This window comes from Pseudarthrobacter sp. MDT3-1, assembly GCF_054510755.1.
This window is the reverse complement of sequence record NZ_JBTNDX010000007.1, coordinates 1-55,946: the sequence shown is the minus strand read 5'-3', so window position 1 is coordinate 55,946 and position 55,946 is coordinate 1. Positions and strand designations below refer to the sequence as shown.

The following is a 55,946-nucleotide window of genomic DNA, read 5'->3' as shown; positions in this document are numbered from 1 at the left end:
TGTTCCTGCACGGCAGCGGAGGGGCCTGGCCGGTAACGCATGCCGCCCACATGGAAATTCTCCAGCACACCGTCGAGGTACTCCGGGGAGTAATCGTTGTTGTGGTTGATGAACAGCTGCCCGATCTTCTCCTCAAGCGTCATCGATTCCAGGGTGGTGTTCACCCAGGTGATCGCTGCGTCATCGAGGTTGAACGGCGCGGCCTGGAGGTCGACGTCGAACTGGCGCACTGGGGTGCCAGCGGCACCAGCGGCACTTTCGTCGGCGGAATTTCCGACGGCGGCAGTCACCGCAGCTGCGATGCCGGCCAACGCGTCGGCCACGACCTGGTCCACTGGAGCGGCGATGTCCACCACAATGCCTGCCTCATCGGCTTCCAACGCTTCGAGGGTGGCCAGCTGGGATTCCAGCAGCGCGGGCGGCATAAAGTGCCCGGAGCGGCCTTCAGTCCGTGCCCTCAGAACCTCTTTGCTGCCATGCAGGTGCAGGAACACCGTACCCGGCGCCTGCGCGCGGATGGCGTCGCGGTAACTGCGGCGAAGAGCCGAGCAGGCCAGAACCAGGCCGCCCTTGGCAGCTGCCAGTTCAAAGCCCACCGTGGCGAGCCACGGCCAGCGGTCCTCGTCGGTCAGCGGAGTGCCCGCTGCCATCTTGGCGACGTTCTCCACCGGGTGGAGGGAATCGCCGTCGAGGAACTGAACGCCCAGCTCGCGGGCCACCAGGTCACCAATGGTGGTCTTGCCGCAGCCGGAGACGCCCATAACAATGACGCGCGGGCCGGAAGCTCCTCCTGCTGTGGAAGGCGATGTAGTGGCGGTCACCAGTCGTGCACCGTTCCGTCTACCAGGCGGTTGTACGGCAGGTACGCCTGCTGGTACGGGTACGCCGCCGCGGCTTCCTCGTTGAATTCGACGCCGATACCGGGCTTGTCGCCCGGGTGCAGGTAGCCGTCCTTGAAGGTCATGGACTGCTCGAAGACCTCGTTGGTCTTGTCCGAGTGCTGCATGTATTCCTGGATGCCGTAGTTGTGGATGGCCAAGCCAACGTGCAACTGCGCGGCGAAGCCCACCGGGGAAATGTCCGTGGGGCCGTGGAAGCCGGACTTGATCTGGTACTGGGCGGCGAAGTCCATGACCTTCTTCAGCGGGGAGATGCCGCCGAAGTGGGTGGAGGCTGCGCGGACGTAGTCGATCAGCTGTTCCTTGATGAGGGTCTGGTAGTCCCACACGGTGTTGAAGATTTCACCGATGGCCAGCGGGGTGGTGGTGTGCTGGCGGACCAGGCGCAGGCCCTCCTGGTTTTCGGCCGGGGTGCAGTCCTCGAGCCAGAAGAGGTCGTACGGTTCCAGGGCCTTGCCGAGCTTGGCGGCCTGGATGGGGGTCATGCGGTGGTGGCCGTCGTGCAGCAGCGGGATTTCCGGGCCGAACTCATTGCGCACGGCTTCAAAGACGGTGGGCAGGTGGCGCAGGTAGGCGCGGGTGTCCCAGTCCTCTTCCTGGGGGAACGCGCCGCGGCCGGCGGGCTCGTAGTCGTAGCGTTCGCCCGAGGCCTGGGCCTGCGCGGCCACACCGTAGACGGCCTTGATGCCGGGGACAGCGGTCTGGATGCGGATGGACTTGTAACCCAGTTCCAGGTGCTCACGGACTGAATCGAACAGCGACTCGAGGTCAGCGCCGGAAGCGTGGCCGTAAGCGCGCAGGCCGTTGCGTGAAGCGCCGCCCAGGAGCTGGTAGACCGGCATGTTCGCCATCTTGCCCTTGATGTCCCACAGGGCCATGTCCACGGCGGCGATTGCGGCCATGGTGACCGGCCCGCGGCGCCAGTAGGAGCTGCGGTACAGGAACTGCCAGGTGTCCTCGATCTTGTGCGGATCCTTGCCGATCAGCAGCTGGGCCACGTGCTCTTTGAGGTAGGCGGCAACAGCCAGTTCGCGGCCGTTCAGCGTGGCGTCACCGATGCCGGTGACCCCGTCGTCCGTAGTGATGCGCAGGGTCACGAAGTTACGTGACGGGCTTGTCACAAAGACTTCAGCGGCAATGATTTTCACGGCAGATCCTTTCGGGGACTTCTGGTCAGTTTGTGGTGCTGGGAGTTAGTGGCCGGCAGTTTTGCCGGCGCCAACCGGGGTGCCAGCATCAGCGGTGGTGCTGGCGTCAGTAGTGGTGCTGGCGTCAGCGGCTTCGCCGGCGCCCACAGTTTTGGTCCGGCGTTCCTGGATCTCCTTGAGGATCTCCGCGTGCTTGGCGTCGGTCAGCGTGTACTTGGACATAACTAATACGGCAAGGATAGTCAGCACGGCAGGGATTGCGCCCGCGGCGATCTGAATGCCGAACAGGGCGTCCGCGGTCTGGGCCGCTCCGGACTTGTAGCCGCCCAGCGCCAGGGCGTACGCGGCCAGGGCGCCGCCCACAGCCTGTCCGGATTTCCGCGTGAAGGAGAACAGGGCGTACGTGATTCCTTCGGTGCGGACACCGGTCCGCCATTCGCCGTACTCCACAGTGTCGGCTTCCAGCGCCCACACCACGATGTTGACGGCAAGGACGCCCACCAGGCTGACCACGAGGCCGGTAAAGCCCATCCAGACCTGGCCGGCCGGGGCGAAGAAGATGATCGCACCGCCGAGGACAGTGACCAGCGAAGAGTAGATGTAGACGCTCTTCTTGCCGACGTTACGGACAAGTTTGGGCATAAAGGCGGCCAGGAAGAAGGTGAGCGCCAGCTGGATGATGGACAGTACGGGGTATAGGTCCAGGCGGCCCAGGACGTCGCGCAGGTAGTACAGCTGCACGGAGGTCAGGGCGAGGTAGCCGGAGAGGAAGAAGAAGGAGCTCAGGCACAGCATCAAGAGGGGCTTGTTGCCTTTGAGCGTGTCCACGCTCTGCTTGAACGTCACCTTGGGGACGGCGCGGTGCACGCGTTCCTTGGCGGTCAATGCGGTGAAGAAGTACAGCGCCGCCCCGATGACCACAAACACCAGGGTGATGGTGGTGAACGTCGACTGGAGATCGGCACCGGGCTTGATCAGCGGCGCAACGAAGATACCCAGCGAAGAGCCCACCAGCAGGGCGCCCACCATGCGGGCCGAACCCAGCTTGGCGCGCTCTCCCGGATCCTGCGTCATGGCGCCGGCCAGCGAGCCGTACGGAATGTTCACGAGGCTGTAGGCAAGGCCTAGGGCGGCGTAGGTGACGTAGGCGTACAGCAGTGTGCCGGATTCACCCAGCTGCGGAATGGAGAACGTTGCCACGCTCAGCAGGAGCAGCGGGATGGAGCCGAACATGATGAAGGGCCGGAACTTACCGAAGCGCTTGCTGTAGGTCCGGTCAACGATCCGGCCGGCGAAGACATCAGCGAAAGCGTCAAAGAGCCTGACCACGAGCAGCAGGGTTCCGGCAGCCGCGGCGGAGATGCCGGCAACGTCCGTGTAGTACACCAACAGGAACATGGTGGCGGTGGTGAATGCGAGGTTGTTGGCTGCATCGCCGGCGCCATAGCCGATGATGCTGAGCTTGTTTAGCTTTTTCATGAATTGGGCTCCTTTACCCTTGCCGCCGTGTTGGCCAGCGAAAATTATTGAAATGCTATGAAGCGGTGAATCTTTGGCGATGCTGGAGCCGGCAGAATCCGCCTCCGACGGGCGTATCGCAGTGTTTTTCTCTCTGCCTGGTATCCTAGTCACTTGGCAATAAAATGGCAAGCGGTTGCCATAAATTTCTGTTGAAACTTCATGTAACTGCAGGTCATCGAAACAGCACTGCCCGGTCCAGGCGCCTGGACCGGGCAGTGCTGTTCTTTATGAAGCAGAAGGGCTGCTGGAGCGTGATTCTTAGGCGTCCGCCGGGAATGTGCCGAGCAGGCCGGAAACGAGTTCCACGACGGCGTCGTCCGCTGCGACGGCAGGATCCACCAGCGCCAGGACCGCCCGCACGCGCTCTGCGCCTTCCAGCTGGTTGGCCGCGGCCACTTCAGTTGCCAGCGGATCCTGGAACGTCTCGGCCGCGGCGCTGAAATCAATCCAGGCCGCGATCATCAGCGCTGCAGCGGCACCGGACCTGCCCTGGGCCCGTTCGGCCAAGAGGACAGGCACGGCCCGCATGCGCAGCTTGGTGCTGCCGTCCATGGCGATCTGGGCCAGGTGGTGGGCAATGCGCGCATTGCTGAAGCGGGCCAGCAGGGCAGCGCGGTACGCCGGGATCTGCAGGTCCGCGCCACCGGCCGCGGCGCCGGACAGGTTCGCCTCGGCTTCGTCCCAGAAGCTTTCGACGGCGGTCAGGCACTGCGGGTCCGCGAGGGCCTGCGCCACCGTGGTGTGTCCGCGGAGCTGGCCGGCGTAGGCCAGCAGGGAATGAGCGCCGTTCAGAAGCCACAGCTTGCGGTTCTCGTAAGGCTCGATGTGGTCAACGAAGACCGCGCCGGCATCTTCCCAGCGTGGACGGCCGGCCGGGAAATCGCCGCTGAGCACCCAGTTGGTGAAAGGCTCTGCCACTACAGGCGAGTTGTCGCGGTAGCCGCAGGCGGCCTCGACGGCGGCGATGTCCGCTTCCGTGGTGCGCGGCGTGATGCGGTCCACGGACGTGCTGACAAAACTGACGTTTTCCTCGACCCAGGCAGCGAGCTCCGCGTCCCAGGCCCGTGCCAGGCCCGCCACGGCGTTGCGGGCTACCGTGCCGTTGTTGGCGAGGTTGTCGCAGCAGACAACGGCGAGCGGCCCGGCTCCCGCAGCCCGGCGCGCGGCGAGGGCGAAGACCAGCCGGCCCAGCGGCGTCGACGGGTTTCCGCTGCCGGAAGCCAGCAGCGCAAGGTCGCCGGCGACGTCGGGCGCCGTAGTGTCCAGCTGTCCGTCGGCACCGAGGCGGTACGCCGCTTCGGTGACCGTCAGGGTGACCATGGCGGTGGCCGGTGCCGAAACGAGCTCTGCGAGCCGCTGCACGTTCGCGCCGTCGACCGCTTCAACGATGCTGCCGAGGACGGCGAACGAGTCTCCGCTGTCAGCGCGCTCCACGAGCGTAAAGAGGCCGTCCTGCTCGGCAAGGGCCAGGGCAGCATCCGGGCGGCGGCCGGTGAAAGCCGCAATACCCCAGTCGGCGGCGTCGCTGGCCTGGCTGGTGTACCAGGCCTGGTGCGAGCGGTGGAAGGCACCGAGTCCCAGGTGGACGATCCGCACCGGCGGTTTGGCGGAAGCCTGCAAGGTCCGGTCCAGCTGCGGCAGGGATTCGACCGTCTTGGCTGTTGCGTCGGTCTGTTCGATGCTCACAGTTTGAAAACCCTTCGAGGGGAAGAATCGACCGTGTCCACGATGATTTCGTGGGCGCGGTCTTCACTGACACGATGCTCGGCCACCAGACGGGCCAGGAAGGAGGCTTCGATCCGGCGGGACGCATCGTGGCGGGCGGGGATGGAGCAGAACGCCCTGGTGTCGTCGATGAACCCGGAAGAACGGGAGAAACCGGCCGTTTCGGTAACGGCGGAGCGGAACCGGAGCATGGCATCCGGAGCGTCCAGGAACCACCAGGGTGCGCCCAGGTAGACGGACGGGTAAAAGCCGGCGAGCGGTGCGAGCTCGCGGGAGAACACGGTCTCGTCCAGGGTGAACAGCACCAGGTGGAAGTCCTTGGCCGTGCCGAAGTCCTGCAGCAGCGGTCGGATGGCCTCGGTGTAGTTGGTGGCGAACGGGATGTCGTGGCCGGTGTCCGCGCCGAAGGCATCAAACGTTGCGGTGTGGTGGTTCCGGAACGAACCCGGGTGGATGGTCATAACCAGGCCGTCCTCCACCGACATCCGGCCCATCTGGTACATCATGTGGGCTTCGAAGGTGTTGCGGTCCTCGGCCGTGGCCTTGCCGGCGCGGGCGAGCTCGAAGATCCTCTCGGCTTCGGCGCGGTCCAGCTTGAGCGTTGCCGGAGTGGCCACACCGTGGTCTGCGGAGACTGCGCCGTGCTCCACGAAGTAGCGGCGGCGGTTTTCCAGGGCCGTGATGTAGCCCGCGTAGCCGTTGGCGCCGTCACCGGCGGTTTCGATCAGGCGGTCAACGTTGGCACTCCAGGTGGGGTGCGCAATGTTCAGGTAGGCATCCGGGCGGAAGGTCGGCAGGACGCGGCCATTGAACGAGGCGTCCTCGGCGATGGCTTTGTGGCTGGCCAGGTTGTCCAGGGGATCGTCCGTGGTGGCCAGGACCTCGATGTTGAAGTCCTTGAACAGCTGGCGGGGACGGAAGCCCGGCTCCACGAGTTTGGCGGCGATGGCGTCATAGCTGGCGTCAGCGGACATCTCGCCCAGGTCTGCGTCCAGATTGAAGACACTGTTGAACTGATTGCGCAGCCAGTATCCGGAGGCCGTGCCCTCGAAGAGGGGCCAGGCATCCACGAACGTGCGCCAGATTTCGCGTGACCCGGGCGTGGTGGAACCGCCGGCGCGCAGCTTGTCCAGGGGGGCGCCGTTGGCGTGGATCAGGCGGGTGACGTAGTGGTCCGGGCTGACGAGCAGCGCTGCCGGGTCCGGGAACGGCGTGTTGTGCTCGATGACGGCGGCGTCAACGTGGCCATGCGGGGAGATAATGGGGAGGTCCTGTACGCGCGCAAGGAGGTCCCGCGCAATGCTGCGCGTTCCTGGGTCGGCGGGCAGGAGCCTGTCTGGGTTGGCAGCAATCGACTGTGACATAGATCAATAATCTGCCTGGCGCCTCGTTTTGTCAACCGGTTGCCATGAATTGCCAAATGCTGGAATCGGCCTGTCCAGGACTCACTTCGCGGGCAGGATCCTACCGCTGGACCCGCGCAGCACCAGCTCAGTCTCCACGCTCAAAGTGCCGGCCTGCTCCCCGCTCCCGTGGAGGAAGTCCAACAGGCGCGTCGCGGCAGCCTCGCCGCATTCCCCCAGCGGCGAACGCACCGTGGTGAGCGGCGGCGTCGTGAAATCCGCGCCGAAGATGTCGTCAAAGCCGATGATGCTGATGTCGTCGGGCACCACCATGCCGGCGGCCTGGAGCTCCTGCATGAGCCCGATGGCCAGCAAGTCGTTGTACGTCATGACCGCGGTGGCACCGCTGGCGCGGACATCGCGCGCAGTCTGCCGGCCGCCGTCGACCGTTGGTTTGCTGGACTCAAGCCGCACGGCTTCGAGCCGGGACCATTCGCAAGCTGCCTGCACACCCTCCCAACGGCGTTCGGACATCCAGGACTGCGGCGGCCCCGCTACAAAGGCGATCCGCTGGTGTCCGTTGGCGGCCATGCTCCGGATTGCCTCGCTGATCCCCTTGTTGACGTCCGGCACCACGCACGGCACGCCCTCTACTTCGCGGTTGATGACCACCACGGGCTTGTCCTGGGCCAGGGCGCGGATGTTGTCATCGTCCATGCGCGGGCTCGCGAGAATGAGGCCGTCGACGGTGGCCATGAGCCGCCGGGCGGCAGTCAGTTCAGTAGCCGGGGACTCCGCCGACTCGGCGAGCACCAGGGTGTAATCCCTGCTGGTTGCGGTGGTCTCGGCGCCGCGGATGATGTCAAAGAATGTGGGGTTGGTGATGTCCGCGACGATGAGGCCGAACGTGTTGGTCTTGCCCGTGGGAAGTGCGCGCGCAAACGGATTGACCTGGTAGTTCAGCTGGGCGGCCGCATCCTCGATGAGCTTCTGTGTTTTGGAGCTGACCCTGCCCGGCTTGCTGAGTGCCCGGGAAACGGTGGACGCGTTGACGCCGGCCAACTTGGCGATGTCGTAGATGGTCGCATTGGACTTGCCGTCGCGGCCATGCTTTTTGACCGAACCCGTTGATGGGGCGGTGTCCGGCGTTTGGGGTTCAGTCACCGCCCCATCCTAACGATGAAACCACTTAAGCAGGTCGCAGCTGTGGCCGTTTTGATGGTCCAAAACGGCCACAGCTGCTACTCAGCACCGGTACTCCCTCAGGAGGTTACGCGCGCTGGGGGAACTTGCCCTCTTCGGCGATGCGCTTGTTGAGCTCGGCGAGGAACTCGTTCTCGTCGAAGTCCAGTCCAACTTCCTTACCGGTCCATGCGGAGAGGTGGATGGCGTTGGCCAGGCGGACACCGTTTATACCGTCCGAGCCCGGAGCGAGCAGCGGCGTGCCGTCCAGGATGTTGGCGGCGAAGTTCTCCAGGACACCTGAGTGCTGTGCACCCCAGGCGGACTCGAACTCGATGACCTCGGTGGTGTAGTACTCCTCCGGGTTCAACTCGCCCATAAAGAGCTTGCGGACATCGTCCATGCCCATGCCGTCGCTGAGTTCGCGCTCGGGCTTGTGCAAGCGCGTCACGGTGGCGGTCTTGCTGCCCTCGACCACGATCTTGCCCTGGTCGCCCAGGATCTCGAAGCGGTCGGTCCCGGTCAGGTCGTGCGTGGCGGTGACAAAAACGCCGGTAACGCCGTCTCCGTAGTCAACCACCGCAGTCACTTCATCTTCGACGGCGATGTCGCGGCGGAAGCCGAAGGAAACCTTGGAGTAGACGGACTTCGGGACGCCGCAGATCCACTGCCACAGGTCCAGCTGGTGCGGTGCCTGGTTGACCAGGACGCCGCCGCCTTCGCCGCCCCACGTCGCGCGCCATTCGCTGGAGTTGTAGTAGCCCTGCGGACGCCACCAGTTGGTGATGATCCAGTTGCTGCGGCGGATCTTGCCGATCTCGCCGTTTTCCACAATCTCTTTGAGCTTCTTGTACAGCGGGTTGTTGCGCTGGTTGAACATGATGCCGAAGGAGAGTTCCGGCTTGCTGGCAGCGAACTCGTTCAGTTCCTTGACCTGCTTGGTGTAGACGCCGGCCGGCTTCTCCACCAGCGCATGGATGTTGCGCTTGAGGGTCTCGATGCCCATTTCCGGGTGCAGGAAGTGCGGCACGCAGGTCACGACGGCGTCAACGTCGCCGCTTTCCAGCATCGCGATGTAGTCGTCATAGAAGGGAGCGTCCGGGTACGTGGCCGAGGCAAGTTCCCTCTTGGCCGGATCGGTGTCGCAGATAGCGCCGATCACCATGTTGGGGACCATGCCGTCTGTGATGAACTTGGCGTAAGCGCCGCCCTGCTGGCCCAGGCCGATGATGCCGAGGCGTACTTTCTTGCTCACAGTTATTTGTCCTTTTTGTTGGTTGAGCTTGTCGAAACCAGATTGTGGAAGTGGGTCCGCTTAGAAGAGCTCGGACTGCCCCAAGGCAACCAGGTTGTCGTAGGAGGTCTGCAGCGCTTCCCAGACCGTGCGGCCATAGAGTTCGTCCTGCTCCACCAGCAGGTACTGCGCGCCGGCAGCCTCCGCGGCCGGGATGATGGAAGCGAAGTCCAGGTTGCCCTCGCCCACTTCGGCGAACTGGACAACGTTCTTGAACTCCGTCATGAATCCAACGAAGTCCCCTGAATTCAGCAGCCCCATGGCCGACTCCGGCATTTGGCCGATCCGGTAGTCCTTCAGGTGCACCATAGCGGTGCGGCCGGCGTACTTTTCGAGCGTGCGGACTGGGTCCAGGCCGCCGCGCTGTACCCAGTGCACGTCGATTTCCATGCCCATGGCCGGGGAGTTCTCCGCAATGATGTCCAGCATGAATTTGCCGTCGAACTTCGCGAACTCGATGTGGTGGTTGTGGTAGTACAGGCCCAGGCCCTGCTCCTGCAGCCGTTCGGCGTATTCGTTGGCCTGCTTGGCGAAGTCAATTACCGCGCCGATGGACGTCATTGCCTCGAACGGCAGCATACCGATCCGCAACAGCTTCGAGTCCAGGCTCTTTGCGTCATCCACGATCTTGTCAAAGTGCTCCGCCAGGGAATCGCCGGGCCGGCCCTTGGGTGTCTCCATGGCCACGGACAGGGCCGCGATGTCCATGCCCAGCTCGCTGCGGGAGCGGTCCAGTTCAGCGACGTTTTCCGGCGTCATCGGGATCTGGGAGATCTCGACGGCGTTGTAGCCGATGTCGCTGACCTTACGGAGGGTTTCGAACGCCCCGATTTCGGTGAAGCTGTCCTTCAGCATCATTGCCTGTACGCCAATTTTGGCCACGTTATTCCTCCATAGTTGTTGCTGTTGAGTTAGTTCGGGCATGAGCCCTAGGCAAGGGCAGCGGCTTGCTCGTTCTGCTGGCGCTGTTCTTCGAGCAGCCGGTGACGTTCGGCACGGCGCTTCTCCTGGCGGTCCGGATCCGGCACGGGTGAAGCGAGCAGCAACCGCTGCGTGTAGGGGTGGTCGGGGTTGCGCGTGACGATCTCTGCCGGCCCCTGCTCCACGATTTCTCCACGGTACATCACGGCTACACGGTGGCTGATGTGGCGGACCACGTCAAGGTCGTGGGAGACAAACAGGTAGGACACGCCGGTGTCCTTCTGGATCTGCAGGAACAGATCCAGGACACGGGCCTGCGTGGAGAGGTCCAGGGCACTGACCGGCTCATCACAGACGATGAGTTTCGGCGACAGTGCCAGGGCGCGGGCGATGGCCACGCGCTGGCGCTGGCCGCCGCTGAACTCCCGCGGGAGACGGTGGATGGCGTCCGACGGCAGGCCTACCTGGTCCAGGAGCTCTCTGACGCGCTTCTTGGCTGCTGCCTGCTCCATGCCCTGCACGCCCAAGGGCTCGGCAAGGATGTCGCCGATCTCCAGGGCAGGGTTGAGCGACGTGTACGGATCCTGGAAGACCACTTGCATGTCTCGGCTCAGGACACGGCGCTGCTTGCGGGTGGCCTGGCTGATGTCCTTGCCCTCGAAGGTGACCTTGCCACCGCTTACGGGCGCGAGCCCCAGCACTGCCCGGCCCAGGGTGGTCTTGCCGGAGCCCGACTCCCCCACCAGGCCCAGGGTCTCCCCATGGCCGATGCTGATGTTGATGTCCGTCAGGGCACGGAATTTCTTTGCCCGGAACCCCTTGCCGGCGTACTCCACCACCAGGTTCTCGACCCGAAGGAGTCCTTCACGTGCCGGCGCTGATAACGCGGCGCCCAAGGCTGCAGTTTCTGTCACAGTACGTTCTCCTTAGCACTCGATGGCACCAGCATGGACATCGGTTCTTTGCCTTCGAGCATCGAAGCCAGCAGGGTCTGGGTGTAGCGTTCCTCCGGTTCGCGCAGTATGTCCCGCACGGGGCCTTCCTCCACGAGCCGTCCGTTCTGCATGACCACAACGCGGTCGCAGAGGTCAGCCACAACACCAAAGTTGTGGGTCACCAGGATGACGCCGACGCCGAGCCGGCGCTGGAGGTCGCGGATGAGGTCCAGCACATCGGCCTGCACAGTGACGTCCAGTGCCGTGGTGGGCTCATCGGCAATGATGAGGTCCGGTTCGCAGCTGATGGCGCCGGCGATGAGCACACGCTGGGCCATGCCACCGGAGACCTCGTGCGGGTAAGCCTTGAAGGTCCGGTCCGGGTTGACAATGCCGACGTCGGAGAGCAGCTTCATGGCGCGCTTCGTGGCTTCAGACTTGGAGATTCCCAAGACCCGCACCATGGGGGTAACCAGCTGGTAGCCGATGGTGAAGGCCGGGTCCAGGTTGCTCATGGGTTCCTGCGGGATGTAGGAAATCCGCTTGCCGCGCAGCTTGGAGAGCCGTTCCTGGCTGACGTTGTCTTCGCCGGGAGCCACCGTGTAGTTGCCATCGAACTGGATGGCACCGCCCACGATGCGTGCAGTATCCGGCAGCAGGCCCAGGATGGAAAAGGCCGTCTGGGACTTGCCCGAACCGGACTCGCCCACGATGCCAAGGATTTCGCCGCGGTCAACGTGGAAGGAGACGTCATCAACAACCTTCTTGACCGATCCGTCCGCCTGCGGGTACCCGACGCCCAGGTTGGTCACTTTGACCAGGTGGTGTTCGGTTCCGGCCTCGACGGCGGCGAGAGTCTTGCTTGCTGCCTTGGCGGCGCTGGCCGACGCAGCGTCTTCCGCCTCATGTGCTTTCTTCCTGCGGTGCTTGATCTTCTCTTGGTCTTCCAAAGCATCGCGGATAGCGTTCCCAAGAAGGACCAAGGCACCAATGGTCAGTGCCATGGCAAACGCGGGCCAGAAGAGCAGGCTGGGCGTGAGATAAACGTTCTTGAATCCCTCGCTGAGCATCACGCCCCAGGATGCCTTTGACGGATCACCCAGGCCCAGGAACTCAAGGCCTGACTGGATGGCGATGGCAACTCCGGCAATCGCCGCCGTCTGGATGATGATAGGGGCCCGCACCACAGAGAAGATATGGCGGGTGATGATACTCAGGTCAGAGAGCCCGGAGACCCGGGCCGCGTCGACATAGAGCTCGTTGCGGACCGATTGCACAGCAGATCGTGTCAGGCGGAAATAGGAGGGACTCAGCAGTATGCCCAGGAAGAGCATGGCAATCCAGACCGACGGCCCGAAGGCTGCACGCACAGTCAGCAGCACAATCAGGCCGGGGAGGCTCATGAGGATGCTGACAACCCAGTTGGACATAGCTTCGAACTTGCCCGCGTAGTAGCCCGCAATCAGGCCCGCGGGCAGGCCAATCACGATCGCAACGGCGGCACACAGCAACGCGGAGAGCAGCGTCAGCTGCGCACCAAAGAGAAGCCGGCTCCAGACGTCGCGCCCGGAGCTGTCCGTGCCGAGGATGTTGACGGAGTCCGGGGCGGCGAGGGTCTTTGAAATGTTTGCAAAGTTCTCCTCGAACGGCGCCAGGACATCGGCGAACGCGGCTAGGAGACCCATGGTCAGCAGGATGATCATCGATAAAATGCCGAGGGGGTTTTTGAAGAGACGCTTGAGCACCGTGGACCGGACCACGGTACCGGTCTGGCCGGTCGTACCGGGAAGCGGCGTCAGGGCTGAGGTTTCGACGGACTCGCTCACGAGGCACGCACCTTCGGGTTGAGCCAACCGTTGAGCAGGTCAACGATGAGATTGACAAAGATGACAACGGCGACGGTGTACATAACAACGCCCATGACCACGGGCTGGTCGCTCTGGCCGGTGGCGGCCACGGCAAGGGGGCCCATGCCGGGAAGGGCGAAAATCTGCTCGATGATGACCACGCCGCCGAGCATGCCGATCAGCTGCAGGCTGAGGACTGTAAGCCCCGCCGGGGCAGCGCTGCGCAGGACATGCTTAAAAAGGATCTCCCGCTCCTGGATCCCGCGGCTGCGGAGAGTCCGCACGTAGTCGCGTTCCAACTGCTTGATCACGGCGCTGCGGATCTGCTGGGCACCGCCGGTCACGCCGTTGATCAGGAGGGCTATGACGGGCAGGGTCAGCGAGAGCACCCAGGCGTCTGCTCCGGCACCCGGGGAAATGGTGCTGGTGGCGGGGAAGAGGCCCATCTGGATGGCCAGGATGGTGACGAGGATAATGCCGATGACGAAACCGGGAATGGAGTCGCCGATGATGGCGCCGACCTGGACCGTCCGGTCCACCCAGCCACGCTTCACTGCTGCGGCAACGCCGATGAGGGTAGCGATGATGGAAATAAGGAGCATGGCTGCCACCACCATGGTCATGGTGACCGGAATGCGGGTGGCGAGGGCGTCGGCCACCGGTTCAGAGGTGAACCAGGATGCTCCCAGGTCTCCCTGCAGCGCGTTGACAACCCAGTCCAGATAGCGGGTAAGAATGGGCTGATCCAGCCCGAGCTCTGTTTCTTTCAGCGCTACCTGCTCGGGCGTGGCCTGGTCTCCGACGATGTTCCGGGCAATGCTGCCGCTCGATACGTAAAGAAGGGAAAAAACGAGGATCGAGACGGCGAACAGGACTACTATTCCGCTGCCTAGGCGTTTAAGGATGAATGTGATCATTGCTGGCTCCATTGAACTGGCATGGTTTGACTGCCTGGTCCGGCAGCCCGGTCCGGCAGCCCGCCACCGTGGTGGTCGGGCTGCCGGACCTGCGCCGGTTTATGTTGCTTCCTGACCCGGGTCTTACTTGGCCGGCGAGTAGTTGTAGATGGACGGGACGGCCTGCTGGATCTGGGGCGTTACAGTGACCTTGTCGTTGTGGTAGTACATCTGGTTTACCCGGAACAGCGGGGCGAACCAGGCCTGCTCCACGACGTACCTGTTAACTTCCTTGGCGAGCTCGTCCGCTTTTTCGCCGCCGCTCTGCACCGCGTCGATCTTGGCCTGCAGCTCAGGAGTGGTGTTCTTGAACGGGTTGTACAGCGCCTTCGTGGAGACAATCTGGTTGATGGCCACCCACGGCTCCCCCTGGAAGAGCGAGAAGTACATGGTGGTGAATTTCTGGGCTGCGACGTCGCTCGTGAACGTGTTTGTAATCGCTGCGCCGACGTTCAGGGTGATCCCCACGTCCGACAGCTGCTGCTTCAGCACCGCGAGCTGGGTTTCGAAGCCCGGAACGGACGGAACCTCAAGGGTCACGCCGGTTTCGTAGCCGGCTTCCTTCAGCAGGGCCTTCGCCTTCGCCGGGTCATAAGGGTACTTGTTTTCAAGTTCCTCCACCCACGCGCCGCTCTCCTTGCCGAAGGGCTGGGACGTCGGACTGCCCTGTCCCAGCAGTACCTGATCGAGGATCGTCTTGCGGTCGAACGCGTGGTTAATGGCCTGACGGACCTTCACATCCTTGAGGGGGGCATTCTTGGCGCCGTCCCGATCCAGGAGCAACAGTCCCTGCCAGTCCACCTGGTTGGTGACCAGCTTCATCTTCGCGCCCTCGGCTTGCTTACCGGTCTTGGGATCTAGCAACGTAGCGTCCACCTGTCCCGACACCAAGGCGTTGGTCCGGGCGGTCGGGTCAGTCAGGATCTTGAGGGTGAGTTTCTCGAACTTCTGATTGTCCTTGTTCCAGTAATCCTTGCGGGCCGTGAACACCGACTGTGAGTCCTTAACCGTGGCCGCCTTGTCCATGACGTACGGGCCGCTGCCCACGGGCTCGGTCTTGATGCTTTCGGTGCCCAGGGCCTTGGGGCTGCCCATCAGGCCAGCGGCCTGGCTTAGGTAGAACTCCAGAGAAGGGTCAGGAGTGGCGAGGTTGAGCTCGATGGTATCGGCATCCACCACCTTCACGTCCGAGACGGCGGTGAGCTGGGCCATCTGCGGGCCATTGGCCTTTTTGAAGTGGTCCAGGTTTGCCTTGGCAGCCTCGGCGTCGAACTTGGCGCCATCGCTGAAGGTCACGTCTGTGCGGAGGTCAACGGTCAGCTGAGTGTCCGCGTCGTTGTACTTCCACGCGGTGGCCAGCATAGGGCTGAGCTTGCCATCCGGTTCCCGCAGGAGCAGGGAGTCGTAGGCTGCCTGGTAGGGCTGCAGGACGTGGCCCACATGCGCTTGCGCGGGGTCCCAGGAAGTCATGTCTCTAACGGCGCCCAGTGTGAGGGTGGTCGTTTTAGGGGCGCCGGGGTTATTGGCGCCTGGGGCGCCGCCGCAGGCTGTCAGCGCGAGGGCCGCGCTGGTGATAAGAGCGGCTGCTGCCGCTTTGGGACCTAACTTCATTGTTGGCTCCTGGATCTGTGGAACGTGAGAGTTGCGAATTCCGGCCGGTGTGGCGTTGGACACACCGACGTTCGAGATTCAGAGTACGCATAATTGCCAGTCTTGGCAACCGATTGTCAATTTTGTTGCAACTTATATTTTCGAAGCCCGCGAATGAAACGTTCTAAGCGACTTCAACCGGTTGCCGTGAAGCGGTCAGGAAACTTTCTCCGCCGCGTCCGGGTAGCTCTGGCGGTAAATTTCCTTGACGATCCTCAGGGATTTTTCCGCTGCTCCAGGGTCGATCCAGAACGGGCCCTCGTCACCGAGCCGGGCATAGAAGTCACTGATGAGCAGTTCGTGCGAGACGCCCCAGTAGGCACGTCCGCCGGTCTCCACCACACGCTCGGGAACCACTTCAACCCGGCCGTTCGCATAAGTGACCGTCAAGTCCCCACGAAGACTGAGAGTCGCTTTTTCCGTGACAATGTCCAGCGTAACCGGGGCGTTGACGGCGTTGGCCAGCGTGGCATAGAAGGCGCTCCGCGCACCGTTGGCGTGCTCGGCAACAAATTCCGCAGTGTCCTCCACCTCGATGGTTTCGCCCAGGAACCTGGTGGCCGCATTGCCGGACAACGAAACGACGTCGCCCAGCAGCCACTGCACCAGGTCAACGGTGTGAATGGCCTGGTTCATCATGAGCCCGCCGCCGCCACCCTCCCAGGTGCCGCGCCAGGGCCGGCTGCGGTAATAGTCGGCATTGCGGTGCCACAGCACCGTTGCTGACGCCCCTACTACCGCGCCTAGCTCGCCGGAGGAAAGCAGTGCGTGCATGGCCTGCGAGGTGGCGTTGTAGCGGTTCTGGAAGCAGACGGCAATCTTGGCAGTGCCCGCCTTGGCGGCCTCCACCAGCCGGCGGCCTTCTTCAAGCGTATGCGCGAGCGGCTTTTCGACAATGACGTTCACGCCGCGTTCAAGGCAGTCCACGGCGATGGTGGCGTGCATGTTGTGCGGCGTCGTAATGTGCACAACATCCGGTCCGACGGCCTCGATCAGGCTGAGATGATCGGGGAAACCCGGGATGCCGTAGGCGGCCACGGCGGCCGCAAGGCGGCCGGGATCCGAGTCGCAGACCCCAGCCAGCCGCGCGCCATCGAGCTTTGCGATGGCCTCAAAGTGCACTGCCGACACATCACCGCAGCCAATAACTGCGGCCTTGAGGCCGGTCACGAAAGTTCGATTCCGTTCTTGGCAGCAAGGACCGCGAAGGCGCGCGCGGCCATGCCGAAGGCAACCGGACCGGAGAAGCCGCCCAGCTTGTGGTGGCTGGCGAGGTGGGGTTCGAGTGAGGCAAAGCCTGCGTAACCGTCCGCCTTCAGGGCAGCAATGGTGGCGTCCAGTTCGCCGTCGCCGTGGCCGGAAGGCACAACCTCACCCGTAGCCATGATGGCGTCCTTGACCTGGAGGTATTCGAGGTAGGGGCGGAGCATGGCGTAGCCATCGGTGTAGGGGCGGACGCCTACCTGGACGAAGTTGGCGTTGTCCCAGGCGATCCTCAGTGCGGGAGAGTCCACGGACTCCATGATGTCCAGGACGCGCTGCGGCGTATCGCCGTAGATGTCCTTTTCGTTCTCGTGCAGGAGTACGACGCCGGCGCTTTCGGCTTCAGCGGCCAGTGCCCGCATGCGCGTGAGGACGTCGTCGCGGATTTCCTCCGGCGTCTGGGCTTCACTCCGGAAGAAGGAGAAGATCCGGATGTATTTGGTATCCAGGCCCTTGGCTACGGAGATGATCTGGCGAAGGCGCTCCACCTCGTGCTCCACGGGCAGGCTGATGTCCACCTTGCCGATGGGGCTGGCCACGGCTGAGACCTTCAAGCCCTTGGCGTCCAAGAGTTCCTTGAGGTCAGCTACCTGCTCAGACGTCATTTCTGAGACGTTGACGCCCCAGGCGCTGCGAACTTCGATGTAGTTCGCGCCGAGCGCCAGCAGGACAGCAGCCTGGATGGCGGGGTCCGTATCCACCTCGTCGCCGAATCCTGAGAGCGTCCAGGCAGTGCTTGTTGCTGCGGTTGTTGCTTCGGTCACGGGAATCTCCTTAGGTATGCCCGCGACGGGACAGCCTAGGTGCCGCTCCGGCGCGCGGGTGACTCAGTTCACAAACAAGTGCTGCCCTAAGTCTAGACACGTCAGCTGTCAATGACAACCGATTGCCAAATGATTGCAGGCTGTGGCAATCTAGGAGCTATAGGGCTGTGGCAACCGTCACAAGCCCCCAGTCATCCCGTTCAGTGAGGAGCGCGCCATGGCGATGCAAGCAGCCGGAACAGACCGTCCTGCCACCATCCACGACATCGCCGCGATCTGCGGTGTGGCCGCGTCCACCGTGTCCCGCGCACTTTCCACTCCGGACCGGGTCAACATCCGAACCCGCGCCCGCATCGAAGCGGCGGCGGCCGAGCTGAACTACACGCCGAACAGCCAAGCTAAAGCCCTGAGCTCCGGCCGCACCGGCGCCGTCGGCGTCCTGGTGCCCGACATCACCAACCCCTTCTATTTCGATCTCATCCGTGGCACCCAGCTGCAGCTCAAGGCAGCCGGCTACACGCAGCTGCTCGTGGACACCGAAGAGTCCGACGAAGTGGAGGCCTCCACCATGGAGCAGCTGCGCAAGAGCGCTGACGGAATCATCGTCGCCGCGTCCAGGCTCAGCGATGAGGCGCTGCTGGCCGCCGCAGCCAGGATTCCCATGGTGACCATCAACCGCGACGTAGCCGGCGTTCCCGCCGTCGTGATTGACACTCCCTCCGCCACCAGCCAGGCGCTGGACCATCTGATTTCCCTCGGCCACACCCGCATCGCCTACATGGCCGGTCCACTCACGTCCCAATCCAGCACCCTTCGCTGGACAGCCCTGGCGGCCGCCGCCGAGGACCGCGGCGTGGACGTGCGCAGGCTGGGACCGTTCGCCCCCAAGACACAATCAGGTGCCGCCGCAGCCGATGCGGCCGTGCACTCCGGCGTCACCGCCTGCATTGCCTTTAACGACCTCATCGCCATCGGCATGCTTCAGCGGCTGCGCGAACGCGGCATCCGGGTCCCGGAGGACATCAGCGTGGTGGGCTGCGACGACATCTTTGGCGCGGACTTCTGCAATCCCCCGCTGACCACCATGACGTCCCCGATCGAACAAGCAGGCCGCGTAGCAGTGTCCATGCTCCTGGCCCAGCTCAACCCGCTGGCGGGCGGTGGCAGCCGCAGCCGGTCGCTGATGCCTACGCATCTCACCGTCCGCGGTTCAACGGGAGCGGCACCGGCAGCGCTGTAGGTCCGGGCCCCAAGTGTCCGTTCGCGCCGGGCTGTGAGTGGTTCGGGTGGACACGTGGGTGGTTCGGGTGGACACAGTTGAGCGTTGTTGACAGCGCTGACTAGGCTGGATCACATGCGCGAACTCCAAGCCACCATCATCGAAGAAATGGGCGTGCAGCCCCGGATCGACCCCCTCGGGGAGGTGCGCAAGCGGGTGGATTTCCTGAAGGATTACCTCCGGGCAACCCACACCAAGGGCTTTGTCCTGGGCATCTCGGGCGGGCTGGACTCCTCCCTCGCCGGCAGACTGGCCCAGCTGGCCGTGGAGGAGCTTGATGCCGAAGGCGTGGAGGCCAACTTCGTGGCGGTCCGCCTTCCGTACGGCGTCCAGCACGACGAGGACGACGCCCAGGCCGCCCTGGACTTCATCCAGGCCAAGACGGAATGGACCTTCAACATCTCCGCCGCCGTGGATGGCTTCGAGAACGAATTCGAGAAGACGGTGGGCAACGGGATTTCCGATTTCCACAAGGGCAACACCAAGGCCCGCACGCGGATGATCGCGCAGTACGCGCTGGCCGGGGAGCACAACTACCTGGTGATCGGCACCGACCACGGCGCAGAGTCCGTCACCGGGTTCTTCACTAAATTCGGCGACGGCGGCGCGGACATCCTGCCCCTGTTCGGCCTCAACAAACGCCAGAACCGCGAACTGCTGGCCGAGCTGGGCGCCCCTGCCCGTGTCTGGGAAAAAGTACCCACCGCCGACCTCCTGGACGGCAGGCCCGGACGCACCGACGAGGACGAACTGGGAATCAAGTACGACCAGATCGATGATTACCTCGAAGGCCGGGAGATCCCCGAAGCGGCGGCCGAGCTGATCGAACAGAAGTACCTCCGCACACGCCACAAGCGCACCGTGCCGGTCACCATCTTCGATACGTGGTGGAAGTAAGCGCTCCACACAACGCTGGAATTCCCCACTTTTGGGGCACGACGGCGGCGCGTCGCCCCGAAAACGCGGCGCGCCGTCGTCGTTCCTTCCCTAAGCCGGGGAAACTCAGCGGCGACGACCGTGGATTCAGCGGCCGGTCAGTGTTGAACTCAGTGTGGTGCTGATCCGGTGGGCTTCCTCCATCAGCAGTTTGCCGAGGAACCCCTGCCGTTCCGGCCGGAACCGGGGTTCGATGCCGGTGAGTGAAAGCGCGCCCACGGGCCTGCCCAGCTGGTCGAACACGGCCGTCCCCATTCCCCAGCTGCCTTCCAGCACGAGGCCGGGATTCACTGCGAATCCATGCAGCCGGGTCCGTTCCAGATTCCTGCGCACCACGTCCATGCTGTGGCCTGCCGCGAAACTGCCGGCGTGCTGGTCCCAGCCGGACAGGATGGCTTCCTGTTCCTCATCCGGGAGGAACGCCATGATGGCGGTCCCGGCCGAGGCCACACCCAGTGGAAATCGGACTCCCTCGTGCAGCACGAAGGAACGTACCGGGAAGCTGCCCTCTTCCCGCAGCACGCAGACCGTCTCCTGGCCCCTGCGGATGGAATAGAACGCGCTCTCGCCGGTCTCCTCCGCCAGCCGGCGGAGGCTTGGCCGCGCCAGGTCCTCAAACGGGAAGCGGGCCGCCGCCACTGATCCCAGCAGGAAAATCTCAGGGCCCAGGATCCAGTTTCCGCTGCGGGCATCGTGGTCCAGGAGGCCCTCCGCGGCAAGGGAGGCCAGGAGCCGGTGGACGGTGGGGCGCGTCAGCCCGGACTCACGGACCAGCCCGGCAATCGAGCTGCCCTCCGGCTTCCGGCCGACAAGCCGGAGCAGTGATGCCACGCGGCCCACCACCTGAGCCCCTTGGACTGGATTCTTCATTCGGATCACCAACTCTCAAGAAATCCTCCACAATGTGGACACCTCAAAGCCTAGCGTCCACGCTGTGAAATATCTGCCTTGCGGGCAGAATTACGCCGTTGACCAACTTTCTTGAGCACCCTAGGCTCCTTCTTCAGGCCCAGCGTCCACAACGTGGAGGACTTGAATGGCTCTGCACGCTCGATGATGAGGAGACGGAATGTCCAAACTGAAATCCAACGCCGCCGCGGCCCTGGCGGAAGTGCTCCAGGACGGCATGACGCTCGCCGTCGGCGGTTTTGGCCTGGGCGGCATCCCGGCGGACCTCATCGAGGCCGTGCGTGATTCCGGTGTGCGCGACCTGACCGTGGTGTCGAACAACATGGGCGTGGACGGGAAAGGCCTGGGCGTGCTGATCGAAGCCGGCCAGGTCCGCAAGGTGATCGCATCGTATGTGGGCGAGAACAAACTCTTCGCCGAGCAGTACCTCGCGGGCCTGCTTGAGGTGGAGTTCACGCCGCAGGGCACCCTGGCCGAGCGCCTCCGTGCCGGCGGCGCCGGCATCCCCGCCTTCTACACCAAGACCGGCGTCGGAACCCTGGTCGCCGAAGGCAAACCGCTCGCAGAGTTCGACGGCGAAACGTACGTCCAGGAGCGCGCCATCCGGGCCGACGTGGCGCTGGTCCACGCGCACACCGCGGACACGGACGGCAACCTGATCTACCGCTACACGGCCCGGAACTTCAACCCCGTGGTGGCCACCGCCGGCCTGGTGACCATCGCCGAAGCCGAAGTCATCGTGGAGCCCGGCGCACTGGATCCCAACCACATCGTCACCCCGGGCGTATACGTCCAGCACCTGGTCCAGGCGAGCGGCCGGGTCAAGGACATTGAACAGCGCACCGTCCGCCCCCGGGAAGCGGCAACAGTCCCCGCGTGAACGCCACTCGCCCGCCCCACCCCGCAGCGCGAACGAACACTTAAGCCCCCGCATACTTCTAACCCCAAGGAGAACCCCATGGCCTGGACCAGGGATGAAATGGCTGCCATCGCGGCCGAGGAACTGAACGACGGCGACTACGTGAACCTGGGCATCGGCATCCCCACGCTGGTGGCCAACAACCTGCCCGACGGCGTCCGCGTGGTCCTGCAGAGCGAAAACGGCCTGCTCGGCATGGGCCCGTTCCCCTATGAGGGCGACGAAGACGCCGACCTCATCAACGCCGGCAAGCAGACCGTCACGGTCCTGCCCGGCGGCAGCATCTTCGACTCCGCCACATCGTTCGGCATGATCCGCGGCGGCCACGTCAAGGTGGCCATCCTGGGCGCCATGCAGGTCTCCGGCAACGGCGACCTCGCCAACTGGACCATCCCCGGCAAAATGGTCAAGGGCATGGGCGGCGCCATGGACCTCGTGGCCGGCACGCCGCGCGTGGTGGTCCTGACCGAGCACAACGCCAAGGACGGCACGGCCAAGATCGTCACCGAGTGCACCCTGCCGCTCACCGGCCTGCGTTGCGTGGACCGGATCATCAGCGATCTCGCCGTTTTCGACATCGTGAAATCGGACGACGACGGCAGGCGGCAGCTCACGCTGACCCGCCTTGCGCCGGGGGTCACAGTGGAGGAAATCCGCGAAAAGACCGAAGCCGCATTCGACGTCGAGCTTGAAACTGCGGGAGTAGAGGCATGAGCCTCAAGGAACAGTTCGGCAAGGATGTCCTGCTCACCGGCTGGGGCCACAGCCGGTTCGGCAAGCTCACGGACGAGACCCTTGAGTCCCTGATCGTCCAGGTGGCCACCGAGGCAATCAGCAACGCCGGGATCGAGCCCAGCCAGATCGATGAGATCTACCTGGGCCAGTTCAACTCCGGCATGATGCCGCTGGCGTTCCCGTCCTCGCTGGCATTGCAGGTCTCGGACCAGCTGGCCAACGTCGCCGCCACGCGTGTGGAGAACGCCTGCGCCTCCGGGTCGGCCGCGTTCCAGCAGGGCACCAAGTCGCTGCTTGCCGGGACGGCGAAGACCGTGCTGGTGATCGGCGCCGAGAAGATGACCCACGCCGGCGCCGACGTTGTGGGGGCCGCCCTGCTGGGCGCCGACTACGACATGGCCGGCCAGACGTCCACCACCGGCTTTACGGGCCTGTTCGCGGACGTCGCCAAGCACTACGAAAAGCGCTACGGTCGCGGCGACGGACAGCTGGGCGACGTGCTGGGCTCCATCGCGGCCAAGAACCACCGCAACGGCGTCGACAACCCCTATGCCCAGCTCCGCAAGGACCTCGGCGAGGAGTTCTGCCGCACCGTCTCGGACAAGAACCCCATGGTGGCCGATCCGCTGCGCCGCACCGACTGCTCCCCCGTGTCCGACGGCGCCGCTGCCGTTGTGCTCAGCACGTCGCCAACCGGCGGGGCCACAGCGCTGGTGCGGCTCGCCGGCTTCGGCCAGGCGAACGACTTCTTCCCGGCTGAACGCCGGGATCCTACGGCTTTCGCCGCCACGCGCATGTCCTGGCAGCGCGCGCTGGGGATGGCCGGCGTCGGGCTTGAAGACCTGGACTTCGCCGAAGTCCACGACTGCTTCACCATCGCCGAACTGCTGATGTACGAGGCCATGGGACTGACCGAACCCGGCCAGGGCGCCCGCGCTGTGCAGGAAGGCTGGGTCTTCAAGGACGGGAAGCTGCCCATCAACGTCTCCGGCGGACTCAAGGCCAAGGGCCACCCCGTGGGTGCAACCGGCGTATCCCAGCACGTCATCGCCGCCATGCAGCTCACCGGGACGGCTGGCGACATGCAGCTCGCCAGCCCTCGCCGCGCCGCCGTCCAGAACATGGGCGGTGTAGGCATTGCCAACTACGTCAGCGTCCTCGAAGCGGTCTAGGGATACGTGGTGGGTTCCGCACCTAGCGTCCACAGAACCACAAGCGTAGGGTCATAGAACCAACGTGCTCCTGATGGAGGTCGGCCATCACAGATTTGTTGCCCATCAGGCTCCGTTGGAGCCGACGAGGACGAAGATCCCACGACTGATTGATCCGCGGCGGCAGCCCTTCTGATCCACCGCGGGATCCACAGGAACGGGCCCCGCAGCGTTGCTTACAGGATGAGCGTCAAAGGAGCCAGGGATGGCTGGATGGAATGCTGACACCGCGGCTGGCCCTCTGGGGGCCACGGTGACACTCGTGGATGGCTCGAACTTCTGCATTTCCGGTCTTGCCGGCGACATGTACTCCGACCGCCCCCATGGCGTGTTCCATGAGGACACCCGCATCGTCTCCCGCTGGAGACTGACGGTCAATGATGTGACTTTGGAGCCGCTGGCCGCCCGTGCCCTCGAACCGTACCGGGCCGTCTTCATAGGTCGTCCGGGCCGGTCAGCCGGCCATGCGGACAGCCCTTTGATCGTGGAACGAAACCGCGAGGTGGGCGCGGGCATCCAGGAAGAGATCACCGTCCGGAACCATTCCCGCGAGCCTGCCGTGTGCGTGCTGGAGCTGGCGATGGACGCGGACTTCGCGGACCTCTTTGAGGTGAAAGACGCCCGGATCATCCGATACTGGGACCAGTCCCGGCACCCGGAAGGCGACTCCCTCACCATCAAAGGCGTCTGGCGGGGAATACACAAGGGGGTTGTACTCCAGGCTCCCGACGCGACTTTTAGCCACGAAGGCCTGGGCTACCGCACCGTGGTGCCGCCGCACGGCCAGTGGCGCACAAGGGTGACGGTGTCGCCGCTACTGGACACAGCCGAAACGCCCGCGCCCTTCCAGCGCCAGGCAACCGGCACCTCGCCTGCGGAAATACGGCGCCAGGAGTGGATCCGGAAGATCCCCGCGATGTACGTCAGCAACGTGTCGATTGCCCGCACCCTGCAGCGCAGCCATGATGACATCGGCGCCCTCCAGATCGAGGACCCGCTGCATCCGGACCGGACCGTCGTCGCAGCGGGTGCTCCATGGTTCATGGCCCTCTTCGGCCGCGATTCGCTTCTCTCGTCCTATATGGCGCTGCCTGTGGACCCGTCGCTGGCCTTGGACACCTTGCAGACGCTGGCCGAAAGGCAGGGCAACGCGGTGGACGCGCTGACCGAAGAGCAGCCCGGCCGGATCCTCCATGAGGTCCGGCTGGGCGTCAGCACGGGCCTGGCACTGGGCGGCAAGTCCGCCTATTACGGCACGGCCGATGCCACGCCGTTGTTCGTCACGCTGCTCGGCGAAGTCAGCCGCTGGGGGCTCGCCGCGGACCAGGTGGCCGCACTGCTGCCCAACGCTGACAGGGCGCTGGAATGGATCAGGGATTACGGGGACAGCGACGGCGACGGCTTTGTGGAATATCAGCGGCTCAACAACCAGGGGCTGATCAACCAGGGATGGAAGGATTCCTGGGACGGCATAAATTTCGCGGACGGCCGCATGGCAGAGCCGCCGATCGCCCTCTGCGAAGTGCAGGGTTACGTGTACGGCGCCTACATCGCCCGGGCGTGGATGGCGTACGACGCCGGAGACCTGGCTTTGGCGCGGGAGTTGCGGGAACGCGCGGCGCGGCTTAAAAAGCAGTTCAACGAACAGTTCTGGCTGCCGGACCGTGGCTACTACGCCATCGCCCTGGACCGGGACAAGAGACCCGTGGATGCCTGTGCCTCCAACATGGGGCACTGCTTGTGGAACGGGATTATCGACGCCGACAAGGCGCCGCTGGTGGCTGCCCGCCTGATGTCGCCGGAAATGTTCAGCGGCTGGGGGATCCGCACCCTGGCCACGGACATGGGTGCCTACAACCCGGCGAGCTACCACAACGGATCCGTGTGGCCGCATGACAACGCGATGATTGCTACGGGCCTGATGAGGTACGGATTTGTGGACGAGGCCCAGCGGGTTGCCCGCGGACTTATTGAGGCGGCGGATTTCACGGACCACCGCTTGCCTGAATTGTTCTGCGGATTTGACCGCGCTGATTTCCCGGAACCGGTGCCTTACCCGACGGCTTGCTCGCCCCAGGCCTGGGCTGCCACCACCCCGGTGCATCTGCTGCGCACACTGCTGCGGTATGACCCCCACGTCTCCATGAACGGTATGTGGATGGACCCGGTGCTGCCGGAGTCCTGGGGCCGGGTCCACATCACCAACTGCCCCATAGGCGATGGCCGGATCACCATCGACGTGACCGGCAGCCAGGCCACGATCGAGGGGCTCCCGCCGGGGATGACGTTCCACCGCGGGACACGTCCCCCCCTTGCCGATCTGGTTGAGCTCGCCGAGAAGCTGGACAAGACGGGCTAAACCCCGAACAGGAGCGCGCATCTTGCGGATAGGACTGATAGCTCCACCATGGCTCCCCGTCCCGCCCCTAGGCTACGGCGGAACGGAGGCGATGATCCATGCGCTGGCCACCTCGCTGGCGGCGGCCGGGCATAGCGTGCTGCTTGCCGCGGCTGCCGATAGCACCTGCCCGGTGGAACGGATCGGCGGTTTCGCCCGGACGGAGCGTGCTGCCATGGGCAGAACAAGCTCAGAGCTGCCGCACGTGATCAGGGCCTACGCCGGACTGGACGACGTCGATATCATCCATGACCACACCCTGGCGGGACCGTTGTACCGGCACCGCCCACCCGGGATTCCAGTGGTCAGCACCATTCATTCGGACATGCGGCCGGAGCTGTGCCGGGTATATGAAGCCTTCAGCCGGGACGTGTCACTGGTGGCCATCTCGCAGCACCAGGCCAACAGCGCCCCGGATGTGAGAATCCGACGGGTCATCCACCACGGCATCGATCCCGCAACTGTTCCACCCGGTGCCGGAGCTGGTGGCTACGCGTGTTTTCTGGGCCGAATGGCGCCGTGCAAAGGCATCGCTGAGGCCATCGCGGTGGCCCGCAGAGCGGGAATTCAGCTCAAGATCGCCGCAAAAATGAGCGACCCGGCGGAAGTGGATTATTTCCGCTCCGTGGTCGCTCCCTTGCTCGGGCCTGATGAAGAGTTCCTCGGAGAACTGGACGCAGCCGGAAAGTTCGCCCTGCTGGGCAATGCCGTCGCGCTGCTCAACCCTGTGCAGTGGGACGAACCCTTTGGAATGGTCATGATCGAGGCGCTGGCCGCCGGCACCCCCGTTGTGGCCACTCCGCGGGGCTCCGCACCGGAAATCATCGAGCACGGAGTCACCGGTTTCCTCGCCGCGAGTACCGATGCACTGGCCAGCTGCCTGCAGCGTGCGTCCGGCCTGGACCGGCATGACTGCCGGTCCGCCGTCGAAACCAGATTCAGCGCGGAGGCGATGACGCGGAAATATGTGGAGTTGTTCGAGGACGTGCTTTAGCCCTGTGTCAGCGGGCACGGATCAGGGCAGCGATCTCGCCGAAGCCCAGCCGCTCCGCATTCTCCAACGGCGTCCGGCCTTGGGGATCGCGTATGCCCGGGTCCGCACCGGCAGCCAGCAGCTGCCGGACTACGTCTTGCTGCCGTGGCCCGCCGTTGTTCAGCAGGATGGCTTCCTGCATGGCGGTCCAGCCCAGGTCGTTGACATGGTTCACGGGAACTCCGGCGGCAATAAGGATCCGGACCGTTTCCACGTGGCCGTGTTCACTCGCGGGAATCAACGCTGTGCCGCCGAAACGGTTGGTGCTGGCAACATCTGCTCCGTTCGCGAGCGTCAGCTGGAGCACCTCGTTGAAGCCCTCTGCCCCGGCGTAGAGGAACGCGGAATCCTGGATGGCGTCCTTGGCGTTCACGTTGGCGCCGCGGCCGATCAGCTCACCAACCAGCGCCACATTGTTGGCCTTCGCGGCGGCGATAAGCTCCTGGTCGAGCCGGGTCTGGGCCTCGGCGGACAGGGCTGGTGGTTTGGTGGCTGCCGTTGCGGCGGAAGCAGGCGGGGACGTACCCGGCCAAGCTGACGGTCCGGACGGGGGCTGGCTGCCGGGGCTGACCAGGACGGACGACGGCGGCGACTCCTGCCGTTGCGGCTCGCCAGGTCCCGCCTGGCAGGCGGCCAGGCAAGCTGATACACCGCCCGCCAGAAGGAGAATTGCGGCCGCCCTGCGTGCCCGGCGCCAGGTCCTGAACCGCCTCATGGAGCCGAGCCTACTTGCCTGAGCCGGCAGCGGCAGCGGCGATGGCCTCGGCGCCGGCGGTGGCGCAGGCTTCGTCCAGGTTGCCGTCGGGGGCACCGCCCACGCCGATGCCTGCCACGGACACACCATTGACCTTGAGCGGGACGCCGCCGGGCAGGAACAGGGTGCCGGGGAGGTCCGCGATGCTGGGCCCGTTGCCGTTGACGCGCTTGGCCAGCTCGCTCGTCGGTGCGCCGAACGCGGCCGCGGTGTAGGCCTTCTGCTGGGCTGCTTCGATCGTGTGCTCGGCGGCGTTGTCCCCGCGCAGGAGCGCCTGGACGGTGCCGAACCTGTCCACCAGGGCCACCGTGACGAACGGCAGCTTGTCAGCCTGGCATTTCGCAAGGGCTGCCCGGACCGCATCGGCCGAGGCACCCGCGGTGATGCGGTTCTGCGCCACCACGGTCTGCGGCGCCTGCGGGATATCGACGGCGGGTACCGCGGCGGGAGCGGCCGCCTGGCTGGTCCCGGCGTTGGCTGCAGCGGTTAGCCCTCCCGTCAGCAGCAAAGCTCCTGCGGCAGCAGCGGCGGCGGCAATCTTGTTGGACTTCTTCACGGTGTTTCTCCTTGGGTTGATGGACTCACGTTGCTGGACTCACGTTGCTGGACTCACGTTGGCGGAATCCATTGGAACGGGCATCGGGTCCATCCATCCTGTCCGGCCCCGCAGCGGTAAGCATCGGGCCTTTGGCTGCGCCCCGCTCCCCCGGATGGCCAGCAGCATCAGCCAAAAGGCGGAGAGACCAGCAACGGCGCGGGCAATAGCATGGGATAGGAACGCCCCTGACCTGAACCGGACCCCATGCCCTCCCCAGTCACTCCCCGTAAAACCCTGACCGACGGATCTTCGCTGACCACCGGACGCGCCCAGCCTCGGGGACCGGCCGCCTCCCCTGGCCGGTTCGGCAGGATCGACACCGCCGTCCACCTTGGCTTTGCTGTCCTGCTCGTCGCTTCGGCCGTCCGCTATGCTATGCGGCACAGCCTGCAGGACAACCTGCTGGTCCTCGGCCTGGCTGGAACGGTGTGCGGGCTCTACGCCGTCATCGCCGTACTGGCCCGGCAGAGACGCCCATGGGCGGTCTGGATGCTCGTGTTTGTGGCCGTCTGGGCAGCACTTGTCATCGCGGCACCCAGCTTCGCCTGGTGTTCCTTTGCGATCCTCTTCCTGTGCCGGACAGCCTTTACGGGCGCCGTGGGTTACGTGGCGGCAAGCGCGACGGCGGCCGCCACCGCCGTCGGGCTGTTCCGGCTCAGCGACGGGACGGACCTCGCGATGCTGCTGGGGCCGCTCGCCGTCGGCGTGATGCTTACGCTGATCTATGACCGGATCGAGCACGACGCCGCGGAGCAGCGCCGTCTCCATGCGGAGGTATCGCTGGCACACGGGCAGCTGGCGGCCAGCGAGCGCCTGGCCGGCACCATCGCCGAACGCGAGCGCGTATCGCGAGAGATCCACGACACCGTGACGCAGGGCCTGGCCAGCAGCCTGCTGCTCCTGGAGGCCGCTGACCGTTCGTGGCCAGGCGAGGCATCGCGCCAGGAGCTCAACCAGGCTACGGAACTGCTGCGCCGGAATCTCTCCGAGACGCGCAATCTGGTCCACGAGCTCGCCTCCCCGGGCCTCGACGCATCGCCGCTTCCCGAAGCCCTGCACCAGGCGGCCGCCCAGTACGTCCCGCACGCCCGGCTCCTGGTCACCGGCGAACCGAGGGAGGTCCCTGCGGAAGTCCGGCACACCCTGCTGCGGGTGGTCCAGAGCGCGGCCGCTAACATCCAGCAGCACGCAAACGCCGCCACCACAACCCTGACGCTGGGGTTCCTTCCTGACTCGGTCACCCTAGACATCTACGACGACGGGACGGGCTTTGACCCGTCGGCGGCAGCACCGCCGTCGGACGCCGGAGGCTACGGGCTGCGGGCAATGCGCCAGCGGGTTGAGCAGCTGGGCGGGGTATTCTCGGTGGAAAGTTCCCCCGGCGAAGGGACCATCGTGGCCGCACAGGTGCCGGCCCGGGTGCAGCCAGCGCCACCTGGCCAGCAGATGACACCGGAGGACGCATGACTACCATCACTGTCCTCCTGGTGGACGACCACCTGGTGGTCCGGAGCGGACTCAAGGCACTGCTGGGTACGCAGCCTGACTTTGACGTGGTGGCCGAGGCCGCCTCCGGCGAGGAAGCGCTGGGGCTGGTGGAACACCACTCCCCTGCCGTGGTGGTGATGGATCTGGCCATGGGCGCCGGAATGGACGGGATCGAGGCCATCAGGCAGCTGCGGCAGCGCAACAGCCGGCAAGCCATCCTGGTGTTCACCACATACGATTCCGACGCGGACATCGTCCGGGCGGTCGACGCCGGCGCCATGGGCTACCTCCTCAAGGACGCCGCCCCGGACGAAATCTTCGCCGCCATCCGCGGTGCCGTGCAAGGGAAGAGCGTCATGAGCGCCCCCGTGGCCTCCCGGCTCTTCCAGCAGCTGCGCAATCCCGACGAGGTCCTGACGCCCCGGGAGGCGGAGCTGCTGAGCCTCCTGACCGAGGGGCTCAGCAACCGGGAACTGGGCCAGCGGCTCTTCATCTCCGAGGCCACCGTCAAGACCCATCTGGCGCATATCTACGCCAAGCTCGGTGTGGAGACCCGCTCCGCGGCGATCGCCACGGCCATCCGCCGGGAGGGCATGCGCTAGCCCGCAGTGGACAATTCCCGCGTACCACTTCTGTAACAGCGGTGACACTTGATGACTGCAGCTATTGCACGCCCACCGCGCAGCCCCTAGGTTTGAGACAGCGGACTACAGACTCCGCGTCTGCCTGCCGTCCGAGCAGGACCAGAAAAGGGTTACAAAGGAAGTTAGCAATGGCAACAGGCACAGTTAAATGGTTCAACGCTGAAAAGGGCTTTGGTTTCATCGCTCCGGACGACGGATCCGCCGATGTTTTCGCGCACTATTCCGCAATCGCCAGCAGCGGCTACCGCTCGCTGGATGAGAACCAGAAAGTCGAATTCGATGTGACCCAGGGTCCCAAGGGCCCGCAGGCAGAGAATATTCGCCCGCTCTAAGGTTCTGATCAACTGCCCTGACCGTGCTGCAAAGCATAGCCAGGGCAGTTTTTTCTTAAGTTCTTTTCCCGTGAATTGCTAGACGAAGGCCGATTTTCCGGTAACGGCCCGGCCAACAATCAGCGAATTGATTTCGTAGCTGCCCTCATAGGTATAGAGGATTTCGGCATCACCAAACAGCTTGCCCATTTCAAAGTCCGAGCTGATCCCGTTGCCGCCCAGCAGCGACCGTCCCATCGCCACCGACGCGCGGGCCAGCCGGGTGCACGTGGACTTTGCCATGGCCGCCTGCGCCATCTCCAGCTTGCCGTCCGTCTGGATCCGGGCGAGCTGGGCCATCAATGCCAGTGACGCGGAGGCGTTGCCCAGGATCTCCGCCAGTTGCTGCTGGACCAGCTGGAAGCATGCCAGTTCCTTGCCGAATTGCCTGCGTTCCAGGGAGTAGGAACGGGCGACGTCGAACGCGGCCAGCTGGATCCCGGCACCCTGCCAGCCAACCCAGGCGCGCGAATCCCGCAGGAGGTCGTTGGCTTTGGAGAAGTCCGTGGCGCCCGGCAACATGTTGGACGCCGGAATCCTGACGTTGTCCAGCACAATGTCCGCGTTCTGCATGATCCGCAGGCCGATCTTGTTGGCAATCTTGGTTGCCCGGTACCCAGCGCGGTCCGTCTCCACAATGAAGCCCTTGATGTGCCCGTCCGCTGCGTCACGCGCCCACACCAGCGCGAAGTCCGCGATGGTCCCGGAGCCGATCCAGCGCTTCGCGCCGTTGATCACCCACTCGCCGCCCTCCAGCCGCGCGGAGGTTTCCAGCCCGCCGGCGATATCCGAGCCGTGCTCCGGCTCGGTCAGGGCGAAGGCGCCCAGCTGGGTAAAGTTCCTCAGGCCAGGCAGCCACCGCTGCTTCTGTTCCTCCGAACCGAGGGCGTCGATCATTCCCACGATCAGTTCGTTGTGGATCCCCACCAGGGCCGACAGCGAAACGTCCGCCCTGGCCACCTCGACGTACATCAGGCCTTTGAAGAGCTTGGACGTGCCGTCCGTCTGCAACGTGCCAAGCCCGTGCTTGCCCATCTCCGCCAGTAGCCCGAACGGGAACTCCTCGCGGTTCCAGTAGTCAATGGATGCCTGCCGCACCGTGGACTGCAGGAACGCCCGGATCTCCAGGTAGCGCGCACGTTCCGCCGCGGGCAGGAGGTCCACGATGTGCATCAGGTCCGCCTCTGGGAAGGGCGGGGCTCCGGTCACAACACGCTCACGTCCTTGTGGCTGCACGCTTCATATCCCTTCGGTCTTCCAAACCCTTGGATGTCCTAGTATATTGCACAGGGATGGATTCTTAGTGATGCGCATCACTGGACGAAAGGTGTCCCCTTGTCAGTCACCGATGACTTCCGCGCGGCACGCGACCGCCTGCTGACCCTGCATTCCGACTACCACCAGGCCAGGCGCGAGTTCGTGTGGCCGCGGTTCACGGAGTTCAATTTTGCCCTCGACTGGTTCGATCAGATCGCCGCAGATCCTGAGAAGGCCAACAATCCGGCCCTGGTCATCGTGGAGCAGGACGGTTCGGCCACCCGCCGGAGCTTCGCGGACCTGGCCGCCCGTTCCAACCAGGTGGCCACCTGGCTGAGAAGCCAGGGCATGCGCCGCGGGGACCGGATGATCATCATGCTGGGCAACCAGGTGGAGCTCTGGGAGCTGATGCTGGCCGGCATCAAGCTGGGCATTGTCCTGATCCCCACCACCACCCTGATGGGTCCGGAGGACCTGGCCGAACGCGTGGAGCGCGGCGAGGCGGGCTGGGCCGCCGTCGGACGTTCCAACATCGGCAAATTTGCCGGCGTTCCCGGCGATTACCGCCTGATCGAAACCGGCGCCGGCGGCGGTTCAGCCGGCACCCCCGGTGCCCTCCAGTACACGGATTCGACGACGGCGGCAGTCACGTTCACGGCTGACGCCCCCACCCAGGCGGACGAGACGCTGCTGCTGTATTTCACGTCCGGAACCACGTCGAAGGCCAAGCTGGTGGAGCACACCCACACCTCGTACCCAGTGGGGCACCTCTCCACGATGTACTGGATTGGCCTGGAACCTGGTGACGTGCACCTGAATGTGGCATCGCCGGGCTGGGGCAAACACGCGTGGTCCAATTTCTTCGCCCCGTGGATCGCGGAGGCGTGCGTATTTGTCTACAACTACGCACGGTTCGACGCCCGTGCCCTGATGGAGCAGATGGACCGCGAACGCGTCACCAGCTTCTGCGCCCCGCCCACAGTCTGGCGGATGCTCATCCAGGCGGACCTGAAAGTGCTGAAGACCCCGCCCACCAAGGTGGTCTCCGCGGGCGAGCCTTTGAACGCCGAAGTGATCGAGCAGGTCCAGCGCGCGTGGGGCCAGACCATCAGGGACGGCTTCGGCCAGACCGAAACCACCGTCCAGGTAGCCAACACGCCCAGCCAGCCGGTCACCATCGGCGCCATGGGGCGGCCGCTTCCCGGCTATGACGTAGTGCTGGTGGACCCCAACACGGGGAAAGAAGCCAACGACGGCGAGCTGTGCCTCCGCCTGGACCCCCGGCCGGTGGGGCTGATGAAGGGTTACTACGGGGACGCGGAACGGACCGCCGAGGCGTTCCGTGGCGGCTACTACCACACGGGCGACATGGCCAGTCGTGACAAACACGGCGTCATCACCTATGTGGGCCGCGACGACGACGTCTTCAAATCCTCCGACTACCGGCTCTCGCCGTTCGAACTGGAGAGCGTGCTGCTGGAACACCCCGCCGTGGCCGAGGCGGCTGTGGTGCCGTCGCCGGATGCGGTCAAGCTTTCGGTCCCCAAGGCCTATGTTGTGCTGGTGCCCGGGCTGGAGCCGGGGCCGGAGCTGGCCGAGGACATCCTGCGGTACTGCCGCGAACACCTGGCGCCGTTCAAACGGATCCGGCGGCTGGAATTCGCGGCGCTGCCCAAGACCATCTCGGGCAAAATCCGCCGTGTGGAGCTGCGGCACAATGAGGAGCTCCGGCATGGCGGGGGCACCCATCCCGACGGCTTCGGCGTGGAGTACTCCGAGGCGGATTTCCCGGGGCTGAAGGGCTGAGGATGGCCGTGCCACTGCCCCGGGACCCCATCGCGGACGCCCAACGGAACTGGGAGGAGCACGGCTGGGCCGACGTCGCCGCTCCCATGGCCGCGATCACTGCGATCATGCGCACCCAGCAGATCCTGCTGGCCCGGATCGAGGGCGCCCTGAAGCCGTTCGGGCTGACCTTCGCCCGCTACGAACTGCTCGCGCTCCTCAGCTTCGCCCGCAGCGGCGCGCTGCCCATGAACAAGGCGAGCGCCCTGCTCCAGGTCCATCCCACCTCGGTGACGAACGCCGTCGACCGTTTGGAAGGCTCGGGACTGGTGGCACGTTCGCCGCACCCTACGGACGGCCGCACCACCCTGATCGAGCTCACCGCGGAGGGGCGGATCGTTGCCAAACGGGCGACGGCGGTGCTCAACACCGAGGTTTTTGGCCAGTCAGGTTTCGACGCGGCCGACGTGGACCAGCTGATCCGTATCCTGGGCACGTTCCGCCGGAACGCCGGGGACTTCACCGACTGACCCATCGATTGCTCCGTAACCGCCGTTTTGGGCACTGAAAAGGGCTTCTACGGAGCACTCGATGGGGAGGGGGTCAGCGGTGGGTGAACTCGGGCTGCCGTTTTTCCGTAAAGGCGGCCATGCCTTCCTTCTGGTCCTCGCTGGCGAAGAGCGAGTGGAAGATCCGGCGTTCGAACAGGACCCCCTGGGCGAGTCCCGTTTCAAAGGCCGCGTTGACGGCTTCCTTCGCGAGCATGGCCACGGGCTTGGACTTGGATGCGATTACCTCCGCGGCCTTGAGCGCCTCCTCCACCACATTCTCCGCGGGCACCACGCGCGAGACGAGTCCCCAGCGTTCAGCCTCCTCGGCGCCGATGAAGCGCCCGGTGAGGATCATGTCCATGGCCTTGGCCTTGCCCACGGCGCGCGTGAGCCGCTGGGAGCCGCCCATGCCCGGCAGCACGCCGAGGTTGATCTCCGGCTGGCCGAACTTGGCGTTGTCCCCGGCGATGATGAAATCGCACATCATGGCCAGCTCGCAGCCGCCGCCCAGCGCGAAGCCGGACACGGCCGCGATGACAGGGATCCGCAGCCGGGTGAAGTCCTCCCAGCCCCGGAACCAGTCTGCGGCGTACATGTCCATGTAGCCCTGCGAGGCCATTTCCTTGATGTCGGCACCCGCGGCGAACGCCTTGCTCGAGCCGGTGATCACCACCGCACCGACGCCGGGGTCGGCGTCCATGGCGGCGACGGCTGCCACGAGCTGGTCCATGGTGGCTTTGTCCAGGGCGTTCAGCGCCTCCGGCCGGTTAAGCGTGACCAGCCCTACCCGGCCGCGCTGTTCCACCAGGATGTTCGTGTACTCCGTCATGCCTAACCTTTCAGCTGTTTTCGCGTGTTGCTGGTGCTGCAGAGTTACCAGTGCTGCAGATGGTGCTAGTGCTGCGATTTGTCGCGGATATCGGTGATGATTCCGGAGAAGTCCCGGCCGGCTCCGCCTTCAGCGGCAAACGTATCGTAGATTTCCGAGGCGAGCGGTCCCAGCCGGGCCGCCACCCCGGTACTTTCCAGCGCATTCAGCGCCAGCCGCAGGTCCTTCGCCATCAGCGCCCCCGCGAAGCCCGGCTGGTAGTCGCGGTTGGCGGGGCTGGTGGGGACCGGACCGGGAACAGGGCAGTTGGTGGTCAAGGCCCAGCATTGTCCGGAGGCGTTGGAGGCGACGTCGAACAGCGCCTGGTGCGTCAAGCCCAGCTTCTCGCCCAGCACAAAGGCTTCGCTGACCGCGATCATGGAGACCCCCAGGATGAGGTTGTTGCAGATCTTCGCGGCCTGGCCGCCCCCGTGCCCGCCGCAGTGGACCACCCGTTTTCCCATCACCTCGAGCAGTGGCCGCACCGCCTCGAAGTCCTCCGTTTCGCCGCCCACCATAAAGGTCAGCGTGCCGGCTTCCGCACCCACCACACCGCCCGAGACCGGGGCATCCACGGCACGGTGGCCGGCCGCAATGGCGAGCGCGGAGGCTTCCCGTGCCTCGTCAACGTTGATGGTGGAACAGTCCAGAAACATGGTCCCCGGCTTGGCCTCGGCCAGCAGGCCCGGCTGTCCCTCCGTGCCGCGGTAGGCGTCCAGCACATGCTGTCCGCTGGGGAACATGGTCAGCACCACGTCGGCACCGGCAATGGCGTCCAGCGGACTGGCCACCGTGGGGACACCGTGCGTTTGGGCGGCGTCCAGCGCGGCGGGGACCACGTCGAAGCCCGCCACGGTGTAGCCGGCACGGACCAGGTTCGCTGCCATGGGCCCGCCCATGTGGCCCAGGCCCAGGAAAGCGACGGTGGTTTGTTCAGGCATTGTCCGGCTCCTTTGTGTGCAGGTTGAGCTCCCGGTCCCCCAGCGGCGCGAAGAACCGTTCGATGTCCGTCGCGTGCACCTCGTGCAGCGTGGCCGGCTTCCATTGCGGAATGCGGTCCTTGTCCACCACCTGCGCCCGGATCCCTTCGCGGAAGTCGGGCGCAACCAGGAACCGAAGCCCCACGCGGTATTCCTGCGCCAGCGCCTCGTCCAGCGTCAGCCCCTTCGCGCGGCGAAGGGACTCCAGTGCCACCTTCACAGCCGTCGGCGACTTCGCTTCGATGGTGTCGGCGGCCTCGGCCGCTTCGGCCGCAGGCTCCCCGCCCGGCGCGCCGCCCGAGGCCTCATCCAGCGTCCGCAGCCGCCGGACAATGTTCTCCACGTCATCGCTGGCATAGGCGGCATCGATCCAGTCGCGCTGCGCCTCCAGCCCGGAGGGCGGCGGGCTCTGGGCAAAACGTACGACGGCGGCTTCCGCACTTTCGTGTTCGAGCGCCGCCGCCAGCTCCGGCAGGCTCCCCGACGGGACAAAGTGGTCCGCGAGGCCCAGGAACAGCGCATCCGCCCCGGTCAGATGGGCTCCGGTCAGCGCGGCATGGGTGCCGGTCTCTCCAGGTGACCTCGCCAGCAGCCAGGTCCCGCCGACGTCGGGCACAAATCCGATGGTGGTCTCCGGCATTCCCAACCGGGTCCGTTCGGTGACCACCCGCACGGAGCCGTGCGCGGAGATTCCCACACCGCCGCCGAGCACCAGTCCGTCCATGAAGGCCACATAGGGCTTGGGGTACGCGGCGATGAGGGAGTTCAGCCGGTATTCGGCCTGCCAGAAGTCAGCAGTTTCCGTACCGCCGCCGAGGATGTCCCGGTAGATGGCCACAATGTCGCCTCCGGCGCAGAGGCCACGCTCGCCGGCGCCGCGCACCAGGACGGTGGCCACGCCGTCGTCGTCCGCCCAGGCGGTGAGCTGCGCCAGCATGGCGTCCACCATGCCGGCGTTCAGGGCGTTGACTGCCTTGGGCCGGTTGAGCGTGATGACGCCCAGGTGGCCGCGCTTCTCGAACAGAACCTCCGTCATCAGCTGCCTTCCGGCATGATGAAGCTGGCGCCCTGGCGGATCCCGGACGGCCAGCGCGTGGTGACCGTTTTGGTCTTGGTGTAGAAACGGAACGCATCGGCGCCGTGCTGGTTCAGGTCGCCGAAGCCGGATGCTTTCCAGCCGCCAAACGTGTAGTACGCAATCGGAACCGGAATGGGCACGTTAATACCCACCATGCCCACCTCCACCCGGCTGGCGAAGTCCCGGGCGGCGTCGCCGTCGCGGGTGAAGATGGCCACGCCGTTGCCGAATTCGTGCTCGGAACACAGCCGGAGCGCTTCGTCGTAATCGGCGGCGCGGAGCACGCTGAGGACGGGACCGAAGATTTCCTCCTGGTAGATCTTCATGTCCTTGGTGACGTGGTCGAAGAGCGTGGGGCCCACCCAGAAGCCGTCGTCATAGCCTTCCACTGTGAGGCCGCGCCCGTCGGCCAGCAGGGTGGCACCCTCGTCCACGCCGGACTGGATGTAGCCCTCGATCCGTTCCTTGGCACTCGCCGCCACCACGGGCCCGAAGTCCGAGTCCTTGTCCAGGCTGTGGCCTACCCTGAGGTGTTTGACGCGCTCGACCAGCTTGGATACCAGCGCATCCGCGGTCTTCTCCCCCACCGGGACGGCCACGGAAATGGCCATGCAGCGCTCGCCGGCGGAACCGAAGCCGGCGCCGATCAGGGCATCGGCGGCCATGTCCAGGTCAGCGTCCGGCATGATCACCATGTGGTTCTTGGCCCCGCCGAAGCACTGGGCCCGCTTCCCGTGGGCGGCCGCGGTGGTGTAGATGTACTGGGCGATGGGCGTTGAACCCACAAAGCCGATGGCCTTCACGCGGGGATCTTCCAGCAGCGCGTCAACGGCTTCCTTGTCCCCGTTGACCACGTTGAACACACCGTCCGGCAACCCGGCCTCCGTGAACAGTTCGGCCAGGCGCAGGGGAACCGAGGGGTCCCGCTCGGAGGGCTTGAGGATGAAGGCGTTGCCGGCGGCGAGGGCCGGGCCGGACTTCCACAGGGGGATCATGGCCGGGAAGTTGAACGGGGTGATGCCCGCGACGACGCCGAGTGGCTGGCGCAGCGAGTGGACGTCGATGCCCGCACCGGCGTCGTCGGAGAACTCGCCTTTGAGCAGGTGGGGGGCGCCCGCCGCGAACTCCACCACTTCAATGCCGCGCTGGATATCGCCCTTGGAATCGGCGAAGGTCTTCCCGTGCTCGGAGGACAGCAGCGTGGCCAGTTCGTCCATGTTCTCGTTGACGAGGTCAACAAACTTAAGCAGGATCCGGCCGCGGCGCTGCGGGTTCATGGCGCCCCAATGGACCTGCGCTTTCTCCGCGGCGGCCACCACGTTCCGGACCTCCTCTCCGCTGGCGAGGGGCAGGCGCGCCTGGACTTGGCCCGTGCAGGGGTCAAAAACGTCACTGAAGCGGCCGGAGGTCCCCGTCACCCGCTGGCCGTCTACGTAATGGGATAGTTCGCGCACCATGATGCAATGCTCCTTCGCATGTGATCCAGGTCATCTCTGCAAGCGAATATACTCGGACTTCCTACTAAATTCCAGACTGTCCCAAAACCCTCGTGGCACACGCTGCCGCCGTCGTCGGCATTTGTTGCGGCACATCGGCCCGGGGCACTTTGACGTGGATCTGGGCCCTCAAAACGCGATTCGACGGCGTGTCCGCGCCATAGTGCCCCGTCTTCGCGGGCACGTTCCAGCCACGGCAACGCCTCCGGTCAACAAGTTCGGTAAGTTAGGGACTGTGAAGATTGCTACCTGGAATGTGAACTCCCTCCGTGCCCGCGCCGACCGTGTGGAGGCGTGGCTGCAGCGCAGCGATTGCGACGTCCTGGCCATCCAGGAGACCAAATGCAAGGACGAAAACTTTCCCTGGGAACTTTTCGAACGCATGGGCTACGAGGTGGCCCACTTCGGTGTGAACCAGTGGAACGGCGTGGCCATCGCGTCCCGGGTAGGCCTGGAAGACGTCGAGCGCACCTTCCTGGACCAGCCTCCGTTCGGGAAAGAAGGCAAGGACCCCATCCAGGAAGCCCGCGCCATGGCCGCGACCTGCGGCGGCGTCCGGGTCTGGAGCCTCTACGTGCCCAACGGCCGCTCCCTGGACGACGAACACATGCCGTACAAGATCAAGTGGCTTGAATCCCTGAAGACCCACGCCCAGGGCCTGGTGACCGCCGACCCGACAGCTCAGGTAGCCCTCATGGGCGACTGGAACATTGCGCCGTTCGACGACGACGTCTGGGACATCGACCTTTTCGTCAATAACAAGTACACCCATGTCAGCCCGCCGGAACGTGCTGCGTTCCACGCCTTTGAAGAGGCCGGATTCAAGGACGTGGCACGCGAGTACACCCCCGGTCCCGGCGTGTACACGTACTGGGATTACACCCAGCTGCGCTTCCCCAAAAAGGAGGGGATGCGCATTGACTTTGTCCTTGGCTCCCCCGCGTTGGCGGCCCGCGTCACGGGCGCGTCGATTGACCGCGAGGAACGCAAGGGCAAGGGCGCCTCGGACCACGCCCCCGTTCTGGTGGAACTGGCGGACTGATGGCTGCGGCCGGGGCCCAGGAAGGGAGACTGTAATGACGGGAAACCTCTACAGGGGCCAGGCCGGGCTGCCGTTCTCCTCCACCCTGCGCGTCTACGAACCGCTGGAGGCCTTCCCGGAAGGACAGCGGGAGGCCATCCGGACCGCCGGTGCCCGCACAGCCTCGCGGGCCGCCGTCGAAAACGCCGAACTGCTGGCCTCGCTGGGCCGGATCACCCGCTCCGGCGGGGACCCCTTCCCCACCGGGCGGACGGATCTGGTCCGGGTCACCAGCATTCCCGGTGTACCCCCCGGGCGGACCCCGCAGCCAGGAACCTCCGACGCCGGTGCTGCCGCCGGCCCGAGTGCCGAGTCAGGCTTGGGTACCGGGATAGGCGCCGGTTCCGGCTTTGGGCCTGACGCTGGGGGCGACGGTGGGCGTGACGCTGGGTCCGGGCGCGTCCTTCTGTACTGCCCCAGCCAGCTGGTCCTGCGCGCCGGCCTCGCGGCCAATGCCCTCATGGAAGGCATCCACGGCCCGCTGGCCGAAATGCTGATTCCGGAAGAGCAGCGGGACAAGCACCAGGAACGCATTGACCAGGTCAAAGCCCGTGACGGCGCCATCCGTGTGCATACCCGCGCCTCCACGTGGGGCATCCCCTTCAGCTGGTTCTCGCTGTTTATGGAAGGCGATCATAAGGACGTGGTGGAATCAGGCGGGCGCATCCTCACCGTCAGGGTGTGGGCTCCCATCACCGAAGCCATGGAGCGGGCACGGTACGCCGTGGCCCACCTGGCGCTGGCGGCCCCGGACCTGGACATGCTGGACGACCTCGCGCAGCTGACCGAATGGCTGGAGCTGTTCCACGTCAATTCCATGGTGGAACTCGACTACGGCGCCGTGGCGGACAAGGTGTACCCGGACGAGTCGCCCATGGACATCCGGCTAGGCATCGAATGCCTGGCAGAGGGCGACATGACGGGCGCCGCCGCGGCCTACCGCAGGCTGGCTTCCCGCTGGATTCCCATCCGGCAGCTCGCCCGCGCGTCCTGACCGCTTTTTCCTAGACGCGGCTTCTTCCTAGACACGGCTTCGCGACTGCGGCTTCCTGAACCCGGCGTCCTGGCCGCGGCATCCTGGCCGGATGCCGCGCCGCGCCTCCTCAGGAACGAGGCGGCGCCGTCGTACGCCTGATGATGAGCTGGTGGGGCGCGACGGCGGATTGGACCGCCCCGACCGTGCCGTCCAGTTCGTCGATGAGCATCTTGGTAGCCAGCTCGGCCTGTTCGTCGGGCCGTTGTCCCACGGTGGTCAGGCCCATCGCGTCGGCGAAATCGTGGTCATCGATCCCCACCACCGAGAGGTCCTCAGGGACCCGTACGCCTACGCGTGCTGCTTCGAAGATGACTCCCATGGCCATTTCGTCTGAGGCGCAAAAGATGGCGGTCGGCTTCGGGCCGGGCTGGGTCCAGAGGCGTCGGAATGCCTCTTGGCCGCTGCGGACCGTGAAATCGCCCCATTCGTCCCACTCGGGGCGGGTGGGCAGCCCTGCTCCTGCCATAACGTCCTTGAAAGCCAGGATCCGCACGCGGGGAACGTCGAAGTTAAGGTCCGTTTCGTCGTCGCCGTGCAGGAGGGCAATGTCCCGGTGGCCGAGGTCGATCAGGTGCCGTACGGCGGTGGACGCTGCGGCGTAGTCGTCGATGCCGATGTACGCGCACTCTTCCACATGGCCGCCCACCACGATCAGCGGGATATCAATCTTTTGGAGATGGTCCAGTTCCTCGTGGCTGAGCGCCATACAAAGGACAAGCAGGGCATCAATCTGTTTGTAAACCATGGTCTTGCTGAACAGGCGTTCCCGGTTGCTGCCGTGACCGCCCAGGTTGAAGAGGGAAAGATTGTAGTGGCGGGCGTGAAGTTCGCGGTCCGCGCCCTCAATGGCCTTGGAGAAGAACCAGCGGCTCACGAACGGTGCCAGGACGCCAATGGTCTTGGTTCGGCCGGTGGCCAGACCTGACGCCGACGACGACGCCACATAACCCAAAGCACCCGCCACCTCGAGGATCTTCTCCCTGGTGGCGGGCGAAACCCTGGGAAGCCCGCGTACGGCCCGGGAAACGGTGGCGGTGGAGACGCCTGCGGCTGCGGCCACGTCCTCAATGCTGACGCCGCTGTGGCCACCCCGTTGAGACCTTTCAGCCATGCGTGCCACCGTTTCCCCTCATGGGTTCAAACCTAATTTCCGCTATGCAGTTGCCCCCAAGCCATGCTAGGTTGCGGGCCGCCCGACGTCACAGTGTTACCTGCCTGCCTCCCCTTGCGTCCGATCAGCCTATGCGGATCGGCCCTGAGCCCGGTCAGCCCTTGAGGCCGCCGGCCAGGAGACCACGGACAAAGAAGCGCTGCAGGCCAAGGAACACCGCCAGCGGGACGATGATCGAGACGAACGCGGCGGCAGGGTTCAGGAAGTCCCTGTTGCCGCGGGTACCGGAGATCTCAGCGAGCCGCTGGGTGATGGGCGCTACGTCCGCCGTTCCACCCGAGAACACCAAGGCCACCAGCAGGTCATTCCAGACCCACAGGAACTGGAAGATGGCCAGGGATGCCAGAGCCGGGACGGACAACGGCAGGATGATCCGCCAGAAAATGGTGGTGTGTCCTGCCCCATCCACCTTCGCGGCCTCGATCACTTCGCCCGGGATCTCCGAGATGAAGTTGTGCAGCAGGAAGATGCCCAACGGGAGTCCAAACATGGTGTGGGCGATCCACAGCTGGGCATAGGACCCGGGCGGGAGCTTCAGGACCTGCGTGAACAATGACAGCAGCGGGATGAGTGCCATCTGCAGGGGAATGATCTGCAACGCGAACACGAAGATGAACGTAGCCTCGCGGCCCCTGAAGTTGCCCCAGGCGAAGATGTAGGCCGCCATGGAGGCGAGCACCAGGACAAAGACGGTCACCGGGATGACAATCGCCAGGGAGTTGATGAAGTACTGCGAAAGGTTCGCAGACTGCGATCCGGCTGCTGCCGTGACGTCGACGTAGTGCTTGAAAGTAAAATCCCAGTCGGCAAAGAAGTTCCACCAGCCATCCGAGCGCGGGCCCACCTGCTTGGCCGCGGGACGGATGGAGGATACCAGGAGACCGAAGGTGGGCACGGTCCAGATCGTCGCAATGATCACGGCGGCCGCAGTGGCCCAGCGTGACGTGAGCTTGGTCTTGACGCGCCGCATGATCGGTGCGGAATCCTCCGGCGTCGCGGGACGGCCTTTGTCTTTGCGTGACTGGGTCCGGGAAGAGTTGGCCGCCTCATCCGGCGCTGGCATGACGGTCATCGGATTTCCCTTTGCTGACGAAGTACGCGGGCATTGTAGACCACTATGGGCAGTACGAGAAGGAACAGGACGAGGGCCAGCGCCGCACCCCTGCCCGGTTCGCCGGCGCGGAAGGCCTGCGTGTACATCTCGTTGGCGATCACGGACGTGTCATAGTTGCCCGCCGTCATGGTGCGGACAATGTCGAAGACTTTAAGGGTGGCGATGGTGATGGTTGTCAGCACCACCACCAAAGCGCCCCGAATGCCGGGAACCGTCACATTGCGGAACTGCTGCCAGGGGTTGGCACCGTCCAGGCGCGCTGCCTCAACCAGTTCCACCGGCACGCCCTTGATGGCAGCGGAGAGGATCACCATGGCAAAGCCTGTTTGGATCCAAACCATCACGATGATGAGGAAGATGGTGTTTTCCGGGGCATCAAGAAGAAATTGCTTGGGGTCCATGCCCAGGGCAACCCGCACAGCGTTAACGACGCCAGTCTGTTCAATGCCGGGGCCGCGGTAGTCGTACACAAGCTTCCAGATGATGCCGGCGCCCACCATCGAGATGCCCACCGGCATAAAGACCAAAGCTTTGAGGGCATTTTCGCCGCGCGCCTTGTCAATGAACACCGCGTAAGCGAGACCGAAGACCGTGGACAGCAACGGCACCAGAACGGTCCAGATCACCGTGTTGCGGAGGGTGGCCAGCGCCTCGGGCTGGGTAAACATCCAGACGAAGTTATCGACTCCGTTGGGTTGGCCGGAGGCATTCGTGAATGCCAGGAATGATGTCTGCACGGCGGGATAAACCAGGCCGACCAGCATCAGGATTGCCGCCGGCGCCAAAAAGCCAACGATCGTCAGTTTGTCTTTGACTGATTTGGGAGCCCTGTCCACAATCAGCATGATCAGCCCAATTAGCGCGGCAAAAACCGCCAAGGCGATAAAAACTTGAAGAAATTTTCCTCCAAGAAACTCCATTGCCCAACCTCCGTGGTGTGCGTGGATCTGTTTGTTCTGAATCGACATCGCGCCCTTGGGACTTGATGTCCCAAGGGCGCGATGCGAAGGAGGTTAGCTCTTAGGCCAGCTGCCTTCGATGCTGTCGGCAACCTGCTGGGCGGGAGTGCCGTTGATCCATGCAACGATGCCCTTCCAGAAGGAGTTGGAGCCTACGGCGCCCGGCATCAGGTCAGAGCCGTCGAAGCGGAAGACGGTGTCCGGATCCTGGAGCAGTGCGATGGACTGCTTGTCGAGTTCCGTCTGGGCACTCGCCGGGTCCAGTCCCTTGTTGGCACTGATGACGCCACCGAGCTTGACTCGGTTGTTGGCGAACTCGGCGCTGGCCAAGTAAGCCAGGAAGGCCTGCGCCTCCGGGGTGTCCTTGTAAGCGCCCACCATCTCGCCGCCGCCGGTGATTGCCTGGCCCTTGCTGGGGTCGATCGGAGGCGTCATGAAGGCCCAGACGTCGCCATCGGGAGCCACAGCGGTCCCTTCCGGCCAGTTGGCTGCCTGGAAGTTGGCCTGGTGGTGCATGGCGCACTGGCCATCGAGGACGGGCTGACCTGCCTGCGCGAAGCCGGTGGTCAGGATTGAACGAACGTCGCCAAATCCGCCGTTGACATAGTCGGAGTTCAGGAGGATCTCGCCGGTCTGGTTCAGCGCATCCACAATCTTGGGGTCGTTGAAGGGAATCCCGTGCGTGACCCACTGGTCGTAGACCTCGGGGCCCTGAGCGCGGAGGACAACATCCTCGACCCAGTCAGTGCCCGGCCAGCCGGTCGCTTCGCCGGATTCGAAGCCGGCACACCACGGCTTCATGGTGCCGTCATCGGCGATCTTCTTGGACAGTGTCAGCATTTCGTCCCAGGTCTTGGGAACTTCCCAGCCCTTGTCCTTGAACGTCTTCGGGGCGTACCAGACGTAACCCTTGACGTTCGCGAGCATCGGTGCCGCGTAGAAGGTCCCGTCCACCGTGCCGTACTTCTTCCAGTCAGCGGACCAGTTCTTGTCCACAAGATCCGAGACTGCCTTCGGAGCCGGCTTCAGGCCGCCTGCCTTGGCCTGATCGGCCAGGAGGCCTGGCTGCGGGAAGATGGCGACGTCCGGGGCGTTTCCAGCCTTGGCCCGGACACCGATCTGGGTCTCGAATTCCTTGCTGCCCTCGTACTTGATGGTTGCGCCGGTGCATTCCTCAAACGTTGCCCAGGCGGTTTCCAGGTTGGTAGCTTCGATGTCCACGATGGTGGAGTAGACGGAGACGGTCTTGCCGTCGTGCTTGCCGTAACTCTCATAGGGAGAGCAGTCACTGCCGGTGGTGCCGCCACCGCCCCCGCCGGGACTACAGGCCGTCAGGGACAGCGCCAGAATTCCGGTGGCAGCAACCGGAAGCAGGTATTTGCGGTTTTTCATGCTGAGGACTCCTCGGTGAGTTACAGAACTTCAACAGGTGAGACAAAGGCAACGGACATCATTGCGTGGTCTGAATCACATACTAATCAGGCTCCGGCCATGAATGCAAGCGTTTACATCCGGTTGTGTCCGAAAGGATATCTAGGCCCCCGTCCACGGGAGTTTGGGCGCCGCAGCGATGATGCCCGGGACCGTGAGACGGCTTCGACATGCGGCTATGCCCACAAAGGGCGCACAAAGGAAAGGCGCCGCGCTCCCCGGGGAGCGCGGCGCCCTTTAGGCATCGTGGGGCATACCCCATGGTTGGGCCTATTTGCCGCCCTTGAACAGACCGGCGATCTTCGCGCCAAAGCCCTTCACGTTCTCGGTCACGCTGCTGGCCAGTCCCTTGGCGTTTTCAGCAACATCGCCCACGAGTTCCTTGGCGTTCTCAGCCACGTCGCCGTCGAAGAACTCCTTAACGTTTTCTGCAGCTTCGCCAGCGAATTCCTTCACGTTCTCCGCAGCCTCGCCAGCGAATTCCTTGGCCTTTTCTGCCGCGCCTTCGTTTGCCGCTCCGCTGCCAGTTACTTGCTCGCTCATGGTATTCCCCTTGATTCCCCGGATATTCGATCCGGACAGTGGTGGTGGCCCGTTGCCAGGCGATGTCCGCCGGCATCGGCACAACAGATGTCCCCCGGATCACACTAACGGACGCGCTCAGCGCGGCTGAACCGTGTCCTGGCCCCGGCACCAATGTGAATCAGGACGGGTGTCTGTTTTCCCACCACTTGGTCCAAGGCGTCCACCAGGGCAGAGACCTCAGCCGCAAGGAGATGCGGCGCCACGCCCTGGCGCGGCTGGAGCCGGATTTTCAAGGCAGGGCTGCCCTGCACATCGTAGGTTGTCACCGTGGCACCCGCCAGATCGGGCCGTTCAGCCAAGGCGTGCTTCAACGCCTGCTCCGCTACTCCCCCGCTGATCCGGACGTCTCCGGCTACTGTCCCGGGATCGTACTCGGCCACCAGCAAGTTGCTCCGGCCTTTGCCCTGCTGCGCAATCCAGGCAACCATCAGGCCAATCAGAACCACCAGGGCAAACGCCATCACAATCCAGAGCCAGCTTTCCGGACGTCCCGGAAAGCGGGTGTTGTCGAAGGATTGTTTGACGCTGCGCCAGGCCGATCCGGACCAGGCATGCCACCAGGTTGCCACGGGTGGAACGGTGGCCAGCAGGACGAGCAGGATGCCCACGGCGAGCAGCTTGAGTCCGAGGATGCCGAGCAGGATCCGGTTGAGGAGCGAGGGTGTGGCCGTCATGCTCCAATCACTCCTACGGTGGAAATGTTCACGCGGACGTCAGGTACCGGGACCAGTGACATCCCGCTGAGTTCGTCCTGGACCGCGGCCAGCACCGCCGCTTCCGCCACGGGGACCCCTGAGGTGGGGCGCACGTTGACGATAATCTGCCGCCGGGACACCACCACCATGACCTGCTCCGGGGTGACATTGGCAGCGAGCCGTGCGCTGCGTGCCAGGGCGGAGGCGATGACCTCGTCATCGACCACCACGGCGGACGAATTTCCGGTGCCGTTCAGCGTGGTGCCGTTCAGCACGTGCCGGGCTCGTCTTCCCGGCAGGACGGCGTTGAGCAGGAAAAACAGCCCCACCATGGCTACTACGCCGCCGCTGGCACCGAGCAGCAACGGCGGGATACCCGCCGGAAGAGCAACGATGCGCTCCGCCGCCAGTTGCGGTTCGATCAGCCAGGCCGGCTGACCAATGGCGTGCACGGCCGATTCGAGAAGACCGTAACCGGCCAGCCCCATCACCAGGACCGCTGCCACCGTGGCCACCGCTGCCCGCGAGGAATGGGTTTCCCGGTAGACGACCCTGCGCATATCCGGTTGCCGCTGGGCTCGGGCGCGGTTTGTTTGCCTCGAATCCAGGTCCCCGTCCACTGATCCTCCGGTCACTGGACCCGGCCTCCCTCGATCGGCTTAACGCCGCTGATGCGGATATCCACCCTGCTCAGACTGGCGCCGCTGAGGGCCGTGACCGTTGACATGATCCTGGATTTGGCATCGACCGTCCGGTCCCAAATGGATCCACCGAATGCGGCCACCCGGCTTGCATCCCTGAGCACGGTGGCCAGCGGCGGGATCCTGATCGGTGACACCAGCGACAACGCCAGCAGGCCGTCGTCGTCCGTCCAGTCCGCCCGGACATCGTGGGGCTCCACACCCAGGGCTTCCGCGGCGGCTGTCCTGGCAAGGCTGGTCAGGGCCTGCGTGCTGATGCGGTTGTGGCCGCTCAGGACCCGACCCTGAATGGATGGTGCGGCTGCCGTCATGACGATGAGCGCCGGCCGATGATGGCATCCAGGACGCCGCGCAGGTCCAGTTTCCCTTCCGCTGCGCGGCCCAGGAGGGCGCCGATGGCCATAAAGAGAAGCGAGACCAGAAAGCCCCATAGCCCGAACTGGAAGGACATAAACGCCACGAAGGCGCCCATGGCGATGCCCACAACGGTCAGATTCACAGCAGTGCCTCCCTCTCGGCGACGGCAGGGGCTCCGGCCTTCGCCGGCGGCGCCACGTAGACATCGGTTATTTCGACATTCACTTCAATGACCTGCAGGCCGACGAGTTCCTCGACCGCGCGGTAAACGGCTGCTCTCACCTGATTGGCCAGGGAATGCAGGGGCGTGCCGTAGGAGGCCACCAGGCTGATGTCCACCGCCACCTGCGTCTCACCGACCTCGGCTCGGACGCCTGCAGCATGGTCCGAACTGCCGACGGCGTCCCGGATGGCCCCCAGCGCACGCGACGGAGCCGAGCCCAAAAAATAGACGCCGGGCACGGCACGGGCAGCGATGCCGGCAACTTTTGCCACGGCGGTCTCAGCGATCACGGTGCGGCCATGACCGGGCACGGGCGCCTGGCTGGCGGCATGGTGGCTGGTAGCAGGCTGGCTGGTAGCGAGCCGGCGCTCAACGCCCGCATCGGGTTGTGGGTTCTGGTATTCCATCAGACACTTCCCCTTCTGTTGATCCCAACCCTATCCCGTGCGTGTGGGAACGCACGGGAATCCGTGGCGAGTCAGGCCAGCTTCCGGCCGGTCAGCGTAAATCCGGCCTTTCCGCCTTCGCTGAACACCGACGTATCGGTGTCGGCCCAGTCGGGCAGGAAGAGGTCTGTGACAACAGTGCCGCTTCCGGGGGCGAACACCTCCACTGACGAGGTATCGAGCAGGATCCGCAGCTTCAGTTTTCCGTCCACCAGTGGCAGGCTCACCTGGTGGTAGGGGCTGAACTTGTCCGAAAAGTTTGAGGTCCCGGCCGCGGACCGGTCAACCGTCAGCGTGCCTGACTGCGCCTGGTATCGGATCTCACGACACGCAAATTACCCTCCGACACGGAAAATCCTTGGCGACACCTATATTTCGGTGTCGCCAGGGAATCTGCGCGTCGACAAGGAGTATGCGCGTCGTAGGACGGGCCGTTAAAGAAGAAAAGCACCAGTTCCGAAGAACTGATGCTTCCCAGTGGTGGCTCCGACCGGCGTCGATCCGGTGACCTTTCGATTTTCAGTCGAACGCTCTACCAACTGAGCTACAGAGCCTAGGTGACATGTCACCTTGACCGCCGGAATTTCTTCCGGCAATCAGAGCGACCCTGACGGGACTTGAACCCGCGACCTCCGCCGTGACAGGGCGGCGCGCTAACCAACTGCGCTACAGGGCCTTGATTTTCTTGCTTCGCGGCATCGCTACCGCTTTTTTCAAGGCTTCCAGCTTACCAGACGTTTTCAGCCTGCCAGACCAGTTTCTTGCGTACCCCCAACGGGATTCGAACCCGTGCCGCCGCCGTGAAAGGGCGGTGTCCTAGGCCGCTAGACGATGGGGGCCAGAACCCGTTCGGCACAAAATAAAAGGCTTCGAGCCGAGGGCCCTCAGTCTTTACGTTTGCAGTTGCTCCGAACTGGACTCTAAAACTATAGGGCCTCGGCGGGAATAACTCAAAATCGGCCCGCAGACACCTGACCGAAGCGGCCGGAACAGGCGAAGATGGACAGATGGATGCCGTCGCCGCACTCAATGAAATTGCTTTCTGGTTGGAACGGGAACGCGCTGCCACGTTCAAGGTCCAGGCCTTCCGGAAGGCGGCCGGGATCATCGCCGGGCTTGACCCTTCGGAGGTGGCAGTCCGGGCCCGGGACGGCAGGCTCAAGAGCATGAAGGGCATCGGCGACAGAACGTACCAGGTGGTCCGGCAGGCCGTGGACGGCGAGGTGCCCGAGTACCTTGAGGACCTGCGCCAGCGCAGCGGGGCGCCTCTGGCCGACGGCGGGGCCGAACTCCACGCAGCACTCCGCGGCGACCTCCACAGCCACAGCGACTGGTCCGACGGCGGCTCCCCCATCCAGCTCATGGCCGATGCCGCCCGCCTGCTGGGCAGAGACTACCTGGCACTGACAGACCACTCGCCCAACCTGACCATCGCCAACGGGCTCAGCGCCGAGCGCCTGACCGAACAGCTCGATGTAGTGGCCGCCATCAACGCCGCCTCCGCACTTGACGGCAAGGATGACGGATTCCGGCTCCTGACCGGCATCGAGGTGGACATCCTGGAAACCGGCGAACTGGACCAGTCGCCGGACATGCTGGACCGGCTGGATGTTGTGGTGGCCAGCGTCCATTCGAAGCTTCGGGCGGACCGCGCCACCATGACCCAGCGGATGCTCCAGGGCATCCAGAACCCCCAGACCAATGCGCTCGGCCACTGCACCGGCCGCCTGGTGGAGGGCTCCCGTGGCACGCGGCCGCAATCGGACTTCGACGCCCGGGAGGTGTTCGCGGCGTGCGCCGAATACAACGTGGCGGTAGAGATCAACTCCCGCCCCGAGCGGCAGGACCCGCCGGATGACCTGATCCAGCTGGCCCTCGACGCCGGCTGCCTGTTCTCGATCGACAGCGACGCCCACGCTCGCATTTGTTCGGCCAGGTGGTGGGCGAAGCGCCGTTGTTGTTGCTGCGCTGGGAGGGGTGCTTGAAGCCATGCTGCCAATCTATCCCCGGGGCGACGCCGGCGGCTGGCGGGAATGTGCTCTGGGCTTCGGCGTTCGTGGGGATCCGGGCCATCGGCCCATCCTGGGGTACGGCGTGATGTGGTTCGGCGGCTACAATGTGGCCCTGAACGCGGCGGAACACCTGCTGGACGCCGGGACCGCCGCGCTGCTGATCAACGTCAACCCCATCCTCGTTGCCATCATGGCCGGTTTCTTCCTGAAGGAGGGCTTCCCGCGCTGGCTGATTATCGGGAGCCTGGTGGCGTTCGGCGGGGTGGCGCTGATCGCGCTCGGATCCGGCTCAGGTTCCGGGGAACGTTCGACGGCGGATGTGGCGGGCGTGCTGCTCTGCCTCCTTGCCGCCGTGCTCGCCGCCGTCAGCGTCATCATCCAGAAGCCGGTGCTGCGGAAGTTCCCGGCGGGCCAGGCCACCTGGTTCGGCATCATGGTGGGGGCGGTCTGCTGCCTGCCCTTCAGCGGCCAGCTGGTGTCCGAACTGCAGTCCGCCCCGCTGCCGGCAACACTGGGCCTGGTGTATCTGGGCGTCTTCCCCACCGCCATTGCATTCACCACGTGGGCCTACGCGCTGTCGCTGATTGACGCCGGAAAACTGGCGGCCACCACCTATCTGGTGCCGGGCACCACCATCCTGATCTCCTGGCTGATCCTCAGCGAAGTCCCCGCCGTGCTGGGCCTCGTGGGCGGGGTGGTCTGCCTGGTGGGTGTGGGCCTGACTCGCCGCAGGTCCCGGTAGAGGCGGTCCATTCAGCGTCAGGAGGGCTTCACTGCTGTGCCCGCGATGATGGGCGTGGCCAGGGCAACCGCCGGGGCCTCCAACCTGCTGACTTCCGTGAATTCGAACCCGGCTTCGCCGATGGATGCCACCGTGTTCCGGTTGAGGTGGCACCCGGGCGCCACGCATAGGCCCCACAGACCGTCCAGCCTGTCCTGCCAGCGGGCCGCACGGCCCTGTCCGCGGACATGTTCCAGCACCGCGAGGGTACCTCCGGGTTTGAGCACCCTGCGGGCCTCCAACAGGGCAAGCCGCTGATCCGGCACCGAGCACAGCACCAGGGTGAACACAACGGCGTCAGCCGTGCCGTCCGGCAGCGGCAGGTGCTCCGCATCGGCCTCGGAAACCTCCACCGGAACGGGCGACTCCCCCAGACGTGCCCTCAATCTGGCCCGCATGTAGGGGTCCGGTTCCACGAGGATTACCCGGTCAGCGTGGCGGAAGTGCCGCAGGTTGGCCCCGGTGCCAGCGCCGACGTCCACCACGGTTCCCGCCAGCGCGGAGAGCAGTAGCGCCCGGCGCGGAGACAGCTCCCTGCGCTCCACAGAGGCCGACAACGTGTCGTACATGGCGGCAAAAAGGCGATGGCGGACGGACATCCGGCTCCTCACAGGTGGTCAGGGATGGGATTCAGTATGCGCGCCAACCCGGCTGCGGACTAGAGTCTGCATATGCCCGTCAACCTGCCGCCCGGCCTGCCCATCATCCCGGATGGCCCGCAAGAGTCCGGTCCGTTTGAGATGTCCGCTGACGATTTCGAAGCCGCCGTCACGGATGCCCTGGGCCTGATCCCCGCCAAGCTTGCGGCCGCCATGGACAACGTGGCGGTGTTTGTCGAGGACGACTACGTGCCCGGCCCGGGCGAGGACCCGGACACCGTTCTGCTGGGCCTCTATGAGGGTGTCCCCTTGACGGAGCGGGATTCATGGTGGGACGCCGGTTCGCTGCCGGACCGGATCACCATCTTTCGCCAACCCATCCTGGACATCTGCGGGTCCCGCGACGAGGTGATCCAGGAAGTGGCCGTGACGGTGGTCCACGAGATCGCCCACCACTTCGGCATCGATGACCGGCGGCTGCACGAGCTCGGCTGGGACTAGCCTTGTAGGCATGGGACACGACCACAGCCACACACACGGGATCACGGCAACAGGCCGGCACCGCAAACGGCTCATCGCCGTCCTGACCATCACCCTTGCGGTGGTGGTGGTCCAGGTGATCGGCGCGGCACTGTCCGGATCATTGGCCCTGCTGGCTGATGCCGGCCACATGCTCTCCGACGCGGCAGGCGTGACCATCGCGCTCCTGGCTGCCTGGATCGCAGGACGCCCGGCGAGTGACCTGCGGACCTACGGCTACCAGCGTGCCGAGGTCCTGGCCGCCCTGGCCAACGCGCTGATCCTGATTGTCATCTCGGTGGTCATCTTCACCGAGGCCATCCGGCGGATCGGCTCGGCGCCCGAGGTCCACACCGACATCATGCTCTTCGCCGCCATCCTGGGCGCAGTGGCCAACCTCGTTTCGCTGCTGATCCTGCGCGGCGCGCACCAGGACAGCCTGAACGTCCGGGGCGCCTACCTTGAGGTGCTGGGTGACCTGCTGGGCTCAGTCGCCGTCATCGTTGCTGCCCTGGTCATCATGTTCACCGGCTACCAGGCCGCCGATACGATCGCCTCCGTGCTCATCGCCCTGATGATCCTGCCGCGGGCCTGGAGCCTGCTGCGGGATGTGGTGGACGTCCTCCTGGAGGCAACCCCCAAAGGCGTGGAGGTGCAGATGATCCGCGAACACATCCTCAGCGTTGACGGAGTGGTCGACGTCCATGACATCCATATCTGGACCATCACGTCCGGGGTGCCCGTGTTTTCGGCCCACGTGGTGGTGGAGGACGGCGTCCTTAATGCCCGCGGCGCCGACCAGCTCCTGGACAAGCTCACCACCTGCCTGGGCTCCCACTTTGACACCGAGCACTGCACATTCCAGCTGGAGCCCGCCAGCCACTCGGAGCACGAATCGCGCCAGCACGCATAGCAGGACTCCCAAAAACTTTGGGCCCGGACGGCGGCGCGCGGGCGTCACGCCGAGCACCCTTTTGGCCACCGGCGAAGTCGCGAACCCCGGAAATCCGGCGGAGCCCTAGCCACTTGGCCGGGAGAGATCTGTCCTGCGGAGCGGGAGCCGATTCCGCGACACGCCGGTCGGGATGCGCCGGAATCGCACTCTTGTTGACTATGTTATTGATGTGACCAGTGTTGCCAAAGTGCACCCGCTCACGTAGCCTCGGACTGCTGGGAGATCAGCAGAGGGGCTTCTTGTGCCGCCACCAGACCTCGCTCCCCCAGCCTTACCGCGTGCGAGGTTCTGCGAATGGGTTTGACTGGATCCGGCCTGAAGGCCGCCGTGCTGTGCACCGCCGTACTTTTCGGCACCATGACCCTCCCCGCCCAGGCAGCGTCCATGCCGCAGGCCCGGCTGTGGACTTCAGCGCTTTGCGGCGGCTCTTTTTGAAAGTTCCATGTCGCTAATTGCCGATGACAAGGATGCTGGCAGCGGTTTCGACGACGTCGTCTGTGATGGTTTCTAGTTGGTTGATCTTGAGTACTCGTTGGATCTGGGCATCGATCTGCCCCATCAGTTCATCGAAGGCGCCGGAAGCCTTGAAAGACTCCATGCTCCCGGCGGCAGCGACCTTCGCCGCGAGTGAATCCGCCGTCTGAGGTTCGTGTTCAGTTCAGCGCTGGCTGCCGTGCGCGGCTACGGACAGCGCCTGCCACTCGTTCCACGTCGCGAGCCGGGATTCGTAGTCGGCGGTGGCGATGGCCAGCGGCGCCTCTCCGAAGAAGACCCGCAGGGGCGGGTTCTCGGAGTCCACCAGGGCGAGTACCGCGTCCCTGGTCGCCGCCGGGTCACCGGGAGTGCCGCGCCGGCTGGGCCGGTTGGCGGCCTGCTCACGGACCCCGTCGTAGGCGGGCAGTTCTGTGGCGTGCCTCGCGGAGCTGCCGCCCCAGTCGGTGGAGTAACCACCGGGCTCGATGAGGGTGACGTTGATGCCGAAGCCTGCCACTTCCTGCGCGAGTGACTGACTGAGGCCTTCCAGCGCCCATTTGGAGGCGTGGTAGATGCCCACTGTGGGAAACGCTGAGATCCCGCCGATGGAGGAGACCTGCAGGATGTGGCCGCTAACCTGGCCGCGCAGGAAGGGAAGCGCCGCCTGGGTGACCCAGAGCGCGCCGAAAAGGTTGGTCTCGATCTGCTCGCGGGCCTCCGCCTCGCTGAGCTCCTCGACCGCGCCGAACTGGCCGTAGCCGGCGTTGTTCACCACTACGTCGAGCCGGCCAAAATGCTCGTGTGCCCGGGCGACGGCGGCGAATACCGCGTCACGGTCGGTGACGTCGAGCGAGATCGGCAGGACCTTGTCGCCGAACTCTGCCGCGAGGGTATCCAGGCTGTTGGTGTTTCGGGCGGTGGCTGCCACGGTGTCCCCGCGCTCCAGCGCGGCCAGCGCCCACTCCCGGCCGAAGCCGCGGGACGTACCGGTGATAAACCATGTTTTGGCGCTCATACGATGTCTCCTGAGGTGGGGTGGGGGTGGGGTTCGGCGCGGTTCAGTCGGCGCTGACCTGATGGCGGAAGCGGTCACGTTTGATGTGCAGGTCCCATAGGTGCCCGGCCAGCACATCGGGGTCCTTCTCGGGATCCCCGGCAATGATGCGGCCTCCGATGATGAGCTGGGACACCTGGATGCCTTCCTCGCCCAGGACCTCGTTAAGGAGCTGCGCGTAGGCGGCCTGCCCGGCAAAAGCAACGGACGTGCCGGTCACGTTGCGGCCAGGCTTGACGGCCGAGCCGCCATTGACGAACAGAATAGTTCCGCGGTTCTTACCGAGGAAACGCATGCCCGGCACCACCTGGTGCACCGCGGCAACCGGTCCGTAGATGGAGAACTCGACGGGCCCCACAAGGTCCGCCGGCGTCGTCTCAAGGACCGGGCGCATGAAGTCCTTTTGCGGAAGCGGACTGTACTGCAGCACCTCGATCGGGCCAAGGGTCTCCGCCACCTGCTCCAGGGCCTTGGCAATGGACGACGGGTCGCGGACGTCAGCGGTGAAACCCCTGGCCTCCACGCCGTCACTGGCCAATTCCCCGGCCAGTGCATCCAGGCGCCCCTGGTCGCGAGAGATCAGGCCAACGGTGAACCCTTCCGCGCCGAAACGCCGCGCCACTGCTGCCCCTAGTCCTGGTCCTGCTCCGATGATTGCAATAGTAGTCATACCGGGTCCAAGGCCTGAGGCCCCCGATGTATTCCACAGGTGCGTGGTTAACCTGGCGTTAGTGACGAAGAGCTCCAACGCGATGTTGTCAGGATCTCAGAACTCCAGAACATATCCGGAGCCGACGTCTTTGACGCCACTGTGTCCGAGGCCCCGCTCATCCAACATCGTTGCAGCGGCATCAAGGTACTCACGCCCGGCAACTTTCAGGCACCTTTGGAACTGGTGCACTGCCCCTAATGGCAATGCCGTTCGGTTAGTCGTCTGGGTCGGGTGTCAAGATTCTCGTGGTGAGTGTCGCGGGGTAGGTTCGGCGGTCGATGGCACGGCCTTTGGCCCGGTATT

Annotated in this window: 54 protein-coding genes, 3 tRNA genes and 2 pseudogenes (1 of these 59 running past the window's edge); 19 read left to right on the top strand and 40 right to left on the bottom strand. The window is 64.8% G+C overall.

Annotated elements, in window-relative coordinates:
- The 14 genes from ACX80X_RS07280 to ACX80X_RS07215 form a co-directional block, all read right to left on the bottom strand.
- On the bottom strand, window positions 1–761 hold the beginning of the coding sequence (locus ACX80X_RS07280) for a gluconokinase, GntK/IdnK-type (RefSeq protein WP_252602236.1). It extends 1,519 nt beyond the left edge of the window; the window shows 761 of its 2,280 coding nt (coding positions 1–761); the start codon lies at window positions 759–761; its stop codon lies beyond the left edge, outside the window.
- Window positions 762–817: 56 nt separating this feature from the next.
- Window positions 818–2,047 (bottom strand): D-mannonate dehydratase ManD, encoded by a 1,230-nt coding sequence (manD, locus tag ACX80X_RS07275; protein ID WP_056348669.1) that lies wholly within the window; start codon window positions 2,045–2,047, stop codon window positions 818–820.
- Between the two features lie 45 nt (window positions 2,048–2,092).
- A complete protein-coding gene (uidB, locus tag ACX80X_RS07270) occupies window positions 2,093–3,526 on the bottom strand; it encodes a glucuronide transporter (RefSeq protein ID WP_252602158.1) in 1,434 nt (477 codons plus the stop codon).
- Between the two features lie 300 nt (window positions 3,527–3,826).
- Window positions 3,827–5,254 carry a mannitol dehydrogenase family protein gene (locus ACX80X_RS07265; RefSeq protein ID WP_374209907.1) on the bottom strand — a complete coding sequence of 476 codons (1,428 nt, stop codon included), beginning with the start codon at window positions 5,252–5,254 and terminating at the stop codon, window positions 3,827–3,829.
- Complete coding sequence (gene uxaC / locus ACX80X_RS07260) at window positions 5,251–6,657, bottom strand: glucuronate isomerase (RefSeq protein ID WP_252613993.1); 1,407 nt, start codon at window positions 6,655–6,657, stop codon at window positions 5,251–5,253. Before uxaC ends, ACX80X_RS07265 begins: the two co-directional genes overlap by 4 nt.
- 81 nt (window positions 6,658–6,738) lie before the next feature.
- On the bottom strand, window positions 6,739–7,800 hold the full coding sequence (locus ACX80X_RS07255; protein ID WP_252602152.1) for a LacI family DNA-binding transcriptional regulator: 1,062 nt from the start codon (window positions 7,798–7,800) through the stop codon (window positions 6,739–6,741).
- A 106-nt stretch (window positions 7,801–7,906) separates the two neighbouring features.
- Entirely contained in the window at window positions 7,907–9,073 is a 1,167-nt protein-coding gene (locus ACX80X_RS07250) for a Gfo/Idh/MocA family protein (protein WP_252602150.1), read from the bottom strand.
- A gap of 60 nt (window positions 9,074–9,133) precedes the next feature.
- The gene (locus tag ACX80X_RS07245; protein WP_252602147.1) at window positions 9,134–9,994 is read right to left on the bottom strand and encodes a sugar phosphate isomerase/epimerase family protein; all 861 of its coding nucleotides are present in this window, start codon (window positions 9,992–9,994) and stop codon (window positions 9,134–9,136) included.
- Between the two features lie 47 nt (window positions 9,995–10,041).
- Window positions 10,042–10,947 carry an ATP-binding cassette domain-containing protein gene (locus tag ACX80X_RS07240; protein WP_252602144.1) on the bottom strand — a complete coding sequence of 302 codons (906 nt, stop codon included), beginning with the start codon at window positions 10,945–10,947 and terminating at the stop codon, window positions 10,042–10,044.
- A complete protein-coding gene (locus tag ACX80X_RS07235) occupies window positions 10,944–12,794 on the bottom strand; it encodes a dipeptide/oligopeptide/nickel ABC transporter permease/ATP-binding protein (protein WP_252613994.1) in 1,851 nt (616 codons plus the stop codon). The genes ACX80X_RS07240 and ACX80X_RS07235 overlap by 4 nt, the downstream gene beginning before the upstream one ends.
- Window positions 12,791–13,732, bottom strand: a complete 942-nt coding sequence (locus ACX80X_RS07230) for an ABC transporter permease (protein ID WP_252602138.1) — start codon at window positions 13,730–13,732, stop codon at window positions 12,791–12,793. Before ACX80X_RS07230 ends, ACX80X_RS07235 begins: the two co-directional genes overlap by 4 nt.
- A 123-nt stretch (window positions 13,733–13,855) precedes the next feature.
- Window positions 13,856–15,382 carry an ABC transporter substrate-binding protein gene (locus ACX80X_RS07225; protein WP_252602135.1) on the bottom strand — a complete coding sequence of 509 codons (1,527 nt, stop codon included), beginning with the start codon at window positions 15,380–15,382 and terminating at the stop codon, window positions 13,856–13,858.
- 195 nt (window positions 15,383–15,577) lie between these two features.
- Window positions 15,578–16,591 (bottom strand): Gfo/Idh/MocA family protein, encoded by a 1,014-nt coding sequence (locus ACX80X_RS07220; RefSeq protein ID WP_252613995.1) that lies wholly within the window; start codon window positions 16,589–16,591, stop codon window positions 15,578–15,580.
- The gene (locus ACX80X_RS07215; RefSeq protein WP_252602129.1) at window positions 16,588–17,448 is read right to left on the bottom strand and encodes a sugar phosphate isomerase/epimerase family protein; all 861 of its coding nucleotides are present in this window, start codon (window positions 17,446–17,448) and stop codon (window positions 16,588–16,590) included. The genes ACX80X_RS07220 and ACX80X_RS07215 overlap by 4 nt, the downstream gene beginning before the upstream one ends.
- Before the next feature lie 223 nt (window positions 17,449–17,671).
- On the opposite strand from ACX80X_RS07215, the gene ACX80X_RS07210 reads away from it, so the two are divergent.
- Both ACX80X_RS07210 and nadE read left to right on the top strand, forming a co-directional pair.
- Window positions 17,672–18,688 (top strand): LacI family DNA-binding transcriptional regulator, encoded by a 1,017-nt coding sequence (locus ACX80X_RS07210; protein ID WP_252602232.1) that lies wholly within the window; start codon window positions 17,672–17,674, stop codon window positions 18,686–18,688.
- 114 nt (window positions 18,689–18,802) lie between these two features.
- Entirely contained in the window at window positions 18,803–19,624 is an 822-nt protein-coding gene (gene nadE / locus ACX80X_RS07205) for an ammonia-dependent NAD(+) synthetase (protein ID WP_252602126.1), read from the top strand.
- Window positions 19,625–19,750: 126 nt separating this feature from the next.
- Here nadE and ACX80X_RS07200 read toward each other — a convergent pair whose 3' ends face one another.
- Window positions 19,751–20,533 carry an IclR family transcriptional regulator gene (locus tag ACX80X_RS07200; RefSeq protein ID WP_252602772.1) on the bottom strand — a complete coding sequence of 261 codons (783 nt, stop codon included), beginning with the start codon at window positions 20,531–20,533 and terminating at the stop codon, window positions 19,751–19,753.
- A gap of 199 nt (window positions 20,534–20,732) precedes the next feature.
- On the opposite strand from ACX80X_RS07200, the gene ACX80X_RS07195 reads away from it, so the two are divergent.
- The 5 genes from ACX80X_RS07195 (at window position 20,733) to ACX80X_RS07175 (ending at window position 26,829) form a co-directional block, all read left to right on the top strand.
- Entirely contained in the window at window positions 20,733–21,452 is a 720-nt protein-coding gene (locus tag ACX80X_RS07195) for a CoA transferase subunit A (RefSeq protein ID WP_252613996.1), read from the top strand.
- A gap of 78 nt (window positions 21,453–21,530) precedes the next feature.
- Complete coding sequence (locus tag ACX80X_RS07190; protein ID WP_459311624.1) at window positions 21,531–22,205, top strand: CoA transferase subunit B; 675 nt, start codon at window positions 21,531–21,533, stop codon at window positions 22,203–22,205.
- The gene (locus tag ACX80X_RS07185) at window positions 22,202–23,398 is read left to right on the top strand and encodes an acetyl-CoA acetyltransferase (RefSeq protein ID WP_252613997.1); all 1,197 of its coding nucleotides are present in this window, start codon (window positions 22,202–22,204) and stop codon (window positions 23,396–23,398) included. Before ACX80X_RS07190 ends, ACX80X_RS07185 begins: the two co-directional genes overlap by 4 nt.
- A 244-nt stretch (window positions 23,399–23,642) precedes the next feature.
- Complete coding sequence (locus ACX80X_RS07180) at window positions 23,643–25,796, top strand: amylo-alpha-1,6-glucosidase (RefSeq protein WP_252602761.1); 2,154 nt, start codon at window positions 23,643–23,645, stop codon at window positions 25,794–25,796.
- Between the two features lie 22 nt (window positions 25,797–25,818).
- On the top strand, window positions 25,819–26,829 hold the full coding sequence (locus tag ACX80X_RS07175; protein WP_459311622.1) for a glycosyltransferase family 4 protein: 1,011 nt from the start codon (window positions 25,819–25,821) through the stop codon (window positions 26,827–26,829).
- A 7-nt stretch (window positions 26,830–26,836) separates the two neighbouring features.
- Here the strand turns inward: ACX80X_RS07175 and ACX80X_RS07170 are convergent, their stop codons facing one another.
- On the bottom strand, window positions 26,837–27,583 hold the full coding sequence (locus tag ACX80X_RS07170) for an ankyrin repeat domain-containing protein (protein ID WP_459311620.1): 747 nt from the start codon (window positions 27,581–27,583) through the stop codon (window positions 26,837–26,839).
- A gap of 10 nt (window positions 27,584–27,593) precedes the next feature.
- Window positions 27,594–28,178 carry a GlcG/HbpS family heme-binding protein gene (locus tag ACX80X_RS07165; RefSeq protein ID WP_252602752.1) on the bottom strand — a complete coding sequence of 195 codons (585 nt, stop codon included), beginning with the start codon at window positions 28,176–28,178 and terminating at the stop codon, window positions 27,594–27,596.
- A 246-nt stretch (window positions 28,179–28,424) separates the two neighbouring features.
- Between ACX80X_RS07165 and ACX80X_RS07160 the strand changes: the two genes are divergently transcribed.
- The 3 genes from ACX80X_RS07160 (at window position 28,425) to ACX80X_RS07150 (ending at window position 30,684) form a co-directional block, all read left to right on the top strand.
- Window positions 28,425–29,687, top strand: coding sequence for a sensor histidine kinase (locus ACX80X_RS07160; protein WP_459311618.1), 1,263 nt, complete (start codon window positions 28,425–28,427; stop codon window positions 29,685–29,687).
- Window positions 29,684–30,310 (top strand): response regulator, encoded by a 627-nt coding sequence (locus ACX80X_RS07155; protein ID WP_252602747.1) that lies wholly within the window; start codon window positions 29,684–29,686, stop codon window positions 30,308–30,310. The genes ACX80X_RS07160 and ACX80X_RS07155 overlap by 4 nt, the downstream gene beginning before the upstream one ends.
- Window positions 30,311–30,480: 170 nt before the next feature.
- The gene (locus ACX80X_RS07150) at window positions 30,481–30,684 is read left to right on the top strand and encodes a cold-shock protein (RefSeq protein WP_013599688.1); all 204 of its coding nucleotides are present in this window, start codon (window positions 30,481–30,483) and stop codon (window positions 30,682–30,684) included.
- A 78-nt stretch (window positions 30,685–30,762) separates the two neighbouring features.
- On the opposite strand, the gene ACX80X_RS07145 is transcribed toward ACX80X_RS07150, so the two are convergent.
- Window positions 30,763–31,896, bottom strand: coding sequence for an acyl-CoA dehydrogenase family protein (locus ACX80X_RS07145; RefSeq protein ID WP_252602778.1), 1,134 nt, complete (start codon window positions 31,894–31,896; stop codon window positions 30,763–30,765).
- Between the two features lie 162 nt (window positions 31,897–32,058).
- Between ACX80X_RS07145 and ACX80X_RS07140 the strand changes: the two genes are divergently transcribed.
- Both ACX80X_RS07140 and ACX80X_RS07135 read left to right on the top strand, forming a co-directional pair.
- Window positions 32,059–33,786, top strand: a complete 1,728-nt coding sequence (locus ACX80X_RS07140; protein ID WP_459311616.1) for an AMP-binding protein — start codon at window positions 32,059–32,061, stop codon at window positions 33,784–33,786.
- 2 nt (window positions 33,787–33,788) lie between these two features.
- A complete protein-coding gene (locus tag ACX80X_RS07135) occupies window positions 33,789–34,295 on the top strand; it encodes a MarR family winged helix-turn-helix transcriptional regulator (RefSeq protein WP_252614002.1) in 507 nt (168 codons plus the stop codon).
- Window positions 34,296–34,368: 73 nt separating this feature from the next.
- On the opposite strand, the gene ACX80X_RS07130 is transcribed toward ACX80X_RS07135, so the two are convergent.
- From ACX80X_RS07130 to ACX80X_RS07115, 4 genes are all read right to left on the bottom strand, one after another.
- Window positions 34,369–35,145, bottom strand: coding sequence for an enoyl-CoA hydratase (locus ACX80X_RS07130; RefSeq protein WP_252614003.1), 777 nt, complete (start codon window positions 35,143–35,145; stop codon window positions 34,369–34,371).
- A 65-nt stretch (window positions 35,146–35,210) separates the two neighbouring features.
- Window positions 35,211–36,125 (bottom strand): 3-hydroxyisobutyrate dehydrogenase, encoded by a 915-nt coding sequence (gene mmsB, locus ACX80X_RS07125; protein WP_252602740.1) that lies wholly within the window; start codon window positions 36,123–36,125, stop codon window positions 35,211–35,213.
- The gene (locus ACX80X_RS07120) at window positions 36,118–37,200 is read right to left on the bottom strand and encodes an enoyl-CoA hydratase/isomerase family protein (protein ID WP_252614004.1); all 1,083 of its coding nucleotides are present in this window, start codon (window positions 37,198–37,200) and stop codon (window positions 36,118–36,120) included. Before ACX80X_RS07120 ends, mmsB begins: the two co-directional genes overlap by 8 nt.
- Complete coding sequence (locus tag ACX80X_RS07115; RefSeq protein ID WP_459311613.1) at window positions 37,200–38,699, bottom strand: CoA-acylating methylmalonate-semialdehyde dehydrogenase; 1,500 nt, start codon at window positions 38,697–38,699, stop codon at window positions 37,200–37,202. Before ACX80X_RS07115 ends, ACX80X_RS07120 begins: the two co-directional genes overlap by 1 nt.
- A 274-nt stretch (window positions 38,700–38,973) precedes the next feature.
- On the opposite strand from ACX80X_RS07115, the gene ACX80X_RS07110 reads away from it, so the two are divergent.
- A complete protein-coding gene (locus ACX80X_RS07110; RefSeq protein WP_252602734.1) occupies window positions 38,974–39,780 on the top strand; it encodes an exodeoxyribonuclease III in 807 nt (268 codons plus the stop codon).
- Between the two features lie 34 nt (window positions 39,781–39,814).
- Window positions 39,815–40,813, top strand: a complete 999-nt coding sequence (locus ACX80X_RS07105; RefSeq protein ID WP_252602731.1) for a hypothetical protein — start codon at window positions 39,815–39,817, stop codon at window positions 40,811–40,813.
- A gap of 109 nt (window positions 40,814–40,922) precedes the next feature.
- On the opposite strand, the gene ACX80X_RS07100 is transcribed toward ACX80X_RS07105, so the two are convergent.
- From ACX80X_RS07100 to ACX80X_RS07035, 14 genes are all read right to left on the bottom strand, one after another.
- On the bottom strand, window positions 40,923–41,975 hold the full coding sequence (locus tag ACX80X_RS07100) for a LacI family DNA-binding transcriptional regulator (protein ID WP_252602728.1): 1,053 nt from the start codon (window positions 41,973–41,975) through the stop codon (window positions 40,923–40,925).
- 145 nt (window positions 41,976–42,120) lie between these two features.
- Window positions 42,121–43,098, bottom strand: a complete 978-nt coding sequence (locus ACX80X_RS07095) for a carbohydrate ABC transporter permease (RefSeq protein ID WP_141139288.1) — start codon at window positions 43,096–43,098, stop codon at window positions 42,121–42,123.
- Window positions 43,095–44,060 (bottom strand): carbohydrate ABC transporter permease, encoded by a 966-nt coding sequence (locus tag ACX80X_RS07090; RefSeq protein WP_056348751.1) that lies wholly within the window; start codon window positions 44,058–44,060, stop codon window positions 43,095–43,097. Before ACX80X_RS07090 ends, ACX80X_RS07095 begins: the two co-directional genes overlap by 4 nt.
- Window positions 44,061–44,153: 93 nt before the next feature.
- Window positions 44,154–45,491, bottom strand: coding sequence for an ABC transporter substrate-binding protein (locus tag ACX80X_RS07085; RefSeq protein WP_252602725.1), 1,338 nt, complete (start codon window positions 45,489–45,491; stop codon window positions 44,154–44,156).
- Window positions 45,492–45,800: 309 nt separating this feature from the next.
- Window positions 45,801–46,073 carry a hypothetical protein gene (locus ACX80X_RS07080; RefSeq protein ID WP_459311611.1) on the bottom strand — a complete coding sequence of 91 codons (273 nt, stop codon included), beginning with the start codon at window positions 46,071–46,073 and terminating at the stop codon, window positions 45,801–45,803.
- Window positions 46,074–46,177: 104 nt separating this feature from the next.
- The gene (locus ACX80X_RS07075; RefSeq protein WP_459311610.1) at window positions 46,178–46,789 is read right to left on the bottom strand and encodes a hypothetical protein; all 612 of its coding nucleotides are present in this window, start codon (window positions 46,787–46,789) and stop codon (window positions 46,178–46,180) included.
- Entirely contained in the window at window positions 46,786–47,370 is a 585-nt protein-coding gene (locus tag ACX80X_RS07070; protein WP_252614008.1) for a DUF6286 domain-containing protein, read from the bottom strand. The genes ACX80X_RS07075 and ACX80X_RS07070 overlap by 4 nt, the downstream gene beginning before the upstream one ends.
- Window positions 47,371–47,441: 71 nt before the next feature.
- Window positions 47,442–47,822 (bottom strand): hypothetical protein, encoded by a 381-nt coding sequence (locus tag ACX80X_RS07065; RefSeq protein ID WP_252602713.1) that lies wholly within the window; start codon window positions 47,820–47,822, stop codon window positions 47,442–47,444.
- Window positions 47,819–48,010: a hypothetical protein gene (locus ACX80X_RS07060; protein ID WP_111907359.1), complete on the bottom strand. Its 192-nt coding sequence runs from the start codon at window positions 48,008–48,010 to the stop codon at window positions 47,819–47,821. Before ACX80X_RS07060 ends, ACX80X_RS07065 begins: the two co-directional genes overlap by 4 nt.
- Window positions 48,007–48,498 (bottom strand): Asp23/Gls24 family envelope stress response protein, encoded by a 492-nt coding sequence (locus tag ACX80X_RS07055; RefSeq protein ID WP_252602710.1) that lies wholly within the window; start codon window positions 48,496–48,498, stop codon window positions 48,007–48,009. The genes ACX80X_RS07060 and ACX80X_RS07055 overlap by 4 nt, the downstream gene beginning before the upstream one ends.
- 71 nt (window positions 48,499–48,569) lie before the next feature.
- Window positions 48,570–48,857 carry a GH32 C-terminal domain-containing protein gene (locus ACX80X_RS07050; RefSeq protein WP_308216215.1) on the bottom strand — a complete coding sequence of 96 codons (288 nt, stop codon included), beginning with the start codon at window positions 48,855–48,857 and terminating at the stop codon, window positions 48,570–48,572.
- 158 nt (window positions 48,858–49,015) lie between these two features.
- A tRNA-Phe gene (locus ACX80X_RS07045) sits at window positions 49,016–49,091 on the bottom strand.
- A gap of 48 nt (window positions 49,092–49,139) precedes the next feature.
- A tRNA-Asp gene (locus tag ACX80X_RS07040) sits at window positions 49,140–49,213 on the bottom strand.
- Window positions 49,214–49,303: 90 nt separating this feature from the next.
- Window positions 49,304–49,376: transfer RNA gene (locus ACX80X_RS07035), tRNA-Glu, on the bottom strand.
- A 168-nt stretch (window positions 49,377–49,544) separates the two neighbouring features.
- Between ACX80X_RS07035 and ACX80X_RS07030 the strand changes: the two genes are divergently transcribed.
- Together ACX80X_RS07030 and ACX80X_RS07025 are read left to right on the top strand one after the other, a co-directional pair.
- Window positions 49,545–50,522, top strand: coding sequence for a PHP domain-containing protein (locus tag ACX80X_RS07030; RefSeq protein ID WP_459311608.1), 978 nt, complete (start codon window positions 49,545–49,547; stop codon window positions 50,520–50,522).
- A pseudogene (locus tag ACX80X_RS07025) lies at window positions 50,479–51,291 on the top strand (DMT family transporter); the annotation flags it as partial. The gene ACX80X_RS07030 and the pseudogene ACX80X_RS07025, both read left to right, overlap by 44 nt.
- Window positions 51,292–51,308: 17 nt before the next feature.
- Here the strand turns inward: ACX80X_RS07025 and ACX80X_RS07020 are convergent.
- Entirely contained in the window at window positions 51,309–51,929 is a 621-nt protein-coding gene (locus ACX80X_RS07020; protein ID WP_252602701.1) for a class I SAM-dependent methyltransferase, read from the bottom strand.
- 72 nt (window positions 51,930–52,001) lie between these two features.
- On the opposite strand from ACX80X_RS07020, the gene ACX80X_RS07015 reads away from it, so the two are divergent.
- The 3 genes from ACX80X_RS07015 to ACX80X_RS07005 all read left to right on the top strand — a co-directional run bounded on the left by ACX80X_RS07015 (window position 52,002) and on the right by ACX80X_RS07005 (window position 53,838).
- On the top strand, window positions 52,002–52,430 hold the full coding sequence (locus tag ACX80X_RS07015; RefSeq protein WP_056348808.1) for a metallopeptidase family protein: 429 nt from the start codon (window positions 52,002–52,004) through the stop codon (window positions 52,428–52,430).
- A 10-nt stretch (window positions 52,431–52,440) separates the two neighbouring features.
- Complete coding sequence (locus tag ACX80X_RS07010; RefSeq protein WP_252602698.1) at window positions 52,441–53,361, top strand: cation diffusion facilitator family transporter; 921 nt, start codon at window positions 52,441–52,443, stop codon at window positions 53,359–53,361.
- 336 nt (window positions 53,362–53,697) lie between these two features.
- Window positions 53,698–53,838: a hypothetical protein gene (locus ACX80X_RS07005; protein WP_252610046.1), complete on the top strand. Its 141-nt coding sequence runs from the start codon at window positions 53,698–53,700 to the stop codon at window positions 53,836–53,838.
- 13 nt (window positions 53,839–53,851) lie between these two features.
- On the opposite strand, the pseudogene ACX80X_RS07000 reads toward ACX80X_RS07005, so the two are convergent.
- From ACX80X_RS07000 to ACX80X_RS06990, 3 genes and pseudogenes are all read right to left on the bottom strand, one after another.
- Window positions 53,852–53,944: pseudogene (locus ACX80X_RS07000) on the bottom strand (AAA family ATPase); the annotation flags it as partial.
- A gap of 117 nt (window positions 53,945–54,061) precedes the next feature.
- Complete coding sequence (locus ACX80X_RS06995) at window positions 54,062–54,892, bottom strand: SDR family oxidoreductase (protein ID WP_252602693.1); 831 nt, start codon at window positions 54,890–54,892, stop codon at window positions 54,062–54,064.
- Between the two features lie 43 nt (window positions 54,893–54,935).
- Window positions 54,936–55,601, bottom strand: a complete 666-nt coding sequence (locus ACX80X_RS06990; RefSeq protein WP_252602689.1) for an SDR family NAD(P)-dependent oxidoreductase — start codon at window positions 55,599–55,601, stop codon at window positions 54,936–54,938.
- Window positions 55,602–55,946 lie beyond the last annotated feature (345 nt).

Excerpts from the sequence above, each read along its gene's own strand:
- uidB (WP_252602158.1), bottom strand. The coding sequence starts at position 3,526 with ATGAAAAAGCTAAACAAGCTCAGCATCATCGGCTATGGCGCCGGCGAT.
- uxaC (WP_252613993.1), bottom strand. The coding sequence starts at position 6,657 with ATGTCACAGTCGATTGCTGCCAACCCAGACAGGCTCCTGCCCGCCGAC.
- ACX80X_RS07230 (WP_252602138.1), bottom strand. The coding sequence starts at position 13,732 with ATGATCACATTCATCCTTAAACGCCTAGGCAGCGGAATAGTAGTCCTG.
- ACX80X_RS07225 (WP_252602135.1), bottom strand. The coding sequence starts at position 15,382 with ATGAAGTTAGGTCCCAAAGCGGCAGCAGCCGCTCTTATCACCAGCGCG.
- ACX80X_RS07210 (WP_252602232.1), top strand. The coding sequence starts at position 17,672 with ATGCAAGCAGCCGGAACAGACCGTCCTGCCACCATCCACGACATCGCC.
- nadE (WP_252602126.1), top strand. The coding sequence starts at position 18,803 with ATGCGCGAACTCCAAGCCACCATCATCGAAGAAATGGGCGTGCAGCCC.
- ACX80X_RS07200 (WP_252602772.1), bottom strand. The coding sequence starts at position 20,533 with ATGAAGAATCCAGTCCAAGGGGCTCAGGTGGTGGGCCGCGTGGCATCA.
- ACX80X_RS07195 (WP_252613996.1), top strand. The coding sequence starts at position 20,733 with ATGTCCAAACTGAAATCCAACGCCGCCGCGGCCCTGGCGGAAGTGCTC.
- ACX80X_RS07190 (WP_459311624.1), top strand. The coding sequence starts at position 21,531 with ATGGCCTGGACCAGGGATGAAATGGCTGCCATCGCGGCCGAGGAACTG.
- ACX80X_RS07185 (WP_252613997.1), top strand. The coding sequence starts at position 22,202 with ATGAGCCTCAAGGAACAGTTCGGCAAGGATGTCCTGCTCACCGGCTGG.
- ACX80X_RS07180 (WP_252602761.1), top strand. The coding sequence starts at position 23,643 with ATGGCTGGATGGAATGCTGACACCGCGGCTGGCCCTCTGGGGGCCACG.
- ACX80X_RS07170 (WP_459311620.1), bottom strand. The coding sequence starts at position 27,583 with ATGAGGCGGTTCAGGACCTGGCGCCGGGCACGCAGGGCGGCCGCAATT.
- ACX80X_RS07160 (WP_459311618.1), top strand. The coding sequence starts at position 28,425 with ATGCCCTCCCCAGTCACTCCCCGTAAAACCCTGACCGACGGATCTTCG.
- ACX80X_RS07155 (WP_252602747.1), top strand. The coding sequence starts at position 29,684 with ATGACTACCATCACTGTCCTCCTGGTGGACGACCACCTGGTGGTCCGG.
- ACX80X_RS07150 (WP_013599688.1), top strand. The coding sequence starts at position 30,481 with ATGGCAACAGGCACAGTTAAATGGTTCAACGCTGAAAAGGGCTTTGGT.
- ACX80X_RS07145 (WP_252602778.1), bottom strand. The coding sequence starts at position 31,896 with ATGCACATCGTGGACCTCCTGCCCGCGGCGGAACGTGCGCGCTACCTG.
- ACX80X_RS07135 (WP_252614002.1), top strand. The coding sequence starts at position 33,789 with ATGGCCGTGCCACTGCCCCGGGACCCCATCGCGGACGCCCAACGGAAC.
- ACX80X_RS07130 (WP_252614003.1), bottom strand. The coding sequence starts at position 35,145 with ATGACGGAGTACACGAACATCCTGGTGGAACAGCGCGGCCGGGTAGGG.
- mmsB (WP_252602740.1), bottom strand. The coding sequence starts at position 36,125 with ATGCCTGAACAAACCACCGTCGCTTTCCTGGGCCTGGGCCACATGGGC.
- ACX80X_RS07120 (WP_252614004.1), bottom strand. The coding sequence starts at position 37,200 with ATGACGGAGGTTCTGTTCGAGAAGCGCGGCCACCTGGGCGTCATCACG.
- ACX80X_RS07115 (WP_459311613.1), bottom strand. The coding sequence starts at position 38,699 with ATGGTGCGCGAACTATCCCATTACGTAGACGGCCAGCGGGTGACGGGG.
- ACX80X_RS07105 (WP_252602731.1), top strand. The coding sequence starts at position 39,815 with ATGACGGGAAACCTCTACAGGGGCCAGGCCGGGCTGCCGTTCTCCTCC.
- ACX80X_RS07095 (WP_141139288.1), bottom strand. The coding sequence starts at position 43,098 with ATGACCGTCATGCCAGCGCCGGATGAGGCGGCCAACTCTTCCCGGACC.
- ACX80X_RS07090 (WP_056348751.1), bottom strand. The coding sequence starts at position 44,060 with ATGGAGTTTCTTGGAGGAAAATTTCTTCAAGTTTTTATCGCCTTGGCG.
- ACX80X_RS07085 (WP_252602725.1), bottom strand. The coding sequence starts at position 45,491 with ATGAAAAACCGCAAATACCTGCTTCCGGTTGCTGCCACCGGAATTCTG.
- ACX80X_RS07080 (WP_459311611.1), bottom strand. The coding sequence starts at position 46,073 with ATGAGCGAGCAAGTAACTGGCAGCGGAGCGGCAAACGAAGGCGCGGCA.
- ACX80X_RS07075 (WP_459311610.1), bottom strand. The coding sequence starts at position 46,789 with ATGACGGCCACACCCTCGCTCCTCAACCGGATCCTGCTCGGCATCCTC.
- ACX80X_RS07070 (WP_252614008.1), bottom strand. The coding sequence starts at position 47,370 with ATGCGCAGGGTCGTCTACCGGGAAACCCATTCCTCGCGGGCAGCGGTG.
- ACX80X_RS07065 (WP_252602713.1), bottom strand. The coding sequence starts at position 47,822 with ATGACGGCAGCCGCACCATCCATTCAGGGTCGGGTCCTGAGCGGCCAC.
- ACX80X_RS07055 (WP_252602710.1), bottom strand. The coding sequence starts at position 48,498 with ATGGAATACCAGAACCCACAACCCGATGCGGGCGTTGAGCGCCGGCTC.
- ACX80X_RS07030 (WP_459311608.1), top strand. The coding sequence starts at position 49,545 with ATGGATGCCGTCGCCGCACTCAATGAAATTGCTTTCTGGTTGGAACGG.
- ACX80X_RS07020 (WP_252602701.1), bottom strand. The coding sequence starts at position 51,929 with ATGTCCGTCCGCCATCGCCTTTTTGCCGCCATGTACGACACGTTGTCG.
- ACX80X_RS07015 (WP_056348808.1), top strand. The coding sequence starts at position 52,002 with ATGCCCGTCAACCTGCCGCCCGGCCTGCCCATCATCCCGGATGGCCCG.
- ACX80X_RS07010 (WP_252602698.1), top strand. The coding sequence starts at position 52,441 with ATGGGACACGACCACAGCCACACACACGGGATCACGGCAACAGGCCGG.
- ACX80X_RS07005 (WP_252610046.1), top strand. The coding sequence starts at position 53,698 with ATGGGTTTGACTGGATCCGGCCTGAAGGCCGCCGTGCTGTGCACCGCC.
- ACX80X_RS06995 (WP_252602693.1), bottom strand. The coding sequence starts at position 54,892 with ATGAGCGCCAAAACATGGTTTATCACCGGTACGTCCCGCGGCTTCGGC.
- ACX80X_RS06990 (WP_252602689.1), bottom strand. The coding sequence starts at position 55,601 with ATGACTACTATTGCAATCATCGGAGCAGGACCAGGACTAGGGGCAGCA.